At 70.8% G+C, this 57671-nt stretch carries 49 protein-coding genes; 23 read left to right on the forward strand and 26 right to left on the reverse strand.

From position 1 onward, the window contains the following. Positions 1–44: 44 nt before the first annotated feature. Positions 45–929, forward strand: a complete 885-nt coding sequence (locus IF67_RS0123590; RefSeq protein WP_030988783.1) for an IS982 family transposase — start codon at positions 45–47, stop codon at positions 927–929. 55 nt (positions 930–984) lie between these two features. Here IF67_RS0123590 and IF67_RS0123595 read toward each other — a convergent pair whose 3' ends face one another. The 3 genes from IF67_RS0123595 to IF67_RS0123605 form a co-directional block, all read right to left on the reverse strand. After that, positions 985–1869: a hypothetical protein gene (locus IF67_RS0123595; RefSeq protein ID WP_030988785.1), complete on the reverse strand. Its 885-nt coding sequence runs from the start codon at positions 1867–1869 to the stop codon at positions 985–987. Positions 1870–2098: 229 nt separating this feature from the next. Next, positions 2099–3226, reverse strand: coding sequence for a metallophosphoesterase (locus IF67_RS0123600; RefSeq protein ID WP_234341271.1), 1128 nt, complete (start codon positions 3224–3226; stop codon positions 2099–2101). A 263-nt stretch (positions 3227–3489) separates the two neighbouring features. Continuing rightward, entirely contained in the window at positions 3490–4590 is a 1101-nt protein-coding gene (locus IF67_RS0123605) for a LacI family DNA-binding transcriptional regulator (protein WP_030988789.1), read from the reverse strand. Between the two features lie 415 nt (positions 4591–5005). Between IF67_RS0123605 and hisC the strand changes: the two genes are divergently transcribed. The 5 genes from hisC (at position 5006) to IF67_RS0123630 (ending at position 14625) form a co-directional block, all read left to right on the forward strand. Next, on the forward strand, positions 5006–6085 hold the full coding sequence (gene hisC / locus IF67_RS0123610) for a histidinol-phosphate transaminase (protein WP_030988791.1): 1080 nt from the start codon (positions 5006–5008) through the stop codon (positions 6083–6085). 360 nt (positions 6086–6445) lie between these two features. Next, entirely contained in the window at positions 6446–7954 is a 1509-nt protein-coding gene (locus IF67_RS0123615) for a cytochrome ubiquinol oxidase subunit I (protein ID WP_030988793.1), read from the forward strand. 9 nt (positions 7955–7963) lie between these two features. Continuing rightward, positions 7964–8965, forward strand: coding sequence for a cytochrome d ubiquinol oxidase subunit II (gene cydB / locus IF67_RS0123620; protein WP_030988795.1), 1002 nt, complete (start codon positions 7964–7966; stop codon positions 8963–8965). 42 nt (positions 8966–9007) lie between these two features. Continuing rightward, entirely contained in the window at positions 9008–12733 is a 3726-nt protein-coding gene (gene cydD, locus IF67_RS0123625) for a thiol reductant ABC exporter subunit CydD (protein ID WP_030988796.1), read from the forward strand. Positions 12734–12924: 191 nt separating this feature from the next. After that, positions 12925–14625, forward strand: coding sequence for a GAF domain-containing protein (locus tag IF67_RS0123630; RefSeq protein WP_030988799.1), 1701 nt, complete (start codon positions 12925–12927; stop codon positions 14623–14625). Positions 14626–14697: 72 nt separating this feature from the next. On the opposite strand, the gene IF67_RS0123635 is transcribed toward IF67_RS0123630, so the two are convergent. Then, the gene (locus IF67_RS0123635; RefSeq protein WP_037839750.1) at positions 14698–15681 is read right to left on the reverse strand and encodes a Cof-type HAD-IIB family hydrolase; all 984 of its coding nucleotides are present in this window, start codon (positions 15679–15681) and stop codon (positions 14698–14700) included. Positions 15682–15838: 157 nt separating this feature from the next. Between IF67_RS0123635 and IF67_RS0123640 the strand changes: the two genes are divergently transcribed. The 3 genes from IF67_RS0123640 (at position 15839) to pspAB (ending at position 18503) form a co-directional block, all read left to right on the forward strand. Next, positions 15839–16738, forward strand: a complete 900-nt coding sequence (locus IF67_RS0123640) for an LLM class flavin-dependent oxidoreductase (RefSeq protein ID WP_030988805.1) — start codon at positions 15839–15841, stop codon at positions 16736–16738. A gap of 257 nt (positions 16739–16995) precedes the next feature. Next, entirely contained in the window at positions 16996–17895 is a 900-nt protein-coding gene (htpX, locus tag IF67_RS0123645; protein WP_030988806.1) for a zinc metalloprotease HtpX, read from the forward strand. 44 nt (positions 17896–17939) lie between these two features. Beyond that, on the forward strand, positions 17940–18503 hold the full coding sequence (pspAB, locus tag IF67_RS0123650; protein ID WP_030075843.1) for a PspA-associated protein PspAB: 564 nt from the start codon (positions 17940–17942) through the stop codon (positions 18501–18503). 65 nt (positions 18504–18568) lie between these two features. Here the strand turns inward: pspAB and IF67_RS0123655 are convergent, their stop codons facing one another. After that, positions 18569–19111: an RNA 2'-phosphotransferase gene (locus tag IF67_RS0123655; RefSeq protein ID WP_030988809.1), complete on the reverse strand. Its 543-nt coding sequence runs from the start codon at positions 19109–19111 to the stop codon at positions 18569–18571. A gap of 149 nt (positions 19112–19260) precedes the next feature. Next, positions 19261–19845, reverse strand: coding sequence for a PadR family transcriptional regulator (locus IF67_RS39475; protein WP_030988810.1), 585 nt, complete (start codon positions 19843–19845; stop codon positions 19261–19263). A gap of 169 nt (positions 19846–20014) precedes the next feature. Between IF67_RS39475 and IF67_RS0123665 the strand changes: the two genes are divergently transcribed. Both IF67_RS0123665 and IF67_RS0123670 read left to right on the forward strand, forming a co-directional pair. Then, positions 20015–20605, forward strand: coding sequence for a hypothetical protein (locus tag IF67_RS0123665; RefSeq protein ID WP_030988812.1), 591 nt, complete (start codon positions 20015–20017; stop codon positions 20603–20605). Further along, a complete protein-coding gene (locus tag IF67_RS0123670) occupies positions 20602–21951 on the forward strand; it encodes a carotenoid oxygenase family protein (protein ID WP_030988814.1) in 1350 nt (449 codons plus the stop codon). The genes IF67_RS0123665 and IF67_RS0123670 overlap by 4 nt, the downstream gene beginning before the upstream one ends. Before the next feature lie 260 nt (positions 21952–22211). Here the strand turns inward: IF67_RS0123670 and IF67_RS0123675 are convergent, their stop codons facing one another. The 4 genes from IF67_RS0123675 to IF67_RS0123690 form a co-directional block, all read right to left on the reverse strand. After that, positions 22212–23375 (reverse strand): MerR family transcriptional regulator, encoded by a 1164-nt coding sequence (locus tag IF67_RS0123675; RefSeq protein ID WP_051818493.1) that lies wholly within the window; start codon positions 23373–23375, stop codon positions 22212–22214. A 29-nt stretch (positions 23376–23404) separates the two neighbouring features. Continuing rightward, entirely contained in the window at positions 23405–24358 is a 954-nt protein-coding gene (locus IF67_RS0123680) for a metal-dependent hydrolase (protein WP_078889581.1), read from the reverse strand. Between the two features lie 306 nt (positions 24359–24664). Next, the gene (locus tag IF67_RS0123685; RefSeq protein ID WP_030988821.1) at positions 24665–26440 is read right to left on the reverse strand and encodes an SDR family oxidoreductase; all 1776 of its coding nucleotides are present in this window, start codon (positions 26438–26440) and stop codon (positions 24665–24667) included. Positions 26441–26652: 212 nt separating this feature from the next. Beyond that, on the reverse strand, positions 26653–27537 hold the full coding sequence (locus tag IF67_RS0123690) for a M24 family metallopeptidase (RefSeq protein WP_078889582.1): 885 nt from the start codon (positions 27535–27537) through the stop codon (positions 26653–26655). A 207-nt stretch (positions 27538–27744) separates the two neighbouring features. Here IF67_RS0123690 and IF67_RS0123695 point away from each other — a divergent pair, with 207 nt between their 5' ends. The 4 genes from IF67_RS0123695 (at position 27745) to IF67_RS0123710 (ending at position 31503) form a co-directional block, all read left to right on the forward strand. After that, positions 27745–28800, forward strand: coding sequence for an ABC transporter ATP-binding protein (locus tag IF67_RS0123695; RefSeq protein WP_037839751.1), 1056 nt, complete (start codon positions 27745–27747; stop codon positions 28798–28800). Continuing rightward, positions 28790–29716, forward strand: a complete 927-nt coding sequence (locus IF67_RS0123700) for an ABC transporter permease (RefSeq protein ID WP_030988826.1) — start codon at positions 28790–28792, stop codon at positions 29714–29716. Before IF67_RS0123695 ends, IF67_RS0123700 begins: the two co-directional genes overlap by 11 nt. 76 nt (positions 29717–29792) lie before the next feature. Continuing rightward, complete coding sequence (locus IF67_RS0123705; RefSeq protein WP_030988827.1) at positions 29793–30704, forward strand: ABC transporter ATP-binding protein; 912 nt, start codon at positions 29793–29795, stop codon at positions 30702–30704. Positions 30705–30783: 79 nt separating this feature from the next. Then, the gene (locus IF67_RS0123710) at positions 30784–31503 is read left to right on the forward strand and encodes an ABC transporter permease subunit (protein ID WP_030988828.1); all 720 of its coding nucleotides are present in this window, start codon (positions 30784–30786) and stop codon (positions 31501–31503) included. A 157-nt stretch (positions 31504–31660) separates the two neighbouring features. Here the strand turns inward: IF67_RS0123710 and mltG are convergent, their stop codons facing one another. The 5 genes from mltG to IF67_RS0123735 form a co-directional block, all read right to left on the reverse strand. Then, a complete protein-coding gene (mltG, locus tag IF67_RS0123715) occupies positions 31661–32482 on the reverse strand; it encodes an endolytic transglycosylase MltG (RefSeq protein ID WP_063754383.1) in 822 nt (273 codons plus the stop codon). A gap of 198 nt (positions 32483–32680) precedes the next feature. Next, positions 32681–33970: a CynX/NimT family MFS transporter gene (locus tag IF67_RS0123720; protein ID WP_030988830.1), complete on the reverse strand. Its 1290-nt coding sequence runs from the start codon at positions 33968–33970 to the stop codon at positions 32681–32683. 212 nt (positions 33971–34182) lie between these two features. After that, positions 34183–34893, reverse strand: a complete 711-nt coding sequence (locus IF67_RS0123725; protein ID WP_030988831.1) for a FadR/GntR family transcriptional regulator — start codon at positions 34891–34893, stop codon at positions 34183–34185. Positions 34894–35174: 281 nt separating this feature from the next. Continuing rightward, positions 35175–36578, reverse strand: a complete 1404-nt coding sequence (gene lysA / locus IF67_RS0123730) for a diaminopimelate decarboxylase (protein ID WP_030988832.1) — start codon at positions 36576–36578, stop codon at positions 35175–35177. Between the two features lie 16 nt (positions 36579–36594). Then, positions 36595–36909 carry an SAV_915 family protein gene (locus tag IF67_RS0123735; RefSeq protein ID WP_030988833.1) on the reverse strand — a complete coding sequence of 105 codons (315 nt, stop codon included), beginning with the start codon at positions 36907–36909 and terminating at the stop codon, positions 36595–36597. Between the two features lie 413 nt (positions 36910–37322). On the opposite strand from IF67_RS0123735, the gene IF67_RS0123740 reads away from it, so the two are divergent. Beyond that, complete coding sequence (locus tag IF67_RS0123740) at positions 37323–38324, forward strand: MerR family transcriptional regulator (RefSeq protein WP_030988835.1); 1002 nt, start codon at positions 37323–37325, stop codon at positions 38322–38324. On the opposite strand, the gene IF67_RS0123745 is transcribed toward IF67_RS0123740, so the two are convergent. Continuing rightward, entirely contained in the window at positions 38314–39231 is a 918-nt protein-coding gene (locus IF67_RS0123745; protein WP_030988837.1) for a LysR family transcriptional regulator, read from the reverse strand. The two genes, IF67_RS0123740 and IF67_RS0123745, sit on opposite strands and share 11 nt — an antisense overlap. Before the next feature lie 173 nt (positions 39232–39404). Next, positions 39405–41078 (reverse strand): MFS transporter, encoded by a 1674-nt coding sequence (locus IF67_RS0123750; protein WP_051818513.1) that lies wholly within the window; start codon positions 41076–41078, stop codon positions 39405–39407. 141 nt (positions 41079–41219) lie between these two features. Between IF67_RS0123750 and IF67_RS0123755 the strand changes: the two genes are divergently transcribed. Then, on the forward strand, positions 41220–42335 hold the full coding sequence (locus IF67_RS0123755; protein WP_078889584.1) for an Lrp/AsnC family transcriptional regulator: 1116 nt from the start codon (positions 41220–41222) through the stop codon (positions 42333–42335). Then, complete coding sequence (locus tag IF67_RS0123760; protein WP_420708710.1) at positions 42332–43123, forward strand: rhomboid-like protein; 792 nt, start codon at positions 42332–42334, stop codon at positions 43121–43123. The genes IF67_RS0123755 and IF67_RS0123760 overlap by 4 nt, the downstream gene beginning before the upstream one ends. Here the strand turns inward: IF67_RS0123760 and IF67_RS0123765 are convergent. The 9 genes from IF67_RS0123765 to IF67_RS0123805 form a co-directional block, all read right to left on the reverse strand. Next, positions 43111–43926 carry an HAD family hydrolase gene (locus tag IF67_RS0123765; RefSeq protein ID WP_030988844.1) on the reverse strand — a complete coding sequence of 272 codons (816 nt, stop codon included), beginning with the start codon at positions 43924–43926 and terminating at the stop codon, positions 43111–43113. The two genes, IF67_RS0123760 and IF67_RS0123765, sit on opposite strands and share 13 nt — an antisense overlap. Then, the gene (serS, locus tag IF67_RS0123770; protein ID WP_030988847.1) at positions 43923–45212 is read right to left on the reverse strand and encodes a serine--tRNA ligase; all 1290 of its coding nucleotides are present in this window, start codon (positions 45210–45212) and stop codon (positions 43923–43925) included. The genes IF67_RS0123765 and serS overlap by 4 nt, the downstream gene beginning before the upstream one ends. A gap of 751 nt (positions 45213–45963) precedes the next feature. After that, the gene (gene pheA, locus IF67_RS0123775) at positions 45964–46890 is read right to left on the reverse strand and encodes a prephenate dehydratase (RefSeq protein WP_030988849.1); all 927 of its coding nucleotides are present in this window, start codon (positions 46888–46890) and stop codon (positions 45964–45966) included. A 222-nt stretch (positions 46891–47112) separates the two neighbouring features. After that, complete coding sequence (gene efeB / locus IF67_RS0123780; protein ID WP_234341280.1) at positions 47113–48489, reverse strand: iron uptake transporter deferrochelatase/peroxidase subunit; 1377 nt, start codon at positions 48487–48489, stop codon at positions 47113–47115. Continuing rightward, on the reverse strand, positions 48489–50771 hold the full coding sequence (locus tag IF67_RS0123785; protein ID WP_030988853.1) for a copper resistance protein CopC: 2283 nt from the start codon (positions 50769–50771) through the stop codon (positions 48489–48491). The genes efeB and IF67_RS0123785 overlap by 1 nt, the downstream gene beginning before the upstream one ends. A 60-nt stretch (positions 50772–50831) precedes the next feature. After that, complete coding sequence (locus IF67_RS0123790) at positions 50832–51278, reverse strand: copper chaperone PCu(A)C (RefSeq protein WP_030988856.1); 447 nt, start codon at positions 51276–51278, stop codon at positions 50832–50834. Beyond that, positions 51275–51919, reverse strand: a complete 645-nt coding sequence (locus IF67_RS0123795; protein ID WP_030988858.1) for an SCO family protein — start codon at positions 51917–51919, stop codon at positions 51275–51277. The genes IF67_RS0123790 and IF67_RS0123795 overlap by 4 nt, the downstream gene beginning before the upstream one ends. Positions 51920–52006: 87 nt before the next feature. Next, positions 52007–52777: a YcnI family protein gene (locus IF67_RS0123800; RefSeq protein WP_420708711.1), complete on the reverse strand. Its 771-nt coding sequence runs from the start codon at positions 52775–52777 to the stop codon at positions 52007–52009. 128 nt (positions 52778–52905) lie between these two features. Beyond that, a complete protein-coding gene (locus IF67_RS0123805; protein WP_030988861.1) occupies positions 52906–53751 on the reverse strand; it encodes a hypothetical protein in 846 nt (281 codons plus the stop codon). A gap of 247 nt (positions 53752–53998) precedes the next feature. On the opposite strand from IF67_RS0123805, the gene IF67_RS0123810 reads away from it, so the two are divergent. The 5 genes from IF67_RS0123810 to IF67_RS40425 all read left to right on the forward strand — a co-directional run bounded on the left by IF67_RS0123810 (position 53999) and on the right by IF67_RS40425 (position 57566). After that, positions 53999–54493, forward strand: coding sequence for an ATP-binding protein (locus IF67_RS0123810; RefSeq protein ID WP_030988862.1), 495 nt, complete (start codon positions 53999–54001; stop codon positions 54491–54493). Positions 54494–55027: 534 nt separating this feature from the next. Further along, the gene (locus IF67_RS0123815; protein ID WP_158713148.1) at positions 55028–55762 is read left to right on the forward strand and encodes a hypothetical protein; all 735 of its coding nucleotides are present in this window, start codon (positions 55028–55030) and stop codon (positions 55760–55762) included. A 120-nt stretch (positions 55763–55882) separates the two neighbouring features. Continuing rightward, positions 55883–56230 (forward strand): hypothetical protein, encoded by a 348-nt coding sequence (locus tag IF67_RS0123820; protein WP_030988866.1) that lies wholly within the window; start codon positions 55883–55885, stop codon positions 56228–56230. Further along, on the forward strand, positions 56227–56910 hold the full coding sequence (locus IF67_RS0123825) for a hypothetical protein (protein ID WP_051818498.1): 684 nt from the start codon (positions 56227–56229) through the stop codon (positions 56908–56910). Before IF67_RS0123820 ends, IF67_RS0123825 begins: the two co-directional genes overlap by 4 nt. Continuing rightward, complete coding sequence (locus IF67_RS40425; RefSeq protein WP_051818500.1) at positions 56907–57566, forward strand: hypothetical protein; 660 nt, start codon at positions 56907–56909, stop codon at positions 57564–57566. The genes IF67_RS0123825 and IF67_RS40425 overlap by 4 nt, the downstream gene beginning before the upstream one ends. Positions 57567–57671 lie beyond the last annotated feature (105 nt).

The following is a 57671-nucleotide window of genomic DNA, read 5'->3' on the forward strand; positions in this document are numbered from 1 at the left end:
TGTGCTGGCCGCGACCATGGCGAAGGGCGCCCGTTGGCTTGTGTGTGACGACAAACCTGGACGCCCTTCTGGCGGCACTGTACGTGTTCATCGACGACCACGTGGCGCCACGTCGCCGGATCGGGCGACCCCCGAAACTGACAGACGCCGAACTGCTGTGCCTCGCGGTCGCCCAGGTCCTGCTGGGCTTTCCCTCGGCCCGGCACTGGATCCGCTTCGCCCACGCCCGGCTGGGGCACCTCTTTCGCTACCTGCCTCAGCAGTCCGCCTACAACAAGCGGCTCAACGCCGCCGGACCGCTGATCAGCGACGTGATCGAGGCCCTGGCCCGGCAGGTCCCGACCTGGACCGACGACCTGCGGCTGATCGACTCCACACCGCTGCCCTGCGCGGCCTCCCGCGAGACCGTCAAACGCTCCGAACTGGCCGGGCACGCCGGCTACGGCTACTGCCGCAGCCACTCCCGCTTCTTCTGGGGATTCCGGCTCTACCTGCTGACCACCGCCGAAGGCATGCCGGTGTCGTGGTGCCTGGCGAACCCCAAGCTCGGCGAACGGGAGGTGATGACCGCACTGCTGGCACGCGACCACCGCCTTGTCCGCTCCGGTCAGGTGATCCTCGCGGACAAGGGCTTCGCCGGGCGGGAGTTCGAGGCGTTCCTGACCGAGCGACTGGGCGTCCATCTGGTGCGGCCGGACCGGAAGGGCGAGCCCGTCCGGCACGGCCGTCTCGCCCGTGTCCGTCAGTGGATCGAGGCCGTGTTCGACACGCTCAAAGGCCAGCTCAGCCTGGAACATCACGGCGGCAGAACCCTGCCCGGAGTGTTCGCCCGCACCGGCCAACGACTCCTCGCCCTCGCAGCAGGTGTCTGGCACAACTGGACCACCGGCGCCAAGATCAAACGATCCCTGATCGCCTTCGACCACTGAGAACATCGGACTCATTCATCTAGGGCCTATCCGGCCCTGATCCGCTGGACAGGCCCTAGTCCGACCGGTGGTCAGGCCCCCCGTAATCCGGGCTGGTGAAGTCCGGGCTGGAGTAGCGCGGGCGGGACCCCGACGAGCCGCTGTCGGGGCTGGTGAACTCGGGGCGGGTGTAGCCGAGAGTGGGAATGCGGCTCTCGGGCGACGGGGTGCGGCGCGGGACATAGCGGGCCGGGTCGTCGTCCGGGGCGGCTGTGGGGTCGGTGAGGGCCTCACGGAGAAACGGCAGCAGGCCGCGCTCCAGGAGGGCGCGGCGCCATGCCTCACGGGCGCGGTCCAGCGCCTCCCTCAGTTCATCGGCTCTGGCGGCCTGTGCGGACGAGCCGTTGCGCAGGGCCGTGACGAGGAGGCCGGCCATCGCGACGAGGGTGCCTGCGGCGGTCAGCGCAGCAAAGATCCAGCCGACGCTGATCAGCGGCTCCGCCAGGGACTTGTCGGAACTGATGGCGCGCAGCACATAACCGATGAGGAGGAAGAGGACCGCGGCGATGCCGGCCAGGACGGGGGCGAGGACGGCGACCATGGCGGTGAGTCCGGCGCCGGTGGTTTCGGCCTCGCTCAGGACGCTCTCGGTGGCCGGTCCTGGGCTACCGTCCGCCGCCCCGTTCTGCTCCGCCTTGTCCGCTTCGGGGCGGGAGGGTGCGGGCGCCGGAGCGCGTACCTCGGCGCGGAGCTGTACATAGCGTTGGTATTCGGCCGTGGCGCATGCGGCGATGGCGGTGGTCGCGCTGAGCGCCATCGTGCGCAACTGCTCGGTATTGAGGTGATTTTCCGCGGTGGTGGTGAAGTCGTCCGGGTGGTATGCGGCGGTACGCAGCGCCTCATCAAGGAGCCGCGCAAATTCCGCGCGGTCCTCGTTCAGCAGGTGCGGAGCGCTGTTCATGTGGATCCCCCGATGCTCCGTAGGGCCGTACGGCCGGCGTTGGCCGGGCAGTGGGCGGAAACGGAGGAGAGCCTGCTACGGATAGTCCGATGGTAGAGCGACTCCGGCGCGGGGTGACAGAGAGTTTACGGAATTTGAGTAATGCCACGACCGGATTGCGCCCGTGCCTCCCCCGACGGCGTGCCGACCGCCCACTGCGCAGCCTGCCGCACGCCGGTCACCATAACGCTCAGCTCGCCAGCGGAAGTTGAACAACCAAAAGCTTTCCGGCCATCGTGATGCCGCCGTCCATGGCGATGGCCAGGCCGTCCGCGTAGACATGCGGACCGTCGACCGCGACGCCTTCGCTCTCGCTGTCCTCCGTCCCGACCTCGCCCAGCAGATAGGGAATCGGGCTGTGGCCGTGTACGACACGGTCGCCGCCGTAGGCGTCGAGGAGTTCGCGGACGGCGTCCGAGCCGGCCTCGTCGCGGAAGGCGAAGCGCTTGGTGAACTTGCGGAACAGATCCCAGACTTCGTCCGCCTCGCTGCGGGTGAGGACGTCGTGGACGGTGTCGTTGACGGCCTCGATGGAGTCGCCGTATTCGAGGTAGGCGGTGGTGTCGGAGTGCACGAGCAGATGCCCGTCCTCCTCCATCACGGCGTCCAGCCGGGCCATCCACTGGAGGTGGTGGTCCTCCAGGCGGTCCATATCGGTCTTCTGGCCGCCGTTGAGGAGCCAGGCGGCCTGGAAGGAGGCGGTGCCGGCGCCGGACTGTACGGGGGTGTCACCGAACCGCTTGGCGCCCAGCAGCAGGAGTTCGTGGTTGCCCATCAGGGCCTTGCAGTAGCCGCCGGCCGCCGCGGCCTCCGCCGAGAGCTGCATGACGAGGTCGATGACCCCGATGCCGTCGGGGCCGCGGTCGGTGAAGTCGCCGAGGAACCAGAGCCGCGCGTTGCCGGCCGCCCAGTTGCCGTCGGCGTCGATCAGGCCCTCGACGGCCAGCGCCTCGCGCAGCTCGTCGTAGTAGCCGTGCACATCGCCGACGACATACAGCGGGCCCATGCCCTCGGGCGCGTCGGGCTCCTGGGCCGGCTCGGGCACCGGGACGACGGCGGGGCTGTCGATGAGAGTGTCCGTGCGGCCGGGCTCGATGACCGGAAGGTCGCGCGCGGTCGGGGTGTACTCCTCGGGCAGCTCGGCCGGCGGGGCCGCGGGCGGCACCACGGGGGGCGCCGCCGGAGGTGCGGCAGGAGGCGCGGGCGGGGCGCCGGCGGGCAGATGGAGCGGCGGGCCGACCGGCGGCACGGGGGACCCGGCGGACGCGCCGGAGGGCACTCCGGGCGGCGGAACAGACGCCGGAGCGTTTCCCGCCATGGTCCACACCATGGGTCCCTGACTGGCCCCCTGAGTCATCGACCCCTCCACCGTCGCGCCGCCGTGCACCTCTCGGACCTTTGCCTGGTCGACGGCGGTCCGCGGTGTCGTGCGCCCATCATAGGAATGCCGATCGCGGGTTGTGACGCACCCGGGGGTGGTCAATCCACCGGAGCCCGGCGTTCACGGCTGATTTATCCCGGGATCACCCTGTTTTTTCCTCGAAGAAGAGATCGCCCGGTCGCTCGTATGAGGGAGCACACTCAGTCGCCGGTGGGTCCTCGTGGCGGGCTGACGGTCGTTCTCGGGGAACGTCGCTGGGACGAGGCCCGGACGATCAGATCCGTCGGTATGACCTGTTCGACGGGCCGGCCGTTGTCGAGCCCCTCGATGGCGTCGATGAGGATCTGTACGACGGCGGTGCCGATGCGGCGCGGCTTGAGGGACAGGGTGGTGACGGGCGGCTCGGTGGCGGCGTAGAGGGTGGACTCGCTACAGCAGACCAGCAGCAGGTCCTCCGGCACTCGCAGGCCGTACCGCCGGGCGGCGGCGAGCAGGTCCGTGCCGTTGGGGTCGAAGAGCCCGTAGACGGCGTCCGGGCGGTCCGGGCGGGCCAGCAGCCGGTCGGCGGCGACGGCTCCCGCGCACGGGTCGTGTGCCGGGTAGGCCTCGTACACCGGGTCCTGGCCGACCCGCTCGCACCAGCGCAGATAGGCGGTGGTCGACAGCCGGGTGTAGGTGTCGGTGGTGTTGCCCGTGAGCAGTCCGATGCGGCGGGCGCCGGCGTCGGCGAGATGGTCGAGCAGGCCGAGGACGGCCGCCTCGTGATCGTTGTCGACCCAGCCGGTGACGGGCAGTGCGCCGCCGGGGCGGCCGTCCGAGACGACGGGGATGCCGTGCCGGACGAGTTCGGTGACGACGGGGTCGCCGTCGGCGGGGTCGATGACGACGGTGCCGTCCAGGGCGACGTTGGACCACACGTCGTGGCGCGAGGTCGCGGGGAGGATGACCAGCGCATAGCCGCGGGCCAGGGCCGCTGAGGTGGCGGCTCTGGCCATCTCGGCGAAGTACGCGAATTCGGTGAAGGTGAAAGGTTCGTCCCCGTACGTGGTCACGGTCAGGCCCAGAAGTCCTGACTTGCCGGTACGGAGGGTGCGGGCGGCTGCGGACGGGCGGTAGCCCAGCCGGTCGGCCACCTCGCGGACATGGCTACGGGTGGCATCCGGAAGCCGGCCCTTGCCGTTGAGCGCGTCGGAGACAGTCGTGATCGACACACCGGCTGCGGCGGCCACGTCCCGGATGCCCGCCCGCCCCAGCCGGCGACCGGTCGACCGGCTCACCTGGTGCTTCCCTGCTGCTGTCATGGCGAGCCGATAGTAGGGCTCATTAGGGCCATTCGCGGGGCTTGGTCGACGGTGGTGAAGAGGTACGTTTCTGCATGGCGATCACGGAGCAATTCCCGGAAAAACCAAGGAAGTTGGCGTGATAAGTGATCATTCCGGGGGAGGTATGGCGCCTTCGCCTGTCGATCGGCTCGGGTCTCGTATCGGTCTCAAGTCACCTTGACGGGGGATGCGCGCCACGGCGTAGGCCACCGGCGCGCGCCGGACTGGACGGCGCCCCCTCGGGGCTCTGCGCGGGGCTTCCCGGGCGGCGGTCAGGGGTGCGTGCGGGAGCCCCGTGCCGGACTCGGGGCGGGCCGGGGCTGCCGCCGAACGGGTCAATCCTCATAAGGTGTGCAGTATTGGAGAAGGGCAGGACGGTCGAGGAGGACCTGCGGTGAGCGAGAAGACCCCGAAGCTGCGTGCTGCGCTGGACGGCATTCCGACCTACAAGCCGGGACGGCCGGCGGCGACCGGCGGCCCCGTCACGTACAAGCTGTCCTCCAACGAGAACCCCTATCCGCCGCTGCCGGGCGTCCTGGAGAGCGCGGTGACCGCCGCCGGCGCCTTCAACCGCTACCCGGACATGGCGTGCACGGGCCTGATGGCGGAGCTGTCCGAGCGGTTCTCGGTGCCCCTGGAGCATCTGGCGACCGGTACTGGATCGGTGGGGGTGGCCCAGCAGCTGGTCCAGTCGACGGCCGGGCCCGGCGATGAAGTGATCTACGCCTGGCGATCGTTCGAGGCGTACCCGATCGTCACCCAGGTCTCCGGCGCCACGTCCGTGCAGGTCCCGCTGACCTCCGATGAGGTCCACGACCTGGACGCGATGCTCGCCGCGATCACCGACCGGACCCGGTTGATCTTCGTCTGCAACCCCAACAACCCCACCGGCACCGTCGTGCGCCGTGCGGAGCTGGAGTCCTTCCTGGACCGGGTGCCGAGCGATGTGCTGGTGGTGCTGGACGAGGCGTACTGCGAGTTCGTGCGCGATCCCGCGGTGCCGGACGGCATCGATCTCTACCGCGACCGTCCCAATGTGTGTGTGCTGCGCACCTTCTCCAAGGCGTACGGCCTGGCGGGGCTGCGGGTCGGCTTTGCGGTGGCGCATGAGCCGGTGGCCGCCGCGCTGCGCAAGACGGCGGTGCCGTTCGGCGTGAGCCAGCTGGCGCAGGAGGCGGCGGTGGCGTCGCTGCGCAGCGAGAAGGCGCTGCTGGAGCGCGTCGATGCGCTGGTGACCGAGCGGGCGCGGGTGGTGGACGGGCTGCTCGGGCAGGGCTGGACCGTTCCCGAGTCGCAGGCGAACTTCGTCTGGCTGCGGCTGGGGGACCGGACGGCCGACTTCGCGGCGGCCTGTGAGCGGGCCGGTGTGGTCGTGCGGCCGTTCGCCGGCGAGGGGGTGCGGGTGACGATCGGGGAGAGCCCGGCGATGGACCTGTTCCTCCAGGCCGCGGAGGAGTTCCGCAAGGCGCTGTAAGCCCGTCGTCGGACGTGGCAACGGCGTCGTGGCACCGGCCGTCGTACGACATGGCAAGAGGTCGTAGGTCCCGTGACCTGCGGCCTCTTGTGCGAGGCGCGGGTTTGCGCCGCTGAGGACGATGGCCCGGGTGCGCGGGACACCGCCGATGCGGCCCGGGATGTGGCAGGTGAAGGGCGTTCCGGTGCCCTGGATTCCGGCGTGACCGCAGTCACGTACCCCCCGGCATAAATGGCTGGGAGCCGTAGGAGATAATTGCTTGTGAATGTGAACGCGTTCACAAGCGCGTCCTGTATGGGCCCCTTTATGTGGCGCAAATGGGGCGTTGCCGTAGTGCAACGGCGACGTAAGGAGCACGGCATGGAACTGGCGTTGGCGCCAGAGACTCTGGCGCGATGGCAATTCGGCATCACCACCGTCTACCACTTCCTGTTCGTCCCCCTGACGATCTCCCTCGCCGCTCTGGTGGCCGGACTCGAGACCGCATGGGTACGCACGGGGAAGCAGAAGTACCTCAAGGCCACCAAGTTCTGGGGCAAGCTGTTTCTGATCAATATCGCGATGGGTGTCGTCACCGGCATCGTCCAGGAGTTCCAGTTCGGTATGAACTGGTCCGCCTACTCGCGGTTCGTCGGTGACGTCTTCGGTGCCCCGCTGGCCTTCGAGGCGCTCATCGCGTTCTTCTTCGAGTCCACCTTCATCGGCCTGTGGATCTTCGGCTGGGACAAGCTGCCGAAGAAGATCCACTGCTTCTGCATGTGGATGGTCTCGATCGGCACGATCCTGTCGGCGTACTTCATCCTCGCGGCGAACTCCTGGATGCAGCACCCGGTCGGCTACAAGTACAACGCCGCGAACGGCCGTGCCGAGCTGACCGACTTCTGGAAGGTGCTGACCCAGGACACCACCCTGGTGGTCGTCTTCCACACGCTGACCGCGGCCTTCCTGACCGGTGCCGCGTTCATGGTCGGTATCGCCGCCTTCCATCTGATGCGCAAGAAGCACATCAAGGTCATGCGGACGTCGCTGCGGCTCGGGCTGATCACGCTGGTCATCTCGGGCATCCTCACCGCGGTCAGCGGTGACTCGCTCGGCAAGGTCATGTTCAAGCAGCAGCCGATGAAGATGGCCGCCGCCGAGGCGCTGTGGGACAAGGAAGAGCCGGCGCCGTTCTCGGTCTTCGCCTACGGCGATGTCGACAAGGGCCACAACACGGTCGCCATCGAGATACCCGGCCTGCTCTCCTTCCTCGCGCACAACGACTTCACCTCGCCGGTCCCCGGCATTAACGACGTCAACAAGTCCGAGCAGCAGCAGTACGGTCCCGGCGACTACCGGCCCAACATCCCGGTCGCCTACTGGGGCTTCCGCTGGATGATCGGCTTCGGTATGTCGTCCTTCGCCATCGGGCTCGCCGGGCTCTGGCTCACCCGTAAGAAGTTCTGGCTGGCGCCGGGGCTGCGTACGGGGGACGAGGAGCCACCGCTCCTCGCGCTCACCAAGAACAAGGTGCTCGGTGCCCGTCTGAGCAAGTGGTACTGGTCGCTCGCCTTTGTCACTCTCGGCTTCCCGCTCATCGCGAACTCGTGGGGCTGGATCTTCACCGAGATGGGCCGCCAGCCCTGGGCCGTCTACGGCGTGCTGCGCACCTCGGCCGCGGTGTCCCCGGGCGTCTCGCAGGGCGAGGTGCTCACCTCGATGATCGTCTTCACCGCGCTCTACGCGATCCTCGCTGTGGTCGAGGTCAAGCTGCTGGTGAAGTACATCAAGGCCGGCCCGCAGGAGCTCACCGACTCCGACCTCAACCCGCCCACCAAGATCGGCGGCGACAGCACGGACGCCGACCGGCCGATGGCCTTCTCGTACTAGGAGGCGACTGTGCAACTCCACGACGTCTGGTTCGTCCTTATCGCCGTCCTCTGGACCGGGTACTTCTTCCTCGAAGGGTTCGACTTCGGGATCGGCATCCACACCAAGCTCCTCGCCCGCGACCGGCGGGAGAAGCGCGTACTGATCAACACCATCGGCCCGGTCTGGGACGGCAACGAGGTCTGGCTGATCAGCGCGGCCGGTGCGACCTTCGCCGCCTTCCCCGACTGGTACGCCACCCTCTTCTCCGGTTTCTATCTGCCGCTGCTGCTGATCCTCGTGTGCCTGATCGTGCGCGGGGTCGCCTTCGAGTACCGCCACAAGCGGACCGAGGAGCGCTGGCAGCGGAACTGGGAGAACGCGATCTTCTGGACCTCGCTGCTGCCCGCGGCGCTGTGGGGCGTGCTGTTCGGCAACATCGTGCACGGGGTCAAGATCGACGCCCACAAGGAATACGTGGGGAGCGTTCTCGACCTGCTGAACCCCTACGCGATCCTGGGCGGGCTGCTCACGCTGACGCTGTTCACCTTCCACGGCGCGGTGTTCGCCTCGCTGAAGACGACGGGCGACATCCGGCAGCGTGCGCGCAGGATGGCGACCGTCCTCGGATTGCTCACTGCGGTACCGACGGTCGGATTCCTCGGCTGGACCCAGGCCGACAAGGGCGACGGCACCAGCCTGATCGCCATGATCGTCGCGGTGGTCGCGCTGGCCGCGGCGCTCGGGGCCAACAAGATCGGGCGCGAAGGCTGGGCGTTCGCGTTCTCCGGCATCACCGTCGTGGCCGCCGTCGCGATGCTGTTCCTGACGCTCTTCCCGAACGTCATGCCGTCCACGCTGAACGAGAGCTGGAACCTCACGGTCGGCAATGCCTCGTCCAGCCCCTACACCCTGAAGATCATCACGTGGTGTGCCGGTTTCGCCACACCGCTGGTGATGCTCTACCAAGGGTGGACGTACTGGGTGTTCCGCAAGCGGATCGGTACCCAGCACATCGCCGATGCCCACTAGCTGAGCCACCGCCCCCCCCCGGGGGCGGCCTCAGCAGGACGGATGTTTCACGTGAAACCGGTCGACCCGCGTCTGCTCCGCTACGCCCACGCCACCCGCGGCTTCCTCGTCGCGGTGGTGGTACTCGGGCTTGCCGGAGCGGGCCTGGTCATCGGCCAGGCGATGCTGATTGCCGAGATCGTGGTCGGGGCGTTCCAGCACGATCTCGATCTCGGCGCGCTGACCACACCGCTGGCGCTGCTCGCCGCGATCTCCGTCGGCCGGGGGCTGATCGCCTGGCTCACCGAGCTGGCCGCGCACCGGGCCGGCGCGGCGGTCAAGTCCGAGCTGCGGATGCGGCTGATCGAGCGGGCGGCGCAGCTGGGGCCCGGCGCGGTGATCGGCCGCACGGACGGCGGGGCGCAGGCCCCGGGTTCGTACGGTCCGGAGACAGCCGGCGCGGGCACACCCGACGGTGCGGGCACCCTGGAGATGCGCACCGGCGAACTCACCGCCCTCGCCACCCGCGGCATCGACGCGCTCGATGACTACTTCGCGCGCTATCTGCCGCAGCTGGGGCTGGCCGTCGTCGTCCCCCTCGCGGTGCTCACCAGGATCGTCACCGGGGACTGGATCTCCGCGCTCACCATCGCCCTCACCCTTCCGCTGATCCCCCTGTTCATGATCCTGATCGGCTGGGCCACCCAGGCGCGGATGGACCGCCAGTGGCGGCTGCTCGCCCGGCTGTCCGGCCACTTCCTCGACGTCGTCGAGGGCCTGCCGACCCTCAAGGTCTTCGGCCGGGCCAAGGCCCAGGCCGCCTCCATCCGGGCCATCACCGGCGCCTACCGCCGGGCGACACTGCGCACCCTGCGGATCGCCTTTCTCTCCTCCTTCGCGCTCGAACTCCTCGCCACCATCTCCGTCGCGCTGGTCGCGGTCGGCATCGGTATGCGGCTGGTGCACGGTGAGCTCGACCTCTACACCGGCCTGATGGTGCTGGTACTGGCGCCCGAGGCATATCTGCCGCTGCGGCAGGTCGGTGCGCAGTACCACGCCGCGGCCGAGGGACTCTCGGCCGCGGAGGAGATCTTCGCGGTACTGGAGACACCGCTGCCTGCGCCCGGTACCGCACCCGCGCCCGAAGGCACCGCGCTGGCCGTGGAGGATCTGGTGGTCCGCCACCCCGGGCGCACCGCCGACTCACTTCCGGCGACCTCGTTCGAGGTCCGGCCCGGCGAGACCGTCGCGCTGGTCGGCCCCTCCGGTGCCGGCAAGTCCACGCTGCTGAGCGTGCTGCTCGGCTTCACCGAACCGCACGGCGGCCGGGCCCTCGTCGACGGCCGGGACATCGCCTCGCTCTCCCCCGAGAGCTGGCGGCAGCGGATCGCCTGGGTTCCGCAGCACCCGCATCTGTTCGCCGGCACCATCGCCGAGAACGTACGGCTGGCGCGGCCGGACGCGGACGACGCCGCGGTGCGCACCGCCCTGGGCGACGCGGGCGCGCTGGACTTCATCGACGCGCTCCCGGACGGCATGGCGACCCGGCTCGGCGAGTCCGGTGCCGGGCTCTCGGCGGGCCAGCGCCAGCGCCTCGCGCTCGCCCGCGCCTTCCTCGCCGACCGTCCGATCCTGCTCCTGGACGAGCCCACCGCGAACCTGGACGGCGCCACCGAGGAGGCCGTTGTGGCCGCGGTCCGCCGGCTCGCGATCGGCCGTACGGTCCTGCTCGTCGTCCACCGGCCGGCGCTGCTGGCGGTGGCGGACCGGGTGGTGCGGCTGCCGGAGCCGGCGGGGGCGGCGGCCGGTGCGGAGCCGATGGATGTGGTGCGTGCGGGACCGCGTGAGGGCGCGGCCGCGGCGGCTCCGCCTGCGAAGACGGCCGTGGAACCGGCCGCTGCGGACCGGGGCTCCACCGAGGCCGCGGCCGAGGCCGAGGACTGGGACGCGGGCCCCGAGTCCGGCACCGAGCCCGACCTCGCCCGCGGTGCGGCGCTCACCCGGCTGCGCCGGACGGCCCGTGCCCATCGAGCGCAGTTCGCGGTCGCGCTGCTGCTCGGAAGCCTCGCGCTGGGCAGTGCGGTGGGCCTGATGGCGACCTCCGGCTGGCTGATCTCGCGGGCGGCACAGCAGCCGCCGGTGCTCTATCTGATGGTGGCGGTGACCGCGACCAGGGCGTTCGGTATCGGCCGTGCGGTCTTCCGGTACGCCGAGCGGCTGGTCGCCCATGACGCGGTGTTCCGGATGCTCGCCGACGTACGCGTCGCCGTCTTCCGGCGGCTGGAGCGGCTGGCCCCGGCCGGGCTCAAGGAGCGCAGCCGGGGCGATCTGCTGTCGCGGCTGGTGGCCGACGTCGATGCGGGACAGGACTACTTCCTCCGCTGGCTGCTGCCCGCAGGGGCGGCGGTGCTGGTCGGCGCCGGCGCGGTCGGTTTCACCGGCTGGCTGCTGCCCGAGGCCGGCGCGATCCTCGCCGTCGGGCTGCTGCTCGCGGGTGTGGGGGTGCCGGTGCTCTCCGGTGCGCTGGCCCGTCGGGCGGAGCGCCAAGTGGCCCCCGCCCGCGGACGACTGGCCACCCGTGTCGTCGATGTGCTCACCGGTACAGCCGAGTTGACGGTGGCCGGCGCCCTCCGTGCCCGTACGGATGCGGTACGGCGCGCGGACCGGGACCTGACCCGGATCGCCGCCCGCTCGGCCACCGTGGCCGGGACCGGCGCCGGGCTGTCGGCGCTGCTGTGCGGGCTGACGGTCGCCGCGGCGGCGGTGGCCGGTGTCCAGGCCGTACACGCGGGCCGGTTGACGGGCGTCGCGCTGGCCGTCGTCGTGCTCACCCCGCTCGCGGCGTTCGAGGCGGTGGCGGGGCTGCCGCTCGCCGTGCAGTACCGGCGGCGCACCCGGCACGCCGCCGAGCGGGTCTTCGAGGTGCTGGACGCCCCGGTCCCGGTGCAGGAGCCGGCCACGCCGGCCGACGCTCCCGAGGCGCCGTTCCCGCTGGCCGTACGGGATCTGACCGCGCGCCACCCGGGACAGGACCGGCCGGCGCTGGACGGCGTCGGCTTCACCCTGACGGCCGGCCGCCGGCTCGCCGTCGTGGGCCCGTCCGGCTCCGGCAAGACGACGCTGGCGCAGGTGCTGCTGCGCTTCCTGGACCGGGAGGCGGGGACGTACACGCTGGCCGGAACGGACGCCCAGGCGGTGGACGGTGACGCGGTCCGGCGGCTGGTGGGGCTGTGTGCGCAGGACGCGCACCTCTTCGACAGCTCGCTGCGGGAGAACCTCAAGCTCGCCCGCCGGGGCCGGCGGGACGCCGCGGGCGACGGTGACCAGGACCTGTGGGACGCGCTCATCCGGGCACGGCTCGCGGACTGGGTGCGCGGGCTGCCCGACGGCCTGGACACCATGGTCGGGGAGCACGGCGCCCGGCTGTCCGGCGGCCAGCGGCAGCGACTGGCCCTGGCGCGTGCGCTGCTCGCGGAGTTCCCGGTACTCGTCCTGGACGAGCCCGCCGAGCACCTCGATCTGGCCACCGCCGATGCGCTCACCGCCGATCTGCTGGCCGCGACCGAGGGCCGTACGACGGTCCTGATCACCCACCGGCTCACCGGTCTCGATGCGGTCGACGAGGTGCTGGTCCTGGACCAGGGGCGGGCCGTGCAGCGCGGGAGTTACACGGAGCTGGCCGCGGCCGAGGGGCCGTTCCGGCGGATGCTGGAGCGCGAGCGGGCGGTGGACGCGGCGTACGGCGAGGTGCAGGTGGTGGCACAGGGCGACGCGCAGCCGGTGGCATGACGCGGCGCGCGGCCGATGGCGTCAAGCGGCGCGCGGCCGGTCCCCGGCCCCGCACTGGCCTCCCCCGCATAACTGGACTTTCCCCGGAAATCAGCCGTTATTAGGCTCAAGGCATGGCAGCCACGGCAGAACCCCCACCCCCGGACCCCAGGGGCCCCGGGAGCGAGGGCGCGAGCGCGGCTCCCGACCCCATGGACGCCGCCACCGAGGCGACCCGCAGCCTCCAGGGCCTGTCGTCCGAGCTGACCGCGCGGGTGCCGCAGCTGCTGGAAGCGATGCGTACGGTCGGCGCGGGTCTTGATCTGCACATCACCCTGGACCGGATCGTGGAGACCGCCGCCGAGCTCGCCGACGCCCGCTATGCCGCGATCGGGATCATCGACGATGCCCGCGAGGGGCTGTCGGACTTTGTGACGTACGGCGTGAACGGGGCAGCGCACGAGCGGATCGGCGCGCTGCCCGACGGTCACAAGGGCCTGCTCGGCGCGCTCATCCATGATCCCAAGCCACTGCGTCTGGGCGACCTCACGAAGGACCCCCGGTCGGCCGGGTTCCCGGCCGGACACCCGCCGATGCGGACGTTCCTCGGGGTGCCGATCCGCGTCCAGGGCGAGATCTTCGGCAATCTCTATCTGACGGAGAAGCGTGGCGGTGCGGAGTTCAGTGAGGAAGATCTGCACATGGTGCGGGTGCTGGCCACCGAGGCCGGTATCGCGATCGGCAACGCCAGGGGGCATGCGGCCACCCGGCAGCGGGAGCGGTGGATCGACGGCTCCGTGGCGGTGACCACCGAACTCCTCGCCGGCAGCGATGTCGACGACGCACTGGCGGTGGTCGCCGAGCAGGCCCGCAAGCTGGCGGACTCGGCGGCCGGCATCGTGCTGCTGCCCGACGAGGAGGGCGGTCTGGAGATCGTCGCGGTGTCGGCGGACGACCCCGCCGGGATCATGGGGACGCAGATTCCGCCCGACAGCCCGGTGGTCGAACAACTCCTCGCCGGGGAGCCGGTGTTCGTGCACGACTCGGCCACCGATCCACGGATGGTCACCGACATCGCGGCCCGTTTCGGCCCCAGCATGATGCTGCCGCTCAAAAGCGGCGGACGGGTGCTCGGCACCCTGGCGACCCCGCGGGCCCGGGGCGCCCGCCCGTTCACCGGTGCCGAGCGGACGCTGGCCACCCAGTTCGCGGCGCAGGCCGCGCTGGCGCTGGTGCTGGCCGACGCCCAGCGCGACCGAGAGCGGCTCGCCGTCTACGAGGACCGCGACCGGATCGCCCGCGACCTGCACGATCTCGTCATTCAACGACTGTTCGCGACGGGCATGATCCTGGAGAGCGCACAGCGCAGATCCGTCGTGCCCGAGGTGGCACAGGGCGTCGGCAAGGCGGTGGACGAGCTGGACGTCACCATCCAGGAGATCAGGACCGCGATCTTCGCCCTCCAGCAGGGCCCGGCCGAGGCGCCGTCCGGGCTGCGGACCAGGGTCCTGCGCGAGATCGGCACCGCCGCCGTACCGCTCGGCTTCCAGCCGTCGGCCGGCTTCATCGGCCCGGTCGACTCCCGGGTCGGCGAGCTGACCGGCAAAAACCTGATCGCGGCGCTGCGTGAGGCGCTGTCGAACGCCTTCCGGCACGCCCAGGCCTCCCGGATCGAGGTCGTCGTCGACGCCACGATCCGTCTTCCGGACGGTGCCGACGGCGTCCGTCTGACGGTCGCCGACGACGGCATCGGCATCTCGGACGGCGGTCGCCGCAGCGGCCTCAAGAACCTCGCCAAGCGCGCGGAGTCACTGGGCGGCTCCAGCTCCTACGGCCCGGGGCTGGGCGCGGACGGCACGGGGCTGGGCGCGGAGGGCACGGGGACGATGGTCAGGTGGGAGGCACCGCTGTGAGGGGCAGGGCGGGCGCCGACGTGCGGCCGGCGGCTGCCGCAGCCCCGGCCGCTTCGGTGTGAGTTGTGGACTTCAGTGTGAGCGGGTGCCCCGTGGGCCGCCGTCATGCAGGATCCGCTCGATGACGGCCGCGACACCGTCGTCGTTGTTGGATGAGGTACGGCTCGTCGTGGCGGCCAGCACGTCCGGGTGCGCGTTGGCCATGGCGTAGGAGGTGCCGGCCCAGCTCAGCATCTCTATGTCGTTCGGCATGTCCCCGAAGGCGACGACCTCGTCCGGGGAGATGCCGCGCTCCGCACAGCAGCGGGCCAGGGTGCCGGCCTTGCTGACGCCGGGCCCGCTGATCTCCAGGAGGGCGGTGGGGCTGGACCGGGTGAAGGACGCGAGACCGCCCGCCGCCGTACGGGCCAGCTGGAGGAACGCGTCGGGGTCCAGATCGGGGTGGTGTGCCAGCAGCTTGATCACCGGCTGGTCGGGGAAGGCGGGGCCTGCGGGACCGGTGGGGCTGTGGGCGGCATCGGACCGGCCGTCCGGCCCGCGGGTGGCGTCCGGCTCGTTCGCCTCCGGGCACAGCGTCGAGACGAAGTCGTCGGCGAGCAGCTTCTCCGCCGGCGCGACGGCCGCGGCCGGGTCCAGGAGGAGGGGCGGGTACTGCGGCTCGTAGTGGATGCCGCCGGTGCGCTCGACCGCGAACGAGGTGCCGGGCGCGGCGCTGCGCAGCGCGTCCACGACGGCCAGGGCGACGGTCCGCTCCAGGGGGCTGACCTCGACGATCCGGCCGCCGCGGTGCAGATCGACGACGGCCGCGCCGTTCGCGCAGATCGCCAGACCGTGACCGTGCACATGGTCGCTGACCACGCCCATCCAGCGGGCCGGACGCCCGGTGACGAAGAACACCTCGATGCCGACCTGCTCCGCGGCGGCAAGCGCGGCGATCGTCCGGTCGGAGACCGTCTTGTCGTCGTGCAGCAGCGTGCCGTCCAGGTCGGTGGCGATCAGCCGGGGCGCAACGGCCGTTTCGGGCGCCCGTGGTGGCGTGGCGGGGGCATCAGTCACGGGGCCATCTTCCCGTACCGCCGTGCACAGGCGTGCGGTGGGTTGCGCGGCATGAGCCGGCGGTGGCAGGCCGAGGGCGTGCGGACAGGCAGGCGGAGCCGCTCGCGGCAGGGCAGCGGAGCGTCCGCACCGCCCGGCCGGCCGTACGCTCGGGGGTATGCGACTGAGCACCGTGATACTCCCTGTCCGCCGTTGGTCCCAAGGCGGACGGGAGGCGTGGCAGCGCGCCGAGGAGCTGGGCTTCCACGCCGCGTACACCTATGACCACCTCTCGTGGCGGAGCTTCCGGGACCAGGCCTGGTTCGGCGCCCTGCCGACGCTGACCGCGGCCGCCGCCGCGACCTCCCGGATGCGACTGGGCACCCTTGTCACCTCGCCGAACTTCCGGCATCCGGTCACCCTCGCCAAGGAACTGATCTCACTCGACGACATCAGCGACGGCCGGATCACCCTGGGCATCGGGGCCGGCGGCAACGGCTTCGACGCCACCGCGCTCGGCCAGGAGCCCTGGGCGCCGCGGGAACGGGCCGACCGCTTCGCCGAGTTCGTCGGGCTGCTGGACCGGCTGCTGACCCAGGATGTCGTCTCCTACGCCGGCGACCACTACTCCGGGCACGAGGTCCGCAACATCCCCGGTTGTGTGCAGCGGCCGCGGCTGCCGTTCGCGGTGGCGGCCACCGGGCCGCGCGGGCTGAAGCTGGCCGCCCGGTACGGCCAGGCCTGGGTGACGACCGGCGATCCCAAGGTCTCCAACGGGGGCGGAACGCCGGACGAGTCGCGTGAGGCGATCCGCGGACAGCTCGAGCGGCTGGGCAAGGCCTGTGCCGATCAGGGCCGGGACCTCGCCGACCTGAAGAAGATCATGCTGACCGGCTTCACTCCGGACAGTCCGCTGGACTCCGTCGACGCCTTTGTCGACTTCGCCGGACGCCACGCAGAGCTGGGCATCGACGAGCTGGTCCTGCACTGGCCGATCGCCGACTCGGTCTTCGAGGCCGATGTCACGGTCTTCGAGCGGATCGCCACGGAGGGGCCGGCGCAGCTGGCCGCCCGGTAGACGGAGCACGGCCGGCGGTCCCCTACGGACGCCGGGGCGGTGCCGGTCCGTGCCGGTCCGTGCTCGGCCCCTCCGGTGGCGCGGGTGCCCGGCCGCCCGACGCGCCCGGCAGCGCCCTGGCCTGGGCTTTACCCCACATATAGCCCTGAAGAGGGAGAATCGGGACAGCGGCGCAGTGTGCGGGCCGCCGCGCGCGGTGCGAGGACGGCGTGCGGCAGGTCGGCGCACTGCGCGAAATGCGGCGTTGCGGAGGAGCCATGGCACAGACCCGATTCGCCCCGGACCGCGGGCTGACCACACGCATGGTCACGACGATGTTCTTCATCGGCCTGCTGTACGTCGTGGTCGTCGGCGTGCTGGTGGTGCTGCTCAAAGGCGCCTGGGTGGTGGTGCTGCTGATCTCGGGCGCCCTGTTCGTGGCGCAGTTCTGGTTCAGCGACCGGATCGCGGCGTTCAGCATGGGTGCGCGCGAGGTCACACCGGAGCAGGCGCCCGAGCTGCACGGCGCCGTCGACCGGCTGTGTGCGCTGGCCGATATGCCCAAGCCGCGAGTCGCGATCGCCGAGTCGGACGTGCCGAACGCGTTCGCCACCGGCCGTAGCCAGAAGAACTCGCTGGTGTGTGCCACCACCGGGCTGCTCAGGCGGCTGGAGCCGGAGGAGCTGGAGGGGGTGCTGGCCCACGAGCTCTCGCATGTCGCGCACCGCGATGTCGCGGTGATGACCATCGCCTCGTTCCTCGGCGTACTGGCCGGGATCATCACCAGGGCCGCGCTGTGGAGCGGTGTCGGCCGCAGCAACCGGGACCAGAACGCGGCCATCGCCGTGCTCATCGTGACCGCCGTGAGCGTGGCCGTCTACGCGATCAGCTTCCTGCTGACCCGGCTGCTGTCCCGTTACCGCGAGCTGTCCGCCGACCGGGCCGCCGCGCTGCTGACCGGCCGTCCCTCGGCGCTGGCCGCCGCGCTGACCAAGGTCACCGGCCAGATCGCGAGGATTCCCACCGAAGATCTGCGCAAGGCCCAGCCGTTCAACGCCTTCTACTTCGCCCCGGCGTTCAACAAGGAGAGCTTCAGCCGCCTGCTGTCCTCGCACCCGACGCTGGAACAGCGGCTGGACCAGCTGGGCAGGATCTCGGCGGAGCTGGGGCGGGCGTGAGGGACGGTGGCGCTGGGGCCGGCCGTATCGAGCAAGGAGCGCGCATGGGTTTTCTGGACGCCATTCTCGGCCGCAGCAAGCCGGTACGTCCCGATCTCGATCAGCTGTTCGCGCTGCCGTCGGCAGCGGTGACTCTCCAGGCCGCGGCCGGATTTGAACCCACCGGCCTGGGGTCGGTGTGTTTCGCGAGCGTGGAGGGCGCGACGTTCTCGCGTATCCAGGAGGAGGCGCGCTCCCTCCTGGACGGTTCGGTGGAGTTCACACAGGACGCGTACGGCTATACGTGGCTGCTCGTACGGCATCCGCCGGAGGACGTGGCGGGCCTGGTCAACGACCTGCACGCGGTCAATACGTCCCTGGAGGAGGCGGGTTTCGGTCCACAGCTGCTGTGTTCGCTGGCCGGTTTCCGCGATGAGCGGCAGCGGTCGCTGGCGCTGGTCTACCTCTACAAGCGCGGCACGTTCTACCCCTTCTCCCCGAAGGAGGGCGGCGGCGAGAAGCGCGACAACCCGCTCGAGCTCCAGGTGCGGGCGATGCTCGGGGACGATCTGACGATCGAGCAGGACCTGGCGCGGTGGTTCCCGGTGTGGGGGGCGCCGGGGCTCTGAGGGGTTGCGGCCCGACCCGGCCTCTGGAGACGCTGGTCTCGGCGCTGCCCTACGGGGGCGGTGGCTCAGCCCGGGAATTGCAGGAACTGTGCCGGTACATGGCCGGTGAGCCAGACCCCGTTGCCGCTGACCCGGAAGACATGGCCGGCGCGGTGCATGGCGGCCGCGTCGACGGTGAGGACCACGGGCTTGCCGCGCCGCGCGCCCACCCGGGTCGCGGTCTCACGGTCGGGCGAGAGATGGACGGCGTGCCGCGACATCGGCCGCAGCCCCTCGTCCCGGATGGCGGCCACACTGTGGACCACCGTGCCGTGGAAGAGCTGGGCGGGCGGAACGGCCGGCGGCAGATCGAGGTCGACACGTACCGAGTGGCCCTGCTGGGCGCGGATCCGGCCGTCCTCGATGGCGTATCGCTGCTTGTCGTTGCCGACGACGACTGCCTCCAACTCCGCCCGGGAGAAACGGAATCCATGCCGCGCGGCCGCTGCCATGAGCTCTTCCACGGGCACCCAGCCCTGGGGGTCGAGGGTGAGGCCGATCCGCTCCGGTTCATGGCGCAGATGTTTCGCCAGATACTTCGAGATGCGCACGGAGCGCTGGTTGTTCATGTCTCCAGAGTGCCGCGCAAGGCGTGCGACGGCACCTGAATTGCGGGCCGGGAGCCGCGGCAGGTGCCGGGCCGCCGCCTCGGCGGCGCTCGCCCCGCGGACCTGTGGGGTGAACCGAGGGCATCGACAACCCGCGCCCGGCCGGCCCGTCACTCCTCTTGGCTCTGCCGGCCTTCCTTGTGCTGCGCCCTCGCGAGTTCACTCGCCTTTCTCGCCTTCGCGCTGGTCACCTCGTCAGCTGCCCAACGGGCCCATTCCTCCTGGGTCGCCGACATCCGCAGGCCGTACTCCAGCGCGATCCGCCCGTAGACCGAAATCATCTCCTCGTCCCACTCGGCGGTCTTTTCGATGTGCTCGAGGGTGGCGCGGGTCCGCGCGGCGCGCTCGGCCTGATGCAGGAGATAGGTCTGTGCCTCGAGTGGTGTGACGACGCCGAGGAAGAAGACGCGCAGCACGCCGGCATGGCGCTGTGGGCCGCTGGGCTCGACCTCGGTGAGCCAGTGGCGCAGCTCTGCCATGCCGTCATCGGTGATCGCGTATTCCTTGCGGCCGCGGGGGCCGTGGGCGGCGACCTCGACGAGACCGGCGGTCGTGAGCTTGGTGAGCTCGCCGTACACCTGGCTCTGTGTGGCCGGCCAGACGCTCGACAGCGAGGCGTTGAACAGCTTCATCAGGTCGTATCCGCTCGCCGGAGCCTCGGCCAGCAGGCCCAGCACGGCATGTCTCAGGCTCATGGTCAGCACTTTACCTTCCACTGTTGACATGTCAAAGGTGGAGGTTCTATGTTCGACATGTCGAAGTTGGAATGTGATGCGGATGCGGGTGCTGCGGATGCGGCCGCTCGTCCCGGCGTCGAGGCGTGCGGTCGTGCGTGCGTGCGGTCGCGAGTGATGAGGGGGAATTATGAACTACCTGCGGAACTTCATTCCGTGGCTGGCCTTTGCGGGGGTGTCCTCCGTCGGCTGGCAGTGGGGCGCGCTCGCGGGCCTGGCGATATCCGTCGCGCTGCTCGTCGCCGACCGAGCCGCCGGTCTTTCCCTCGACTACCGCCTGCTGGAGTACGGCACGATCGTGTACTTCACGGCCCTCGGCGTGCTGGCCTTCTCCCGTCCCGACAGCGGTCTCCAGCTGTACGGCAGTGCCCTGTCGATGGGCTGGCTGGCGCTCATCGCCTGGGTGTCGATCGCCGTGCAGCGGCCCTTCACGATGGCGATCGCGCGGCGGATGGCCCCGCCGGAGGTCTGGCACACCCCGCTGTTCCGCCGCATCAATGTCGTGCTCACGAGCGTGTGGGCGGTGTCCTTCACTCTCACCGCGATCGCCCAGACCGTCGTCTCCGCCTATGCGGTGAACGTCATCTTCTCGATCGTCATCCAGATCGCCGGATTCGTCCTTCCCGTCCGCTTCACCGCCGCCTACCCGGAGCGGGCCCGTGCCCGCTTCATGGAGAACTCCGGCGCGCGGACTGCCACCCAAGGAGGCATGGCGGCATGACCACCACACCCCCGAGCACCGCCACCGAATCCCGTGCCCCCGCGCCTCATATGGCAGGCAACTTCGCCCCGGTGAAGGAGGAGCTGACCGCCTACGACCTCCCGGTCACGGGCACGATTCCGCCCGAGCTCAGCGGCTGGTTCCTCCGTAACGGCCCCAACCCGCGGGACGCCGCCACTCCGCACTGGTTCTTCGGCGACGGCATGGTCCATGGCCTGCGCCTGGAGGGCGGCCGGGCCGTCTCCTACCGCAACCGCTGGGTCCGCACCTCCACCTTCACCGACGGGGCGCGGCCGGTGGACGCGCAAGGCCGCCGCAATCTGGCGGCGGGCGTGGCCAACACCCATATCGTCCGGCACGCCGGACGCACCCTCGCACTGGTCGAGTCGTCGTTCCCCTACGAAATCGACTGCCGCCCCGGCCATGAGCTGGAGACCCTCGGCGCCCATGACTTCGGGGGCCGGCTCACCACGGCCATGACCGCCCACCCCAAGACCTGCCCCACAACCGGCGAGCTGCATTTCTTCGGCTACGGCGGGCCCACTCCGCCCCATCTCACCTACCACCGTGCCGACGTGTCAGGGGAGTTGGTGATCAGCCGCCCCATCGATGTTCCGGGGCACACGATGATGCACGACTTCCATCTGACCGCCGGCCATGTCGTCTTCATGGACCTCCCGGTCGTCTTCGACCGCAACCGCCCCGGCATGCCGTTCCACTGGAACCCGGAGTACGGCGCCCGGCTGGGGGTGCTGCGGCGTGACGACCCCTATGGCGAGGTCCGCTGGCTGCCCATAGACCCCTGCTATGTCTTCCATGCCCTGAATGCCCACGACGACGGCGACCAGCGCATCGTTCTGTACGTGTCCCGCTACGCCGAATTCGGCGACACGACCCCGGCCCACCTCTGGCGCTGGACGATCGATCTGGCGACGGGCACGGTCACCGAGGAACAACTCGACGACCGGTTCTGCGAGTTCCCCAGGGTGGACGACCGGCTCGCCGGGCTGCCGGCCCGCTTCGGCCATGCCACCACCGGCGAGCTGCCGGGCAGCGGCCCGATACCCGGTGCCCTGCTCCGCTACGACCTGGAGACCGGTGCCGTCGTCCGCCATGACTTCGGTCCGGGGCGCACTCCGGCCGAAGCGGTCTTCGCCCCGGCGGACGACCGTCCGGGAGGGCCGGGCTGGCTGCTCACCTATGTCTACGACGCCTCCACGGACACCAGCGATCTCGTCGTACTCGACGCGGAGGACATATCCGCCGACCCGGTCGCCACGGTCCACCTCCCGCAGCGAGTGCCGTACGGCTTCCATGGCAACTGGCTGCCGGATCCGGTCAGGTGACGACACCGAAGGACGCGGTGAGGGGATTGCGGACCGCCTGATCCTTGACAACTCAAGACGGGGTACGAGGGTGCGGGCGGGGCTGGGGGCTCGGCGCCCCGGGGGAGTGCGGTGTGGGCGTGCGCGCTGACGTGGACTCGGTGTCGGGGCGGGGGCGTCGGAACAGGGCGAGGCCGTCGGGACAAGGGCCGGTGGTGGTGGGGGGAGGGCCCGGTCGCCGGGACACGGCCGGATGGTGGGAAGGGCGCCCGCGTGGCGGACTAGGGCTCGTTGCCGGCCTGGTGCTCGGTGTGGGTGTCGGCGCCGGCCGCCGCATCCGCCGCAGACGCGGTCCCGCCTCCGCCCGCCGACGTGGCCTGGCTCCCACACCCCGATGCGGTCCCCCCTCCGTCTGCCGCCAGGGTGTCCATGGTGCGGGCCTGCACCTCGCGGTGTGCGGCGGCGGCGATAAAGGCGGCCGTGTTCTCCGCGCCCACCAGAGCGCGCACGGCCTGCACGGCCTCGGCGGGGAGCAGCACCGCCTCGGGCGCCGCTGTCGGGCCGGTCGCGGTACGGGGGTCCGTGACCGGCCCGGGGGCGGCCGCCACTGCCTCCGCCACTGCCTCCGCCACTGCTTCCGCCTTCGCCACTGGCTTTGCCGCTGTCCCCGCCTTTGCCACTGGCTCGGCCTCTGCTGGTAGTGCCTCGCTGAGGTGATGGCGCAGGTACCGGGTGGCCAGGGTGCGCATGGCGCGGGCGAGTTCGGCGTCGATGGTCTGTTGGGCCAGAGGGCGTAGTCGGCGTACGAGGGCGGCGGCCTCCGCAGCCTCGGCATCGGTGGGCGGATGGTCAAGGAAGGGCTGGAAGACATGCTCGGTGGTGAAGTCCAGGAAGCGGGAGGCGATGTGCTCGACCTGGCCTCGCAGTTCCCGCAGATGACCGGAGATCGCCAGGAGGGGGACGCCGGCGGAGTGGAGTTCGGCGGCGACGGCGAGTTCCTGCGGGCTGGGGACGAGGAACTCGTCGTCCTTGCCGGGGATGCGCTCCAGGACGCCCAGTTCGACGGCCTCGGCGATCGCTTCCTCGTCGGAGGTGCCCCCGAAGGCGGCGTCCAGGTCCGGGCGGCTGATGCGGGACGCCTCCTCATCGGTCCACGGCCCGTCGATCTCGGCGACCAGGCCCAGGACGCCGCCCAGGTCGAGGCCCGCGTCCCAGGCCGCGAGGAGTTCCTTGATGCTGGCGAGGGTGTAACCACGGTCGAGCAGATCGGAGATCTGGCGCAGCCGGGCCAGATGGGTCTCGCCGTAGACGTTGGCCCGGCCACGGCGTTCCGGGCGGGGGAGCAGCCCCCGGTCCTGATAGGCGCGGATCGTGCGGACCGTGGCGCCGCTGAGGTGCGCCAGGTCCTCGATGCGGTATTCGGCCGTCGGCGGCTGCTCGGTCACTGCGGTGCTCCTCACGAGACGGCCGCGCGCTACGAGAGGGCCGCGCGGCCCACCGCGCCCGCCGCGGCCCGTGCGGCCGGGGAGGACGCCAGGTAGGCGACGGCCGTGCGCAGCGACCCTTCCTGCGAGGGATGGTACGACCGCCGCAGATACCGCGGTATCGCCGCTCCCAGCGCACGCCAGGTGGGCAGCAGCCCCTTGCGCACGGCGCGGTTGTGCTCGCGCAGCGAGTAGCGGGACCGGGTGGCGAGCTGCGGATCGTTCCGGAGGAGATAGGCCGCGCCCCAGCCCCAGAGGTAGAGCAGGACGGGGGCCGTCACGGCCATGCCCAGGACGCGGCGGGCATAGCGGGCGGGGTCCTCACCGCCGGTGTGCTGGTACATGTCGAAGGCGACCGCGCGGTGCTCGACCTCTTCCGCGCCATGCCAGCGCAGCAGGTCGAGCATCACCGGGTCGGGTCCGGCGCGGTCGAGACCGTCGGCGTCCAGCACCCAGTCGCCGAGCACGGCGGTGAACTGCTCGATGGCGGCGATGACCGAGAGCCGGAAGCGCAGCCATTCCTGGTCGGACACCGGGATGCCGAAGGGGGGTTTCTCGCCCAGGAGGCAGGTGAACAGGAAGTCGATGTGCCGGGTGTAGGGGCGGGTATCCAGGCCCTGATGGGCCAAGTGATCGAGAACGTAGGAGTGTTGGACGCTGTGGGTGGCTTCCTGGCCCATGAAGCCCTTGACGTCCTTGAGGAGGTGCTCGTCCCGGACCTGAGGCAGGGCCTCTTTGAAGACCTTGACGAACCATCGCTCGCCCGCGGGGAGCAGCAGATGCAGCACATTGATGACGTGAGTGGCAGTGGGCTCGTCCGGTATCCACAGCAGTGGAGTCTCCGCCCAGTCGAATGACACCCGGCGCGGCGATATCGGGGGGTGCTCGTCAGTGGCCGACAGGGTGCCCGGCCGGGAGGGTGACGGGAATTGCGGCGTACTCATGCGTGGCTCCTGACGTGCGCGTTCTCCGGTTGACGGCGAGGCGGCCGGGCCCGGCGCGGCCGGAAGCGTCTCCGGGGTCGTGGCGAGGGCCACCGCCCCGGGCCGTACGGCGGCGGATCCGGGACGGATGCGTGGGCGGGCGCCCGCTGACGGATATGGGTCGGTGCGGGGCCGGGCGCCCGCCGGCAGACACGGGGCGGTCCGTGGAGGGGCGCCCGGCAACGGGTACCGGTACGGATGCGGAATGCAGATCCGGATACGGATACGGATACGGATACGGATACGGATACGGGCCGAGCGTCGCGCCTAGAGCCGGGGCTCGAAGCGGGCGAGGGCGCGTAGCGCGCGGGGGGCGAAGCGGGACATCAGATGGGCGCCGCGTGCTTCGGGGGTGACCGGCACCACCGCCTGGTTGCGGACCACGGCACGCAGGATGGCGTCGGCGACCTTCTCCGGCGGGTAGTTGCGCAGCCGGTACATCCGCGCGGCCTTGGCCTGGCGGCGCTTTTCCTCCTCGGCCGAGACGCCGGTGAAGCGGGCCGTGGTGGTGATGCCGGTGTTGACCAGCCCCGGACAGATGGCCGAGACGCCGATGCCCTGACCGGCCAGTTCGGCTCGCAGACACTCGCTGAGCATCAGGACGGCCGCCTTCGACGTGCTGTAGGCGGGCAGCACCCTCGAGGGCTGGAAGGCGGCGGCCGAGGCGATGTTGACGATATGGCCGCCCTGTCCGCGGCGCGCCATCCGCGTGCCGAAGATCCGGCAGCCGTGGATGACGCCCCACAGATTGACGTCCAGGACCTTCTTCCAGTCCTCGGTGCTGGTCTGTAGGAAGGAGCCGGACAGGCCGATGCCGGCGTTGTTCACCAGCACGTCGACGGGGCCGTACTCGGCGTCGATCTTGTCGGCGAGCTTCTCCATCGCCGCCTCGTCGGAGACGTCGACGACCTCCGCCCAGGCCTGCGGTGCACCGATCAGCCGGGACATCTCGGCGGTCCGTGCAGCGCCCTCGACGTCCCGGTCGACGGCGATGATCCGCGCGCCGGCCTCGGCGAAGGCGAACGCCGTCGCCCGGCCGATGCCGCCCGCCGCACCGGTCACCAGCACCAGCTGTCCGCCGAACCGGTCGGCGTGCGGGCCGGACGCCACGACCTGCTTGGCGGGATCCCCCTCTTCCTTCGCGGTGACGAACTCACCGATCCAGGAGACGAGCTGGTCGGGCCGGGTGCGCGGCACCCAGTGCTTGGCCGGGAGGGTGCGGCGTACCAGCTGGGGAGCCCACTGCTCCAGATCGTCGTACAGCCGCTGGGAGAGGAAGGCGTCGCCGGTGGGGGTGATGAGCTGGACCGGGCAGTGTGCATAGGCGTCGGCGCGGGGGCGGCGGAGCCGAGGGCGAATATTGTCGCGGTAGAGCCAGGCGCCATGGGCCGCATCGGTCGGCAGCGAAGCGGTCGGGTAGTCACCGCCCGGCACTTTCTCCACCCGCTGGAGGATCTGGGGCCAGCGCTTGCCGAGCGGGCCCTTCCACGCCAGCTCCGGCAGCACGGGCGTGTGCAGCAGGTAGACGTACCAGGACTTGGCGCTCTGGTTGAGGAGTTGGGCGGCGCGCCGGGGGGTGGGGCGAGCCATCCGTTTCTTGATCCAGTGGCCGAAGTGGTCCAGGGACGGGCCCGACATGGAGGTGAAGGAGGCGATCCGGCCCTCCGTGCGCTGCACCGTGGCGAACTCCCAGGCCTGCACCGAGCCCCAGTCGTGGCCGACCAGATGGACCGGGCGGTCGGGGCTGACGGCGTCGGCGACGGCCAGGAAGTCGTCCGTCAGTTTCTCCAGCGTGAAGCCACCTCGCAGCGGCTTCGGGGCGGTGGACCGGCCGCAGCCCCGGACGTCGTAGAGCACCACATGGAACCGGTCGGCCAGGCCGCGGGCGACCTCGGACCACACCTCCTTGCTGTCCGGATAGCCGTGCACCAGCAGCACCGTGGGCCGGGCCGGATCCCCCAGCTCGGCGACGCACAGCTCGATACCGCCGGTCCGCACCCAGCGCTCCCGCGCACCGTCGAGCCCCCCGCCGTCGAGCCCCACACCGCTTCCGGACCCGGACCCGGACCCGGACCCGGACCCGGCCCCGGTCGCGGCTCCGGACTGCTGCACCTGACCCTCTTCCCGGCGCCGGTCCGCTTCCCGGCCGCGTCCCTTCCCTCGCCCATGCTCCTGCCCACGCCCCCGAGCGGGCCCGTGCCCCTGCCCCTGACCGCGCCCCTGCCCCGGCCCCTGTCCGTTTTCCCGTCCCGTGTTCATGCGGCCTTCTCCTCCTGCCAGCGCCGCACATGCGGCAGATCGTCGTCCAGCCAAAAGGCGCTTTCCTGCGGGTCCTTGGAGTCCGTGACGACCAGAATCTCCTCGAACTTCGCGCCCGTTCCCCGGAATCCGAGGTGGGGTTCGACCGCCCACAGTCCCGGCTGCGGCGGGTGGTCGGAGAAGGTGTACGGGCTCCACAGCGGGGACCAGCCGTCGCGGTGGCCGTGCAGCGCATCGGAGGCGAGGCCCTTGAGGGCCTGTGTGCCGAACCCGAAGAGGGTGGGGGACCAGCGGCGCGGCCGGACCCGATCGATCTTGTGCGCGATGACGCCGAAGGGGTAGGCGCGGTGGCGGTTGGTGTAGCCCTGCCGCGCCATCAGCCGGTCGACGTCCTCGTAGATCTCCCGCAGCGGGCGCCGCTCGCGCACCTCGCGCAGGATCAGTTCCCGGTGTGCTTCGAGATCGGCGAGCAGCCGGTCGTGCACGGGGTTGAGTCCGAGGCAGCCGGAGTAGCCGATGTCGGCCGTGAAGCCCTGATGCACCGGTGCCATGTCGAGGATGAAGGCCATCCCCGGCTCCAGCTCGCGATTGGTCGGGAAGAACTGAAGCGGTACGCGGAAGTTCACGAAAGCGGTGCGGTCGCCGAACCAGGCGAACGGCAGATGGAACCAGTCCCGCACCCCCCGCTCACGCAGCCACTCGCGCTGCATCCGTGCCGCTGCGCGCTCGGTGACCCCGGGCTTGAGCTGGGCGGCCACCGCTTCCGCGCAGGCATAGGCGAGCCGCTGGGCCTCTCTGAACCCCCTCAGCCCGGCGGGGAGTTCCGGCCCGGCGGTGAGTTCTCCGGCTCGTGGTGAGGTCGCTGAGGTGACTGAGGCCATCGCCAACCGTCCGTCCGTGAGCGGTGCATCGCGGTACGTGCCCGTAACTTGACACTGATGAATGTGACAATGGCTGGCGGCTGCGTCAAGGGGGCGTACGGCCGTGCACCGCGACCCCGACGCCGGGGGCGCCCTCAGCAGGAGACCCCTACGGGCACGTAATACCGCAGGGGGAGGCAGATCCCATCGTCTGGTCTGACGACCGATGTGGCGGGCGCCACTACCGTCGATGACGTGACTGTGATCGTGACCGAAAGCCTGAGCAAGCGGTACCCGCGGGTGACCGCCTTGGACCGGCTCTCCCTTGACATCGCCCCCGGCGTGACGGGCCTGGTGGGTGCCAACGGTGCCGGCAAGTCCACCCTGATCAAGATCCTTCTCGGACTGGCCCCCGCCACCGAAGGGACCGCGCATGTCCTCGGCCTGGACGTGACCAAGGACGGCGGCACCATCCGTGAGCGGGTCGGCTATATGCCCGAGCACGACTGCCTGCCTCCGGACGTCTCGGCCACCGAGTTCGTCGTGCACATGGCCCGGATGTCCGGTCTGCCGCCGGCCGCCGCCCGTGAGCGCACCGCGGACACCTTGCGCCACGTCGGCCTCTACGAGGAGCGCTATCGCCCCATCGGTGGCTATTCGACGGGTATGAAGCAGCGGGTGAAGCTGGCCCAGGCGCTGGTCCACGACCCCCAGCTGGTGTTCCTCGACGAGCCCACCAACGGCCTCGACCCGGCCGGGCGGGACGAAATGCTCGGCCTGATCCGGCGCGTTCACACCGACTTCGGGATCTCCGTCCTGGTGACCTCCCATCTCCTCGGTGAGCTGGAGCGCACCTGTGACCATGTCGTCGTCATCGACGGCGGCAAGCTGCTGCGCTCCTCCTCGACCGATGAGTTCACTCAGGTCACGGCCTCGCTGGCGGTCGAGGTCACGGACACCGACACCCATCCGGACGGCACCGGAGCGCTGCGCGCGGCCCTGGCCGCCGCGGGAGCCACGGTGACCACCGGCGCCGTCGGCTCGGAGAGCCTCGCCTCCGCCGGGCACCTCCTGTATGTCGAGGCGGCCGGTGAGGAGACCTACGACCTGGTGCGGGACACCGTTGCCGGACTCGGGCTCGGCCTGGTCCGGATGGAACAGCGCCGGCACCAGATCGCCGAGGTCTTCCGCCACGCGGACGCGGCGCAGGCCACCCCCGCCACCGCAGGCGCCTCGAGCGCCCCGTATGCCACCCAGGACGGAGGCGCCCACGATGTCGCCTGAGCCCAAGACGCCGGCGTCCACGACGTCCGTATCCGCCGCGCCGGGCGGCGCCTATATCCACAACATCGGCTACCGCCACTACGACGGCCCCCGCCTGGGCCGCGCCTACGCCCGCCGGTCGCTCTTCTCGCAGAGCCTGCGCGGCGCCTACGGTCTGGGCCGTTCGGCCAAGAGCAAGGTGCTGCCGATGCTGCTCTTCGCGGTGATGGTCCTGCCTGCCGCGATCATGGTCGCGGTGGCGGTGTTCACCAAGGCCTCCAGCCTTCCGGTCGACTACTCCCGCTACGCCGTCTTCCTCCAGGCCGTCATCGGCCTCTATCTGGCGGCCCAGGCCCCGCAGTCGGTCTCGCGCGACCTGCGCTTCAAGTCGATACCGCTGTATTTCTCCCGCCCCATCGAGCGGGTCGACTATGTGGCCTCGAAGTTCGCGGCGATGGCGAGCGCCCTGCTCATCCTCACGGGCGCCCCGCTGGTGGTCCTCTACGTCGGGGCGCTGCTGGCGAAGCTCGACTTCGTCGACCAGACCAAGGGGCTGGCGCAGGGACTGGTCTCCGTGGTGCTGCTCTCGCTGCTGTTCGCCGGGATCGGCCTGGTCGTCTCCGCGGTCACACCCCGCCGGGGCTTCGGCGTCGCCGCCGTGATCGCCGTACTCACCATTCCCTACGGTGCGGTGAGCGCCGTCCAGGGGATCGCGTTCGTCCAGGGCAACGAGGCCGCCGTCGGCTGGCTGGGGCTGTTCTCCCCCATCACGCTGATCGACGGAGTGCAGTCGACATTCCTCGGCGGCACCAGCTCCTTCCCCAACAACCTGGCGCCGTCGACCGGTGCCGGTTTTGTCTATCTCCTCGTCACGCTGACCGTCATCGCCGGCTGCTATGCCCTGCTGCTGCGCCGCTACAGGAAGGCCGGACTGTGACCGCCCCGCGCCGCCGGCTCCCGTCGGACGGCGCCCCCGGCCCGACCACCACCCTCCGAAGGAATGGGCTGCGCCCATGAGCACTCTCACCATCGACCATGTCTCGCGCTGGTTCGGCAATGTCGTCGCCGTCAACGACATCACGATGACCATCGGCCCCGGCGTGACCGGCCTGCTCGGCCCCAACGGCGCCGGCAAGTCCACCCTCATCAACATGATGGGCGGCTTCCTCGCGCCCTCCAACGGCTCCGTCACCCTCGACGGGACGACGATCTGGCGCAACGCCGGCATCTACCGCCACATCGGCATCGTCCCGGAGCGCGAGGCTATGTACGACTTCCTCACGGGGCGCGAATTCGTCGTCGCCAACGCGGAGCTGCACGGCCTCGGCCGGGCGGAGGCGGCCAGGGCGCTGGCCACCGTCGAGATGGAGTCCGCCCAGGACCGCAGGATCTCGACGTACAGCAAGGGCATGCGGCAGCGCGTGAAGATGGCTTCCGCACTGGTCCACGACCCGTCCGTGCTGCTGCTCGACGAGCCGTTCAACGGTATGGACCCGCGGCAGCGGATGCAGCTGATGGAGCTGCTGCGGCGGATGGGCGACCAGGGCCGTACGGTCCTGTTCTCCTCGCACATCCTCGAAGAGGTCGAGCAACTCGCCTCGCACATCGAGGTGGTGGTGGCCGGACGGCATGCCGCGTCCGGCGACTTCCGCAAGATCCGCCGGCTGATGACGGACCGCCCGCACCGCTATCTGGTCCGGTCCGACAACGACCGGGCACTGGCCGGAGCGCTGATCGCCGACCCCTCGACGGCCGGCATCGAGGTGGACCTCGCCGAAGGCGCACTGCGCATCCAGGCGGTCGACTTCGGCCGCTTCACCGAACTCCTGCCGCGGGTCGCCCGCGACCACGGCATCCGCCTTCTGACGGTCTCGCCCTCCGACGAGTCGCTGGAATCCGTCTTCTCCTACCTCGTAGCGGCCTGAGGCCTGAAAGGAGCCCTGACGCATGTCCACGACCACTCCGACGGCCCCGCCCGTAAGTCCCGGCGCGCCCAAGGCCTCGTTGTTCCACCCGACCGTCGCCCGGCTCACCTACCGCGCCCTGCTCGGCCGGCGCCGGGCCCTGATCCTCTTCGCGCTGCCCGCCCTGCTGGTGGTGCTCGCGGTGGCCGTCCGAGTGCTGGCCGGCGCCGACGATTCCACCGCCGGCGGCATCCTGGGCGGCTTCGCGCTGGGCACGATGGTGCCGCTGATCGGTGTCATCGCCGGTACGGGCGCGATCGGCCCGGAGATCGACGACGGCTCGGTGGTCTACCTCCTGGCCAAGCCGGTGTCCCGGCCGACGATCATCTTCACGAAACTCCTGGTCGCGATAGGCGTCACGGTCGTCTTCTCGGCCGTCCCCGTCCTGCTCGCCGGCTTCCTCCTCAACGGCAACAGCCAGCAGATGGCCGTGGGGTACGCCGTGGCGGCGGCCATCGCCTCGGTCGCCTACAGCGCCCTGTTCCTCCTCTTCGGCACGATCACCCGGCACGCCGTCGTGTTCGGCCTGGTCTATGCCCTGGTCTGGGAGGCGCTGGTGGGCACCCTCGTCCCGGGCGCGAAGACTCTCAGCGTCCAGCAGTGGGCGCTGGCGGTCGGCCAGAAGGCGGCCGCGGAGGGCGCGATCACCTCCGATGTCCAACTGCCCCTGGCCATCAGCCTGTTGGTTGCCCTCACGGCTGCTGCCACCTGGTATGCCTCCCGCCGTCTGAAGGCGCTCACCCTCGCGGGCGAGGAGTAACGACGTCCGGGCGCGGCGTGGGTGGAGGGGAGGCGGGGCCCCTGAGGGGCGTCCGGTGGATCAGGGCCGGACAGGAGCCCGGGTGCTGGGGGTGTCTTCAAAGTCCCGTCGTTCGCCCGTAGGCCGCGAGGCAGGCGGGACTTTGAAGTCAGGCCCCCTAAGCCCCGCCACCGCCGCTCGCGGCGCCCTTCTGGCGGTCGTTGAACTCCTGGACGTTCCGCAGATGCTCTTGGTAGTCGGCGGTGAAGCGGGTGTCGCCCGGTTTGACGGTGACGAAGTAGAGCCAGTCGCCGGCGGGCGGGGCGCCCGCCGCCTTCAGCGCGTCCGCCCCGGGATTGTCGATCGGCGTCGGCGGCAGGCCCTGGTACCGGTAGGTGTTGTACGGGCTCTTGGTCCTTGTGTCGGCGTGGCTGGTGCGGAGCGTGCTGCGGCCCAGCGCGTAGTTGATCGTCGAATCCATCTGTAGCGGCATGTGGTGCGCGAGCCGGTTGTCGATGACCCGGGCGACCTTGCCCATATCGGCCGGCCGGTCCGCCTCGGCCTGCACGATGCTGGCGATGATCACCGTCCGGTAGGAGGCGATGCCGTCATCGGCGAGCCGCTGGTTGGCGGTTTTGACCATGTACGAGAGCAGCGACGCCGGGGTGGTGTCCGTGTCGATGGGATAGGTCGCCGGGAAGAGATACCCCTCCGGATTGCCCTTCGCCTTGTCCGGCAGCGTCAGATGCGCGCTCTTGGCGGCCTTCGCGGTGGAACCGGCGGGCCGGTGAAGGGCCTTGTCGGCGGCGGCGTAGATCTGTGCGGCCCGCTGCCCCTCCGGGACGGTCAGCGTCTGTTCGGGCCGCAACCCGCGCAGCAATCGCGGCAGCAGCAGAACCGCAAGGACAACCAGGACACACAGCACCGCTACGACAATGAGCCGGCCGGTGCGGGAGAGCCGCGGTCCTGGCCGGCGAACGGTGCGCTGAACATCGCTCATGGGGGGCACGGTAGGCGAGGCCGGAGAGGCGCGGGGCGGCTGCTCCCGGATCGTTGCCGACGGCGGAGATCATTCACCACCTCGCCACGCAGCAGCCACCCAGGTGCTGCGGGGCCCCGCCGACCCACCGTCACCGCCGACCCACCGTCACCGCCGACCCACCGTCACCGCCGGCCCACCGTCACCGCCGGCCCACCGTCACCGCCGGTCCGCCGGTACCCCGATCCGCCGGTCCCGCCCCGCGCCCATGCCCAACAGGGCCAGGCCGGCGCAGACCACGATCAGCAGGACGAGGGGGACGGTCCAGCCGTTGGTGGCCTGGTGGACGGCCCCCAGGACGAGGGGACCGGCGGCGGCCAGAAGGTAACCGCCGGTCTGGGCCATGCCGGAGAGGCGGGCAGCGGTGAGTGCGTTGTCGGAGCGCAGCACCATCATCGTCAGGGCCAGGCCCAGCGCGCCGCCCTGCCCGACGCCGAGGAGCGCGGCCCACAGCCAGGCACCGGTCACCGGTGCCACCAGCAGACCGATGACGCCGCAGGCCATCAGCGCGGACACGGCCACACCCAGCAGCCGCTGCCGCCGCATCCGCCCCGCGAGCATCGGCACGATGAACGAGCCGACCATCTGCACCAGCGTGCTGAAGGCGAAGACCAGGCCCGCCTCGCCCTTGCCCATGCCGTGGTCGGTGAAGATCGTCGGCATCCAGGCGATGATCACGTACGCGACCAGCGACTGCGAGCCCATGAAGAAGGTGACCTGCCAGGCCAGCGGGGAGCGGCTCAGCTTTGGCCCGTCCGCGCCGAGGTGCAGCGGGGTGGCCGCGGCCGCGCCATGGCGAGTGCCCCGCCGGGCCATGAGCGTCTGCGGAATCCAGACGACCGCGGCGACGGCGGCCAGCAGAGACCAGGAGACCAGCGCACCCTGCCAGCTGCCGAGCGCACTCTCCAGCGGAACCGCGGAGGCGGCCGAGACGGTCGCACCCAGGATCATCGCCGTCGAGTACAGCGCCGTCATGCCCGCGGCCCGCTCCGGGAAGTCCCGCTTGATCAGGCCCGGCATCAGCACGTTCAGCAGGGCGATGGAGGCACCGACCACCGCACCCCCGGCGAACAGCGCGACCACCGGCGGAGCGATCCGCAGCACGATGCCGCCGCACAGTGCCACCAGCGCCGCGCACAGTGCCGCCTCGGTGCCCCAGCGGCGGGCCAGCTTCGGCGCGACGATCGAGCCGAGGCCCATGAAGATCAGTGGGATGGTCGTCACCAGGCTGCTGGCGGTCGCGGTCAGCTGGAAGTACCGGCCGATCTCGCTGAGCAACGGCGAGACCCCGGCCAGCGCCGCCCGCATATTGAGCGCGGCAAGGACGATTCCGGCCATGACCAGGGCCGGGTGAGCCCGCAGTCGTCGGCGGGCCGCGGCGACCGGCGCTGCCGCGACCAGATCTGCCTCGGCGTCTATCAAGGGTGCTTCGGGGCTGGGCCCTGCCATACGTGCGTACCTCGCCAAGAGTGGTGTGCGTTCGTTCGGGATGGAGACCGGTGTTCAGGGAGGAAAGAAAAGAGAGCAAAGAGAAGGGCGGAAGAGACAGAAGGGGCAGGGGTGGGTGTGGAGGGACGGGGCGGGACGCGAAAGGAACGGAGAAGGAAGCGGGGGAGGGAGATGAAGGGGAAGCGGGGAAGCGGGGGCGTGCGGGCGGGACTTCAGCGGGCGGCCAGCAGGGCCTCCACGGCCCGCATCGGCTTCTCCAGCACGTCTCGGATGGCCTGTTGAGCCGCCTCCGGGTCGCCCGCCGCGATCGCGTCCAGCACCGCGACATGATCGCCGTGCACGATTTCCGGCATCGCCCGGTCGTCGAGATAGCTGACCAGCGATTCCCGCACGGAGCTGCTGAACCAGCCGTAAGTCGCCGTCAGCGCGGTGTTGTGCGCGGCCTCGACAACGGCCTTGTGGAAGGCGATGTCGTGATCGGCGTAGAGCTCCAGGGTGTCCGAGTGCGGCTGCCCCGCCGCGTCCGCCAGCTCGGCCTGGGCGTCCAGGGCCGACCGCATCCGCTCCAGGTCGGCGGGCTGATGACGTAGGGCGGCCAGCCGGGCGGCCTCTGCCTCCAGGGCGATCCGCAGCTCCAGTACGTCGCGGATACCGGCCCGCTGGACGCCGCGCATGATGTCGCCCGGGTCCGTGGTGGAGATGACGAAGGTGCCCTCGCCCTGCCGTGAGCGGAGCATCCCGGCGTGCACGAGCACCCGCACTGCCTCACGGACGGTGTTGCGGCCGACCTGGAGCTGCTCGGCGAGCGCGTGCTCGGTGGGGATACGGGATCCCACCTGCCACTCACCGGCCGTCAGCTGGGCCCGCAGGGTGTCGACGACGGTGTCCACGAGGGAGTGCCGTCCCGCCGCCTGAAGCGCCATGTCCGATCCGCTCCTTTGCCTCGTAACTTGGCTTGCCCGGTCATCCTACAACCGATGCATTCATCGTACACGGAAGTGATGGAGGTACCGGAAGAGCCGGAAGCGATGAAGGCGCCCGAAGGGACGGACGTGCCGGAAGCGGTGGAAGCGGCGGAAGCGGTGGAAGTGGCGGAAGCAAGGGGAGGCAAGAGCAAGGGGCGGCAAGGAAAGCCCCTCGCCAGGCGAGGGCCCGCCGGGCGCCATCCCCATGGATGCGGGGCGCGCGGCAGGCCCTCCCGGTCTCACAACCCGATGTCCCGCTCCTGGATGTCCGCGAGGGATTCGCGCCGTACGAGCAGGCGGGCATGCCCCTCGGTGACGGCGATGACCGGTGGCCGGCCGACGAGGTGGTAACCGGAGGCCATGGAGAGGTGGTACGCGCCGGCGACGGGCACGGCCAGCAGATCGCCGGGCCGGATGTCGCCGGGCAGCGGGACATCGGCGGCGAGCACATCACCGGCCTCGCAGTGCCGTCCGACGACGGTGACCGGTTCCGGCGCGGCGGACGGGCGGCGGCCGATCAGCCGCGGCGCATAGCGCACCCCGTACAGCGCGGGCCGCGGGTTGTCGCTCATCCCGCCGTCCACCGCCACGAAGGTGTGCGCACCGGTCCGTTTGACCGCCAGCACCCGGTAGAGGACGACACCGGCCGGGCCCGCGATGGCGCGGCCGGGTTCGACCGCGAGCCGTGGCACCGGCAGCCCGGCCGCCGCACAGCCGCCGGCCAGTTCGGCGCGGATCTTGGTGCTGAGGGAGGGGAGGTCGAGCGCGGGCTCGCCGGGGCGGTAGGCGATGCCGTGGCCGCCCCCGAGGTCCAGCTCGGGCAGGGTGACGCCGTGCTGCTCGTGAATCCGGGCCAGCAGGCCGATCAGCCGGCGTACGGCCGACAGATAGGGCTTGACGGTGGTGATCTGCGAGCCCAAGTGGCAGTGCAGGCCGACCAGTTCGAGGCGCGGCTGGCTGAGTATCCGTGCGATGGCGTGCTGTGCGGAGCCATCGGCGATCGACAGCCCGAACTTCTGGTCGTCGGTGCCGGTACGGATCTTGGCGTGGCCGCCGGCCGCGATGCCGGGCACGACCCGGATCAGCACCCGCTGCCGGCTGCCCGCAGGGACCGCGGCGGCCAGCCGGGCGATCTCCGAGGTGCTGTCGATGACGATCCGTCCGACGCCGAGCCGTAGTGCGGCCCGCAGGTCGGCGGGGCTCTTGGCGTTGCCGTGCAGCACGATCCGCTCGGGCGGGAAGCCGGTGGTGACGGCCAGTTCCAGCTCGCCGGCGGAGCAGACGTCCAGGCCGAGCCCCTCCTCGTGCACCCAGTGCACCATGGCGCGGCACAGGAACGCCTTGGCGGCGTAGCAGACATCGGCATCGGGGAAGGCCCGTAGGTAGGCGCGGCAGCGGTGGCGCACCTCGTCCTCGTCCAGGACGTAGGCGGGGGTGCCGAAGCGGTCGGCGATCTCGGTGAGCGGGACGCCGCCCACGGCGAGGTCGTCATGGCCGAGCGGTGCCGCGGACCGGGGCCAGATGGACGGCGGCTCGTTGCCGGACGGCGGCGGGGTGGCGGTCCGCGGCGGGGGCGCCATGGTCGTGGCCGACGCCGGGACGCCGGCCCCGTGGGTGGCCGGGGACAGAGTGTGGTGGCTCATGGTGGTTGCCCCTCCCTCAGACGGCCCGTAGGTGGTGACCACGGGGGATGCCGGGGGCGAACCGTGGATCGACGGTCAGGACCGTCGCGCCGACGGGTTCGGCCAGCGCACACAGCGCGGGCTCGGAGAGCCTGACCCAGGGCTGGTCGCTGCCGAGGGCCGCGGCGAGGCGCTGGGGTGAGGTGAAGCCGACGGCGGTACGGCCGCCGAGCGGAGTGCGGAACAGGCGGGCCGTGCAGCCCGCGGGGCCCGACCGGACAGGGACGAAGAGAAGCCCGGCCGGGACACGATCGGCAGGCTCGGGATCTTCCGCGTACAAGAGGTGGGACACGGCGTTGCTCCTCGAACAGGACCACGGCCCCGGACCTGTGGGTAACGCGTACGCCGGGGCTCGGCCCTGACGCTATTCCCGGGGAAGGGCGCACTCCGCCGGCCGCTGACGCGTCATTGACGGGTTGTGGCCCCTACTTGACGCGATGCTGCTGCCCGGTGGCCGATTGTGCGGCGGCGGTGACGCTGGGACGCGACCCGTACGGGCGGGGCGTCCGGAGCGAGCCGATACGGGCCCGGGCCGGCTCCCGGCCCGCCCGCAGTGTCCCGCCTCCATCGGCCCCGCCGCAGTGTCCCGCCTCCATCGGCCCCGCCGCAGCGTCCCGCCTCCATCGGCCCCGCCGGCCCGTCCGCCATCCGTGGACCGCTGCGCTTGACCTTGACACTGTGGAAAGCACTCCACTGGAAGGCGTCATGTTCAGCATCGGAGATTTCGCCCAGTACGGCCGTGTGTCGGCCCGCATGCTGCGCCACTACGACGCGATCGGGCTGCTGCGCCCGGCCCGTACCGACCCCGTCAGCGGCTACCGCTACTACGAAGCGGCCCAGCTCGCCCGGCTCAACCGCATCATCGCGCTCAAGGACCTCGGATTCAGTCTCCAGCAGGTGGGGGCGATCCTGGCCGAGGAGGTGAGCGTGCCGGAGCTGCGCGGAATGCTGCGGCTGCGGCGGGCGGAGCTGGAAGCGTCGCTGGCGGCGGCGGGTGCGCGGCTGGCGCAGGTCGAGGCGAGGCTCCGGACGATCGAGAGCGAGGGACGCATGTCTGCCGACGATGTGGTGGTCAAACGCACCGGAGCGGTTCTGCTCGCGGAGCTGAGCGGGATGGCCGCCAGCTACGGGCCCGAGGACATCGGGCCGGTCATCCAGCCGCTCTACGGGGAACTGTGCCGGCGGCTGGAGACGGCAGGGGTGACCCCGGCGGGGCCGGGGCTGGCGTACTACGAGGACGCGGACGCACCGGAGACCCCGGAAGCGGAGACATCGGAAGCGAAGACAGCCGCAGCTAAGAAACCGGCAGCAAAGACAGCCGCAGCAAAGACAGCGGAGGAGCACGGGCCCGCCCGGGAGGCCATCATCGTCCACGCGGGGATCGTGATCACCGAGGAGGCCCTGGCCAAGGCCGGTGTCACCACCGACGGCACACCCCGCCGCCCCGGCACCATCTCCGTCCCTCCCACCCCCACCCCCACCGGCCTCGGCTTCGACGTCGTCACCCTCCCCGCCCTCGACTGCGTGGCGACGGTGGTGCACCGCGGCCCGATGAGCCGGATTCTGCCGACCGTCCAGAATCTCGCGCACTGGATCGACGCCAACGGCTACCGCTCCGCCGGATACGCCCGCGAGCTGTACCTGGAGTGTCCGCCGGATCAGGAGAATTGGGTCACCGAGATCCAGGAGCCGGTGGTCAGGGCCTGAAGCTCTCCGCGTTGCCGCCCTGGCATGCCGTGACCGTCTCCGCGAACGCCACCGCCGCCGGGCTCAGGGCCTCCCACCGGCGTACCGCCCAGCCGGTGGCCAGTGGGGGCAGCGAGGCGATCGGGACCAGCCGCAGCGCCGGGTGGGCGGTGGCCTGGAGGCCCGGCAGTTGGGGAACGACCGCGGGGCCGACGCCGAGTTCGGCCAGCAGCAGGGCGGTGTCCCAGTCGGCGACGCTGGTGGTGCTCGGGGGCGGCACAGGGCCGGCTTCCCGGTGGCCGAGGTGACCGTCGAGGCGCATACGGGACGTGGAGTTCTCCGGGAGCCGGATGTGCCGGATACCGGACAGCTCCTCGGGCTCGATCCGCTCCCGGCCGGCGAGCGGGTCGTCGGCGCGTACGGCGAGCACCCACGGCAGGCGGACCACCGGATGCTGCTCGATGCCGGCGACCGGCGGGCCGAGGGTGATCCAGGCCAGCTCGGAATCGCCGTCCGCGACGGCCTCGAAGCAGCGGCGGCTGGAACTCTCGGTCCGGAACTCCAGGTTGACGTGCGGATGGCGGGCGCGGAAGGCGACCACCGCCTCGGACATGAAGTGCCGGACGGTCGTGGCGCCGGTGGTCACCCGGACCGTGCCGCCGTCGCCCGCGCGCAGATCGGCCAGCCGGCGCAGCGCCAGATCCAGGCCGCCGATGCCGTCCGCCGCCGCGCGGTGCAGGATCAGGCCCGCCTGGGTCGGTGCCACACCGCGCGGCTGGCGCTCCAGCAGACCGATGCCCGCCTCCCGTTCGAGACGTTTGATGCGCTGGCTGACGGCCGACTGGGTGCAGCCGAGATCGCGGGCGACGGCGCTGAGGCTGCCCGCCTCGCATACGGCGACGAAGGCACGCAGATCATCGAGGGTCACCCGCGTACGGTAGCCCTCAACCCAAGCTATTACTAAGGGATTTGGAAGAAGACCTGAGGATTGACTTGGGTGTGGGGTGCAGCGAAGATCGTCACAGGGCCCAGGGCGGCAACCCGGAACCGCGTACGGCCGTACGGTTCCGGGTGCCGACCCGCACCGGTCGTTCTCCCTCGCTACACCCCCGCGCCCTTCCGCACCGGAGCGGCCGCCATGCCCTCCCGTACCGGAGCGGCCGCCATGCCCTCAGCGGAGCGCTCGGCCGGACCGCCGTCGCCGTCCTCCCCGCGCCGTACCACCGCGAGGACCAGCAGCCCGCCCGCCAGGGCCACCACCCCGGAGATCAGCATGATGTCCGTCAGCCCGGAGACGTACGCGGCCTTGACCGCCGTACGGGAGGCGCCGGGCCGTGCGGCACCGTGCAGCGCGGTGGCGAAGACGGTGCCGAGGACCGCGATGCCCAGCGCGTAGCCCAGCTGCCGGAAGGTGTTCACGGCGCCGCTGGCCATGCCCGCCCGCTCCGGGGGCGCCGCGCCGAGCGCCGCCGAGACCAGGACCGGCATCGCCATGCCGATGCCCAGCCCGCTCACCGCGAGCCCGGGGACCAGCGCCGCCCAGCCGGAGTCGTCGTCCAGCAGCGCGCACGGCAACAGCGCGCCCGCTCCCACCAGCAACAGGCCGATGCCGACCGGGAGTTGAGGGGCCATCCGCTGGAGCGACCGCCCGCCCAGCGCCCCGACCAGCAGGGACATCAGCGCCATCGGCGTCACCGAGAGACCCGCCTGCACCGGGCTCAGCCCGACGACGTTCTGCACCCACAGCCCGACGAACGTGAGATACGGGAACGCCGCGGCCTGGAGCAGCAGCGCCGCCGCCAGCAGCGCCGCGAACGACGGCCGGCGCAGCAGCCGCAGGTCGAGCAGCGGCCGGCGCACCCGCCGCTCGACCGCGAGGAAGACCAGCAGCGCGAGCACCGCGCCGCCGAGCGAGGCGAGCGTCCCGGATTCCGTCCAGCCCTGCTCGCCGCCGCGGATCAGCCCGTAGGTCAGTGCGCCCGCGCACGCCGTGAAGGAGGCGGCACCCGGCCAGTCGATACGGGCGACGGGGGCCGCCGCGGCCGAGTGCGCTCGCGGCCGGGCGAGGTCGCCGTGCGACTCCTGGACCCGGCGCAGGGTGATCCACACCGCGACGGCGGTCAGCGGCAGATTGACCAGGAAGATCGCCCGCCAGTCCACGTACTCGGTGAGCAGGCCACCCAGTACGGGGCCGATCGCGGCCGCGGCACCGCTGGTGCCACCCCAGACGCCGAACGCCACACCACGGTCCCGGCCCTGATAAGCGGCCATCAGCAGCGGGGTGTTGGTGGCGAACATCGCCGCCGCGCCCACGCCCTGCACGGCGCGGGCCGCGACCAGGGTGCCCGCGTCCGGGGCCAGACCGCAGGCCAGCGAGGCGAGCGCGAACAGCGCCAGCCCGGCCACGTACAGCCGGCGCCGCCCGAAGAGGTCCGCGGCCGAGCCCGCCACCATCAGCAGCGCGGCCAGCGCCAGCGCGTAGATGTCCATCACCCACTGGAGCGAGGTGAAGGAGGCGCCCAGACCGTCGGCTATCCGCGGCAGCGCGGTGCTCACGATCGTCACATCGACCAGCAGAAGGAAGTTGCCGAGGGTGATGGCGACCAGCGGCCACCACTTCCCTGCCCGTCTCCCCTCCGGACCTGCATCCGGACCTGCATCCGGACCTGTATCCGGACCTGCATCCGGACCCGCATCCGGCCCACCGCCCGGTCTCCCGCCCGTGCCCGTCGCCCGGCCGCCCACCGCGGTCCCCCGCTCCGGTGCGCTCACCATGATCATTCCTCCGCTCGTGTTGCCGACACGGCGCTCCGTGTTTCGCCGCCCCGTATTGCCGACGCCACCGTGCGGCCCGAGCCGCCTGCTCTCCCAGCCACCGCGCTCCCGGCGGCGCAATCCGACACGCGCTAGCCTCGAATGGTGAAAACCGACAGGGAGCCCGACGGAACGGCCCAGGGGAGACCCACCACCGACCGGCCCCTCGGCGGCCCCACCAGCTCCACCAACTCCACCGGTCCCACCACCTCCACCGTCCCCACCACCGGCTTCGACGCCCTCGACCGCCAACTGGTGCATGCGCTGCAACTGGACGGCCGGGCGCCGTTCAGCCGGATCGCCGCCGTGCTCGGCGTCTCCGACCAGACCGTCGCCCGGCGCTACACCCGGCATCGCACCACCGGTGCGCTCAAGGTGCTGGGGCTGGCCGATGCTCGGGCGCTGGGCGAAATCGAATGGATGGTGCGGGTCCAGTGCACGCCGGACGCTGCCGTCTCCGTCGCCGAGGCGCTGGCCCGCCGCTCGGACACCTCCTGGGTGAGTCTGATGTCCGGCGGCACCGAGATCGCCGCGGTCTGCCGCGCGGCGAGCAGCGACCACAGCGATGCGCTGCTGCTTCAGAAGCTGCCGCGCACCCCGAGCGTCGTCGGCGTCACCGCGCACTGCCTGCTGCACGAGTTCTTCGGCGGCCCGCAGGGCCTGATCAGCAAGTCCGGCGCGCTCACCGACACCCAGATCGCCGAACTGAGCCCGCCCCCGCCAAACCCGCCCGCCGCCCCGGCGACGCTCACCGACGCCGACCGCCGGCTCTTGGACGCGCTCGCCCAGGACGGCCGTACGCCACTGGGCGAACTCGCCGCCGTCACCGGCTGGTCGCCCACCACCGTCCGCCGCCGGCTCGCGGAGCTGCGCGCGGACGGGGTCCTCTACTACGACGTCGATTACGACCTGCGGCAGTTCGGCCACGGCGTGATGGTCGCCCTCTGGCTGTCCGTCGCGCCCGCCGAACTCGCCGCCACCGGCGAGGCGTTGGCCGGCCACCCCGAGGTCGCCTTCGCCTGCGCCACCACCGGCCCGAACAACCTCTTCGCGTCCGTGCTGTGCCGGGACGTCGGCGCGCTCTACACGTACCTGACGACCCGGGTCGCGGCGCTGCCCGGCGTACGGGCGATGGAGAGCGCGCCCCGCATCCGCCACATCAAGGGGGCGGGCCCCCTGGTGACCCTCTCCCCCGCCGCCTCCGGACGCCGCCGGTGAGGCCGCTGGCGGAGCCGCCCCGCGGCGGCCGGCGGCCGTTCCCCGGCAACCCGCTGACCTGGGTGGAGGACTGGGTACGCAGCAGCCCGGGCACCCATATCTGGCTGCTGGTCATCGGCATCACCAGCCTGGTCATCGCCTCCGCGTCCGAGGGGCTGGGGCAGTTCCTCGTCCACCGCACCAGCAGCAACATCCACGAGCTGAACGAGCATCCGCTGCCGTCGCTGCTGATCAGCGGCTTCTGGATCGAACGCCCCTCGTCGTTCCTGCTCTACGTGGTGATGTTCGAGCTGGTGCATGCCAACGTGGAGCGCTGGACGGGCAGCGTGCGCTGGCTGCTGACCGTCGGCGGTGCGCATATCGCCGCCACCCTCGCCAGCCAGGAACTCGTCCTGCTGGCCATCGAGGGCCATCGGCTGCCGCGTTCGATGACCCATGTCGTCGACATCGGTGTCTCGTACGGGCTGGCGGCGGCCGCCGGTGTGCTGACGTACCGGCTGCGGCCGCCCTGGCGCTACGGCTATCTCGCCGCGGTACTGATCTTCTTCGCCGTTCCGCTGCTGACCGGGGCCTCGTTCACCGACTTCGGCCATGCCATCGCGCTGGTCATGGGCTTTGCGGCCTGGCCGCTGACCCCGGCGGCGGCCGAGGGGGCGTCGGCGGAGCAGGAGTACGGCGAACGGCCCGCGGAGCCGGACCCGGAACCACTCCGGGATCCGGCCGCGGAACCACCCCCGAAGCAGGAGCCGAAGCCGAAGCCGGATCCGGAGGGCCGTCAGGAGAGGTAGAGCCGCTCCAGCACCACCGCGATACCGTCCTCTTCGTTGGAGGCGGTGAGCTCGTCCGCGACGGCCTTCAGCTCGTCATGGGCGTTGGACATCGCCACTCCGCGGGCGGACCAGGCGAACATCGGGATGTCGTTGGGCATATCGCCGAAGGCCAGCGTCTCCTTGGCGGTCACACCCAGCCGGCGCGCGGCCAGGGACAGTCCGGTGGCCTTCGACAGCCCCAGCGGCAGCAGCTCGACGATGCCCTCGCCGGCCACCGTCACGCCCACCAGGTCCCCGGCGACCTGACGCGCGGCCAGCGCCAGCGCATCGTCGTCCAGGGTCGGATGCTGGATGTAGACCTTGTTGAGCGGGGCCGCCCACAGCTCGCCGGGGTCGTCCAGCATGACGTTCGGGAGCGGGCCTTCCTGGACGCGGTAGCCGGGGCCGACCAGCACCTCGCCCTCCAGGCCGTCCCGGCTCGCCGCCAGATGCAGCGGACCGACCTCCGCCTCGATCTTGGCCAGCGCGAGACCGGCCAGCTGGCGGTCCAGCGTCACCGATGTCAGCAGCCGGTGCTCGCCGGCGTGGTAGACCTGACCGCCCTGCCCGCACACCGCAAGGCCCTTGTAGTCCAGGGCGTCGAGGATGTGCCGGGTCCAGGGCACGGCCCGGCCGGTGACGACGATATGCGCCGCACCCGCCGCGGTGGCCGCGGCGAGCGCCTGGCGGGTGCGCTCGGAGACGGTCTCGTCGTGGCGCAGCAGCGTCCCGTCGAGATCCGTCGCGATGAGCTTGTAGGGCTGCGGAGCGGATGAGCTCACTTGGCGACGGGCTCCAGGATCTCCCGGCCGCCCAGGTAGGGGCGGAGCACCTCGGGGACGCGCACGGAGCCGTCCGCCTGCTGGTGGTTCTCGAAGATCGCCACGATCGTGCGCGGTACGGCGCAGAGCGTGCCGTTCAGGGTCGCCAGGGGCGAGACCTTCTGCTTGCCGTCGACGGTCTCGCGCATCCGGACGGAGAGCCGCCGCGCCTGGAACTCGTCGCAGTTCGAGGCCGAGGTCAGCTCGCGGTACTTGCCCTGGGTGGGGATCCAGGCCTCGCAGTCGAACTTGCGGGAGGCCGAGGCGCCGAGGTCACCGGTGGCGACATCGATGACCTGGAACGGCAGCTCCAGGCCGGTCAGCCACTGCTTCTCCCAGTCCAGCAGCCGCTGGTGCTCGGCCTGGGCGTCCTGAGGCGCGACGTAGGAGAACATCTCCACCTTGTCGAACTGGTGGACCCGGAAGATGCCGCGGGTGTCCTTGCCGTAGGTGCCGGCCTCGCGGCGGAAGCACGGCGAGAAACCGGCGTAGCGCAGCGGCAGCTTGGCGCCGTCCAGGATCTCGTCCATGTGGTACGCGGCGAGCGGGACCTCGGAGGTGCCGACCAGGTAGTAGTCGTCCTTCTCCAGGTGGTAGACGTTCTCCGCGGCCTGGCCGAGGAAGCCCGTGCCCTCCATGGCGCGCGGGCGCACCAGGGCGGGGGTCAGCATCGGCGTGAAACCGGCCGCGGTGGCCTGCGCGATGGCGGCGTTGACCAGCGCGAGCTCCAGCAGCGCGCCGACGCCCGTGAGGTAGTAGAAGCGGGAGCCGGACACCTTGGCGCCGCGCTCGACGTCGATGGCGCCGAGCAGCTCGCCGAGCTCCAGGTGGTCCTTGGGCTCGAAGCCCTCGGCGGCGAAGTCACGGATCGTGCCGTGCGTCTCCAGGACGGAGAAGTCCTCCTCGCCGCCCACGGGCACGTCGGGGTGGACGAGGTTGCCGAGCTGGCGCAGCAGCTGCTGCGTCTCCTCCTTGGCCTGGTCCTGTGCGGCGTCGGCGGCCTTGACGGCGGCGGACAGCTCACCGGCCTTCTTCAGCAGCACGGCCTTTTCGTCGCCGGCGGCCTTGGGGATGAGCTTGCCGAGCGCCTTCTGTTCGGCACGCAGCTCGTCGAAGCGGACGCTGGACGACCTGCGCCGCTCGTCGGCGGAGAGAAGCGCGTCGACGAGTGCGACGTCCTCTCCACGGGCGCGCTGGGAAGCGCGCACACGGTCGGGGTCCTCACGGAGCAGGCGAAGGTCAATCACCCCACCAGGCTACCGGGCCGCGCCCCACCCCTCGACGCGATATTCCCCGGCATGTCATTTTGCCCGTTTTGGGGTTATTTATTCCCTTGAGGTGGGAGAGGGGAGAGGGGTGAAAAACGGGTGGGGAATTCCTCCGGATTCCGGGGGGTGGGGTGGTCCGGCGGCGGACTTTGCCGCGGCCGGCCGGGGGCCTTTGCGGCGGCCCGCGGGGGGCTTCGCGGTGTCCGTCACGAGATCTTCGCAGTGTCCGCGATGGGGCTTTTCGCGCTCTCCGTGCCGGGTGATCCATGGTGTGGACAAGGGGAGTTGGGCGGGCCTCGGAGGGGGTTGCAGGCCGTGGTTATCCCCTGGGGGCCCCTGGTTGTCCACAGGGAGGCGGGGTTTCGGGATTCTTATCCACAGGCTGTGTGTGAGATCTGTGGAAGTCGGAGCTGATCATTCCGCTCCCGAAATGCTCGGCTATGGATTCCCTGCCCAAACCCCGTTCACGCACTCTTTCGTGTGGGATTACCTCGCCCTAAAGGATTGATCACGTGAATTGTGCTGACGATGTCCGAGGTGGGGTGCTGTGGAATGGTGTGCGGTCAGTAGGGCGATATGTCGACTCTGTCCGACTCTCGTGTCGACTTACCCACAGGTCGAGAACTGAGCCTGTGGATAACTTTGTGGATAACCCACAGGCCGTCCAAAGCCGCAGGTCGTGCCGTTCCGCAGCGCCCGTCGGCTCCGCCGAGGAGCACCCGGATCCGCCTCAGCCCCGCCCGTCCAGACAGCGCGACAGCCAGTCCGACGCCTCGCTGAACGCGGTGTCCGTCATCTCCCGCCGCACGGTCGGCGGCACCGCGTCCGCCCGCGGATACGAACCGAGGAACCGCACCTCGCGGCAGACCCGCTTGAGGCCCATCAGCACCTCGCTGACCCGGCGGTCGGTGACATGCCCTTCGCAGTCCACCGAGAAGCAGTAGCGGCCGATGCCCTCGCCGGTCGGCCGGGACTCGATCCGCATCATGTTCACCCCGCGCACCGCGTACTCCTGAAGCAGTTCGAGCAGGGCGCCGGGGTGGTCCTCGGCCAGCCACAGCACGACCGAGGTCTTGTCGGCGCCGGTGGGCGCCACGGGCCGGGCCGGGCGGCCCACCAGCACGAAGCGGGTGGCCGCGTTCTGCGCGTCGTGGATATCGGTGACCAGCGGCTCCAGGCCGTACGTCGCCGCCGCGAACGCGCCCGCGAACGCGCCGTCGTAGCGGCCCTCCTGCACCAGCCGCGCCCCGTCGGCGTTCGAGGCCGCGGACTCCCATAGGGCCTCCGGGAGTTGGGCCGCCAGCCACTTGCGCACCTGCGGCTGGGCGACCGGGTGCCCGGTCACCGTCTTCACCCCGCTGAGGACCGTACCGGGGCGGACGAGCAGCGCGAAGGCGATGGGCAGCAGCACCTCGCGGTAGATCATCAGCGGCTCGCCGGAGGCCAGTTCGTCGAGGGTGGTGGTCACCCCGCCCTCGACGGAGTTCTCGATCGGCACCAGTGCCGCGGCGGCCTCACCGGCGCGCACCGCGTCCAGGGCGGCGGGCACCGACACCATCGGCATCAGCTCACGGGTCGCCGCCTCCGGAAGGGTGCGCAGCGCGGCCTCCGTGAACGTGCCCTCGGGGCCGAGATAGGTATAGCGGCTGGCCGACATGGAAACGGACTCCCTCGCGTAGCTGCGGGGGCACCCCGCCGGTCTTCTCCCTGTCCCGCCACGATACCCAGCCCTCCGGAGGCCGGGCGGGACTTCCCTGGAGGGCCGGTCCGAGCTGCTCAGCGGAGGGCCGGCCCCGGGCGTCGTCTGCCGGAAGGCCGGCTCTCCGCGGCCGCTCATCACAGGGCCGGTTCCCGGGGCCGCCTCCCGGGCGGCGGTTTCTCAGCCCTCCAGCAGCGGGCGGCCCACGTAGTCGCCCGGTTCGGCGGCCGGGGGCACCGCGTACAGCCCGCTCGCCTCGTGCCGCAGGAACCGCGACAGCGCGTCCCCGCGGTCCAGCTTCCGCTGGACCTGGGTGAAGGCGCGCAGCGGGTCGGCCTGCCAGCAGATGAAGAGCAGTCCGGCGTCCGGGGCACCGTCCTCCCGGAACCCGTCGTGGAAGGAGAACGGGCGGCGCAGCATCGCCGCGCCCTGGTTGGACTCCGGCGCCGCGATCCGCGCATGGGCATTGGCCGGGATGACCGGCAGACCGTCGGGGCCGCTCGCGTCCAGCCGCATCGGGGTGGTCTCGGAACCTCCGGTCAGCGGCGCCCCGTTGTCCTTGCGGCGCCCGATGACCTTCTCCTGTTCGTGCAGTGAACGCTTCTCCCAGTCGTCCAGCAGCATCCGGATCCGGCGGACGACGGCGTACGAGCCGCCGTGCATCCAGTCCTGGTCGGCGTCCCGCCCCACGAAGATCCGCTCGTCGAAGTCCTGGTCCGACGGCTTGGGGTTGTTGGTGCCGTCGATCTGGCCCATCAGGTTGCGGGCGGTCATCGGGCGCGCGGTGGCGCCCGGTGTGCGGTGGAAGCCGTTCATCTGCCAGCGCAGCCGCGCCGTGCCGGCCGCTTCCTTCTGGAGCGCGCGCAGCGCATGGAAGGCGACCAGCGCATCGTCGGCGCCGATCTGTATCCACAGATCGCCGTTGCTGCGCTTGGGGTCCAGCGCGTCGGCGGAGAAGTCGGGCAGCGGGTCGAGCGCTACGGGGCGCCGCTTCGTCAGGCCCGTACGGCCGAAGAAGCTGGCGCCGAAGCCGAAGGTGACGGTCAGCGAGGACGGACCCGCGTCGAGCGCGACCCCCGTGTCGGCGTCCGGGGTGTGCCCGGCCATCAGCTCCTCGGCCGTCCGCGACCAGCGGCGCAGCAGCGCGGCCGCGGCCTTGCGGTCCGCGCCCGGTGCCAGGTCGAAGGCCACCAGATGCCCGGTGGCCTGCAACGGGGTGGTGATCCCCGCCTGATGCCCGGCGCGCGCCGCCCGGAACGGAACCTCGGTCGAGCCGATGGTGGTCATGGCCTTGGCGGCGGCGTCCTGCGCGGACGACTGCCCGGCAGAGGCCCCGATGGCGCCACCGGCCCCGCCGACGACCAGCCCGGCCGCGCCCACCGCGCCGACGGTACCGAGCAGCCGGCGTCGGGAGAACTCCAGGGAGGGGACGCCGTCGGTCTCGGGTGCCGGGGCCGCGGCCGGAGCGGGCACGGTTGCTTTTCTGTCCGGCGCGGCGGACTGCGCGCCCGGGGCCTTCTTCCCGGGCGCCTTCTTGCTGGACGTCTGCTTGCTCATCAGCCGATCTTCACGTTCTTGGTCTCGGTCACCTGGTCGATGTCGGAGGTCCGTACGAGCAGCGACAGCCGCCACTGCCCGGGGACCGGCAGCTGGACCCCGTTCGCGCGCCAGTGACCCTTGCCTGCGTGCTTCGGGACGACCGGCAGCGGCCCGATCTTCTTGGCCTTCTGGGTGAAGGAGACCTTCACCTCGGGGACGTCGACGGCCTTGCCCGACGGATCCGAGATCCGCAGCCGCAGCGCGTTGGCGCTGCCACTGCGTCCGGGGTCGAGGTCGAGGCGGGCGGTGCCCTTGCCGTGCGGGCCGCCGGTGTCGAACGGGATGCTCAGCACCTGCGGCTGGTTGCTCGTGGTGGACTGCCCGCCCGCGGTGGCCTTGACCGCCTCTTCGGTACGGGCCGGCTCGGTGGCGGTCAGCACCGTGGTCACCACGAGCACCACGACGGCGACCGCCGCCTCGGCCAGCACGGAACGGCGCAGCCCCAGCCGCTCCGGATCGGCATCGCGTTCCCGCTTGGTACGGGCGGTCCGCAATGCCGCCTGCTGACGGGCGAGTTGGGCGGCGCGGGCGGGGTCGGGGGCTTCGTCGCCGGCGGTCTCTCCGTCAGTGGTGGTGTCTCCGGCGGGGGTCTTGTCACTGGCTGGGGCACTGGCACCGGTGGGGGCGCTGTCACCGGTGGGGGCCCCGCTATCGGTGGGGGCCCCGCTATCGGTGTGGACCCCGTTCCCGGCGCGGGCAGCGGCCGAGACGCCGACGGTCGCCTTCTCGGTCTTCCTGCCCTTCTCGGCGGCTCCGTCAGCCTCCGCCGCCCGAGCCTCCGCGGCCTGGGTCCCGGTCTCCGCAGCCTGGGCCTCTGTGGGCAGGGCATCCGCCGCCTGGACCGCGGATGCCTCGACCTGCGCCGTCCGGACCTCCGCCAGCCGTCCCGTCCACCGCCGCGACACCCAGGCGATCCCGACGAGCACCACGACCAGAGCCGCCTTGAGCAGCAGCAGCCACCCGTACGTGGTGTCGGTCAGCGCGCGCCAGGAGCCGACCTGCCGCCAGGACTGGTAGACGCCGGTGGCCACCAGCACCACCACGGAGCCGAACGCGATCCGCGAGAAGCGGCGTACGGCGGTCCGCTCGACGGCCGGCCCCCAGTACAGGGACACGACCAGCGCCGCCAGCCCGCCCAGCCAGGTGGCGACCGCGAGCAGATGCAGCACATCGACCGGCATCGCGACGGCCGGCTGGAGACCGGTCGAGGCGTGTTCGGCCAATGCCCAGGTCGCCGCGAGCCCGGCGCCGACGATCACGCCGCCGATGCCCAGCCCGAAGGTGAGGTCCTTGCGCTGCCTGGCCTGCTCGGCGGCGTTCACGGCCTGTTGTCCGGCGCCCTCCGCGGCCTTCTCCGCACCGTCCGCGGCCGCCTCACCCGCCTCGCCCGGCCCGCCGTACTCTGCCGACTCCTCCGCCGGCTCCTGGAGCCGCGCATACGTCCCGAAGAGCACCGCCACGAACAGCGCCGCCGCGGCGAGCAGCAGCAGCCGGGAGACCAGCGCCGCGCCCGGTTTGGTGATCAGTACCTGCTGGAGTCCGCCGAGGTCGAAGGCGTCGGCGAGGTCGCCGGACCCGGTGTACGGGGTGCGCAGCAGGAGCATCGCGACGGTGGTGCCGGCCAGCAACGCCCAGCCCTGCACGACCAGTCGCTGCACGGACCGTACGAGGGCCGCGGCCGGCTGGCAGGCCAGCACGAAGGCGGCGCCGCCGACGAGCAGCACGAACCCGGCGTAGGCGAGGTAGCGGGCGATGCCGTAGAGCGCGCCGACCAGACCGCCGCCGACCTTCTGCTCGGGCACCGGGGCGGCCGTCTTGGAGGGTGCGCCGACCGAGAAGGTGAAGGCGCCGGCCACGGGGTGGCTGTCGGCGGAGACCGCCTGCCAGGTGACGGTGTACGTACCGTCGCGGAGCCCCGGCGGCAGCCCCGCACCGTATTTGACGATGCTGTCGCTGCACAGGTTGCGCAGCTTGCCCCGGTCCACCCGTTTGCCCTGCGGATCCAGCACCCGGATCGAGTTGTCGCCCATCGCGACGCCCTCGGAGAAGGTGAGCGTCACCTGCTCGGGGGCCTGGTCCACCACCGAGCCCTGCGCGGGCGTGCTGCCGGTCAGCGCGGCATGCGCCGAGGCCGGAGCGGCGCCGCCGAGCGCGCCGATCAGCGTGCCGGCCAGCGCCACCGCGACGACCAGCAGGCGCAGCGCGGCGGACCGTCGCGGCCCGAGCCCGGTGGTGACCATAGTGATCGCTCCCCTTACTCCCGTTTGTCTGTACGGCCTGTGCGGTTCTTCGGTCCTCTGCTACTTCTTCGGGGCGTAGGTGACGGCCTTGACCGGGACCGTCACCTTGATCGGATCGGCGGTGGCGAAGTGCAGCTCGACGGTGACCTTGTCGCCCTCGGCCGGCTTCTTCTTCAGGCCCATGAACATCAGATGGTTGCCGCCACGGCTGAGCCGGAGCTCACCGCCCGCGGGTATCGCCAGCGAGTTGACCTGCTCCATCTTGGTGCCGACCGTCTTGTGGATCGTGATGTCCTTCGACAGGTCGCTGGTGACCGAGGTGAGCTTGTCGGCGGTGCCGCCGCTGTTCTTGACGGTGAAGTACGCGCCGGCCATGTTCTGGTCGACCGGCTGCGGCATGTACGGGTCGGCGACCTTGAGCTGTGGGGCGCTGTCGCCGCCGCAGCCCGCCAGCGTGAGACCGGCGGCGAGGGTGAGGGCGGCGGCGAGGGTGGTGCGGCGGTTCACGGGTTCTGCCCCTTGACGATCTTCGGAAGTGCCTTGGTGTAGTTGTCGGAGGTCGCCTCCTGCATGCCCATCCAGTGGACCTTGTCGTCCTTGGGTGAGCTCAGCAGAACCTGCGCGCCGTGGGTGGAGACGACATCGCCGTTCTTCTTCTTGACCGGCTTCTCGATCCCGATGTTCACGCTGCGCGCGCCGGCCTGGATGGTGTCGAACTTGCCGGTCAGACCGACGAAGTCCTTGTCGATGCCGCCGAGCCACTTCTTGAGCGCGGCCGGGGTGTCACGCTCCGGGTCGGAGGTGACGAAGACGACCCGCAGATCCTTCCGTTCGGCCGGCGGCAGCTGCTTCACCGCGACCGCGATGTTGGCCATCGTCAGCGGGCAGACGTCCGGGCAGTTGGTGTAGCCGAAGTAGACCAGCGTCGGATGGCCCTTGGTCTTCTCCAGCAGGTCGTACTTCTTGCCGCTGGTGTCGGTCAGGACGAGGTCCGGCTTCTCCATCGGGCTGTCGAGCGTGACGATCGGCTTGGCCGCGGTGCCGCCGGAGACGTCGGCGGCGGGCTTGCTGTCGTCGCTGTTGCAGGCGGTCAGGCTGAGGGCCGCGGCCGCCGCGAGGGCGGACGCGAGCAGGGTCCTTCTGTGCATTGCAGATAAATCCCGTGTCTTTGGTTCCCGTAGGTACGGGAAGGGGTGGGCGGGCCGACGCAGGTCAGGTGCCGGCCCGGCCGGTGATCAGGCGCTGCGGCGCCGGCCGGCGAACACGCCGAAGCCGACCCCGATGATGCCGACGACGATGCCGATGGCGCCCAGGACGCGCGCCGTGGTGTCACTGCCGGACGCGGCCGCCGCGGCGGCCGTGTTCTTCATGCCGGCCGTGGCGCCGGCCTTGTCGGCCGCTCCGGCGGCGCCGTGGCCGTCCTCCTCGGCCGCGCTGAGCTTGAGGACCGGCGCCGGGTTCTCCGGCTCCGGGGCGCCCTCCTTCGTCGGCTCGATCCAGCGCACGACGTCCTTGTTGTCGTACGTCTGGAGCGCCTTGAAGACGACCTCGTCGGCGTCCTCGGGCAGCTGCCCGACGGAGACCGGGAACTGCTGGAACTGGCCGGGCTCCACGCCCTTGTCCTCGGCGGTCCAGGTGATCTTCGAGGGCGCCTCGGTGATCTTCTCGCCGTGCATCTCGAGCGGCTTGGCGAGCTTGGCCTTGGTGACGTTCACCTTCCAGCCGGGCACCGGCTGCGGCATCACGGACGCCAGCGGGTGGTCGGTGGGCAGCGTGACCTCGAGCTTCACCGTCGAGGCGTCGTCCTTCTCGTTGGGCACCTTGAAGTTGACGGTCGCATAGCCGCCCTTGGCGGCCGGGCCCGCAGGCTGCACGCTGACGTGCGCGAAGGCCGGGCCGGCGAGCAGCAGCACACTGCCGGCCGCGGCGGCGCCCACGAGCGGCAGCCGCCGCGCGAGCCGGCGCGCGGACGACCCGTCCGACTGCTGCTGCGACATCTTCGCCATCTTCGAATTCTTCGGCATCGGAAAACACTCCACAGGAAGGAGAGAGGTGCTGGTGACGGTGCAGGTGGCGCGCATGCGGCAACGGCGCGTGAGCCCGTACCCGTCCTGTGGGAGCGTGCTTCGCGTCGTCAGGCCGCGAGGGCGAGGGTGGGTGGCCCACGCCTCACGACACTGTGGTGGAGTGCGAGGTTCTTCGGGCCGGGTTTGTCATCCCCGTACGAAACGGGGGCGCGCAGCGCATCATCGTGCGCTGCTTCCAGGCCCGTGAGCAGGGCACGGATGAGGACGAGCGCCTCGCGCACCGCACCGACCAGTGCCTGTACCGCCATCTCGTACGCCGCCGGAGCCGACAGCCGGACCAGCCGCCACAGGGCCGCCTCGCCCCGCCGCAGCAGCCAGCCGACGGCGAGCGCGGCCAGCAGATGTCCCAGCAGCATGGGCAGCGACGGCAGCAGTGCATGTGCCGTCGCGGGGTCGGCGGCGGCTGTGCCACCGGCCGTTCCGGTCCCGGCCGGTGCGGTCATCCCGGCACCGGAGGCCAGGTGGAAGCCGCCCGAACCGAGAATCCGGCGCGCCTCCGCGCCGTCCGCGGGCCCGTTGCCGAGCCCGCAGGTCACATGCCGGGCGAGGGCGATCGCCGCCCGGTCCGACAGCCTGCCGGTGCCGCTGCCACCGCCTCCCGCCATGGCGGACATCGGAAGCTGGCCCCAGGTGAACAGCGCGTGCAGGGCGAGCTGCCCCACGGCGAGACCCGTGGCGATCTCCGACAGCGAGCGTTCCCGCCCCGCCACCGGAGCCGCGACCGCGAACACCGCGGCCGCCGCGACGCCCAGCGTCCACACGGGGACGGCGGCGCACGACGCGGCGATGTGCCCGCCCGCGGACAGCGCAACACAGACCGCGGTGAAGACCGCGGCCCTCAACAGCCGAAGATCGGCGGCTGCGCGCGCTGTGGAGGCGGGCGGTGGAGTCATGGCCGCGCCATCATCCCACTGCCCCTGCGTGCCGCCTACGCCAGGTCGGCGCCGAGTCGGCGCCGCGCGAGGTGTCCAGGGAAGCAGACGGGGCGCGCGGCAGCGCATGGGCGGCGCTTCGCCTACACCGATGCGCTCGCTCTTCGCATCCGCCGAATGAGCGGTATCACGTCCCGGACATGCTTACGGACCTTGCGGCGCGGCAATAGGTATCGATATGTCGAGCCGCGGCCAGGAGGCTGGAGCGATGAGCATCTGGTGGTCACTCCATTTGCGCCGTGAGGCTGCGAGCGTGCCGCTGGCCCGTCGTCTGCTGCTGGGCACGATGGAGACAGCGGGCGTCGACCCGGACATCTGTTACGACCTCGCGGTGGCCCTCTCCGAGGCCTGCGCGAACGCCGTGGAGCACGGCGGCGACGCCACCGAGGACTACCGCGTCACCGCCTTCATCGACGGCGACACCTGCCGTATCGAAGTCACCGACTCGGGCCCCGGCTTCCGCCACTGTCCCGCACCCCCCGCCCCACCCCACACCGCCGCGGACCGCGCCCTCCCGCCGGCCCCCGTGCCCACCCCCGCACAGGCCCCCGCCTTTGCCGAGGACGGCCGGGGGCTCTTTCTGATCGAGGCCCTCACCGACCACGTCCGCTACCGCAACCGGACGGGCCGCCCCGGCGCGGTCGTCAGCTTCGACAAGATCCTCAAGTGGCGCGAGGGGGCGGCGCTTCCTATGGCGTCGTGACCGGTCGGTCGCGATGACTCGGGCGTCTGCCCGCGTGTGCTGCCGTCGATCGACGGGGCGCCCCCACATGGGCCGTGGGACAGCACGATCGCCTTCATCTCACCGCTGCCGCCACTGACATTTCCGGTCCTCCCGATGGGACCTTTCCGCGCGACCTCTTACGGCCGTGCTTCTTGCCCATGGAGCAAGAATCAGGAAATACCAGCGCCCCTCACCAGGACCATGACGACTGCCGTCGAAGGGGACAGAAGTGGCCTCAACCAGGACAGCGGCAGAGCCTCCGGCTCCTTCCCTTCTCCGGTGGCGGTGCATTTCCGATCCCGCCGGCCATTACCAGCCCGCCGATGCTCGGCGCGTGTGAATACTCCGTGAATGCGCCGTAAAAGATGCAACCGAGATGAAGAAATTTCGCGTGAGGTCCGGGGCGGCGGCCCGGCCGCCCATAACGCCTCTTGCGCCATGCCGCAGAAAGCAAAAAAGGGGTGAGGGGGATATCGGCCGATCCAGGCCGACATCCCCCTCACCCCCGGCGCTGTGCGCAGGCAGGCTCAACCGCGGCAGAACGCGGATACGATCAAAAACGTTATTGAAGTCCTGAGTTGGGCAGCAACGATCATCGGCGTCGTCGCCCTCATGTTCACGCCGGTCGGATGGCTGGCGACTCTCATCACGGTGGCCACCATCGGTCTCACGGCGCTCGTCGGTGTCGGGCACGCGATGTTGGCCCTCTCCGGGGACGGAAACTGGGCGGACGTGGCCATGGACGTCTTCGCGCTGGCGACGTTGGGTGTCGGCAGCGTCGCGATGAAGGGCGTAAAGGCCGCACATACCACGCTCAAGGCCACGAGCAGGGCCGGACGGTTCGAGCGGTACACGAACCTGCGCAAGCTGCTCAACAAGAACGTCATGAAGCACGGGGCTGACTCGGCCCGCGGCGCGAAAGCAATTCGAGCACAACGGGCGCTGCGCCAGATCGGGTCGAAGGAGACAACGCCCGGGACGAACCGACTGGACCGCCTGCTGAGCGGTGAGGGAGAGGTCGCCAGCGCGAGCAAGTTCGCCAAGGCAATGCGGGCCGAATTCGGGGGGAATCCCGACGTGGTGAAGGCGGCCGACGCGATGGACAAGGCTGCAGTGAAGTTCAAGCTGAACTACGGGGCTGCCACCACGGTGGACGTAGGGGACAAGCTCGGGGAAAAGGGCCCCTACGCGGACCAGTATGGCAATGCCAAGGATGTCTTGACGCGTGAAGTGGGGAGCCGCTGGTGACCACCCCTGAGTAAGACGCTACCGGCGACAACCGGACATGGCGAAATCTAAAGCGAACCTTCTAGGGAGTGGAAGACAGTGGCAACAATCCCGGCGAAAAGTCCAGAGGAATCCCGGGCCATGAAGTTCCTTGCTGCGTGCGCATTGGTGCCGATCCTTTGCTTCGCCTTCCAGGACCTCGGCAGCAAGTACGGCGGCATGGACTGGCTCACCTACGATTACACGGCGTGGTCGTTGATGATCACGCCTGTGCTGATGCTGTTCCTGTTTATCAGAAACCGGGAACTCATCCGTAACCCGCGCATGGGTTCCAATTTCTCTCAAACGATCAAGATCGTTGCCGGCATGTACGCGCTCTGGAACATCATCGGGGCCATCGGCTACAGCTGGCTGGCGGTGATTTCGGTGCTCTCCTCTCTGGCGATCCTGGTAGGCGACCGGCAGCTGAAGAAGCGGGCGTCCGCGTGAGCGCGTCCGATCTCGAGCAGCAGCCCCCAGCCGTCGAGGGGACCGCTCCCCGTGGCTACGAGCTCGTCCTGCCACCCGGCTGGGTCCGCATCCCCCTGCGTGAGGGCACAAAGGAAGCACTCGAGAAGGTCCTCTTCTCGCACATGGGGCAAGTCCCGGAGGGTATCCCCCGGGACGATGCGATGCGCTTCCGCCTGGACATGCGCCGCCAGATAGAGAAGCAGGCCCGTGCGGCCAGGAGAAACGGCGGCCTTGACCTCTACCTGCCTGTGCACCCGCGCGGGGGGATCTTCCTCATGGCCTCTTTCATCGTTGCCGAGATGCCGATCGGCCAGGACCGTGCGGCGCCGCCGGAGGCAGTGCTCGCTCAGCTGGCGAACGAGGATGGCCCCGACGGATCGGCGACCGAGGTGGAAGTGGCGGGAGTGCCCGCCCTCCGCCGCTCCTACCGATCCGCTCCCGACCCGGCAAAGCTGCGATCAGCCCCCGAAGCCGTACAGCAGACCGCCCTGCCGGCCCGCCGGGTCGAGTACGTGATCCCCGTCGTGGACGGTCACGGTCGCTGGATCAGTATCAACTTCTCCACACCGGGTGACGGCGACCTCGACAGTGAATTCACCGGCGTGCTGGTCGAGTTGTTCGACGCGGTGGTCGGCACCTTCAAGTGGAGTTATGAATGAGTTGGCTCAACGTCAAGCACGCGATGCACCTGGCCCCTTGGATCCGCGTCCCGCTCATGTGGCCGGAACCGGGTCTTGAGGACGTCGAGGAGGCACAGTCGCCGGAGGCGTGGGCACGCTACTTCGCCGAAGGCCTCTGGGAGGATTTCGCGTCGGAGAAGCCAAAGCCGGGCGAAGTCGACCTGCTGACCAACATCCTGTTGATGTACGCCCTCAGGGCCCCTGCGGCCTTCCCGGACTTCGAGGTCTTCCTCCATCTCCCGCACCCGAGGGAGATTCCACTTCCGGCGTATGTCGACCTGGTGGAGATCGAGGAGGGCGAAGACCGGGAAACGGCACTGCATGCTCTGACCCACGCCGATGCGAGCTACGCCATCGAACCCCCCATCGTCGATGACTTCGACTCCCCGCACCTGGGAACCGGCCTGCGGGTGCTGCGCTACTACCAGGACCAGGACGAGGACAGCAACGAGGTGCACGTCGGCCTCCGTTACGCCTGGCGCTTCGAGAAGGGCACGGAAGCCGCGGACGTCCTGATCATCCTGGCCGATCCCGACGCCGGCCGGATCCTCCGGTCCCTCGACGACATCGACGCATTCGCCCGCACCATCCGAATCAGCCCGAATGAGGAAGCGGATACCTGGAAGTCTTCATGATCGGATCGAGTCCGATGCGGACTACTGGTTCCCATGCTTTTACCCCGAAGCCTGAGCCCTTCTTCGTCGAACGGCTTGGGTAAGGGATGCGTGCTGCTTTCGCTG

The sequence above is a fragment of the Streptomyces sp. NRRL S-1813 genome, from assembly GCF_000719605.1.
GTDB classification, from domain to species: Bacteria; Actinomycetota; Actinomycetes; order Streptomycetales; family Streptomycetaceae; genus Streptomyces; species Streptomyces decoyicus.

What these genes read in the sequence shown, in the direction of transcription:
- IF67_RS0123595 (WP_030988785.1), bottom strand. Translation starts at nt 1,869, where the DNA reads ATGAACAGCGCTCCGCACCTGCTGAACGAGGACCGCGCGGAATTTGCG.
- IF67_RS0123600 (WP_234341271.1), bottom strand. Translation starts at nt 3,226, where the DNA reads ATGGCGGGAAACGCTCCGGCGTCTGTTCCGCCGCCCGGAGTGCCCTCC.
- IF67_RS0123605 (WP_030988789.1), bottom strand. Translation starts at nt 4,590, where the DNA reads ATGACAGCAGCAGGGAAGCACCAGGTGAGCCGGTCGACCGGTCGCCGG.
- IF67_RS0123615 (WP_030988793.1), top strand. Translation starts at nt 6,446, where the DNA reads ATGGAACTGGCGTTGGCGCCAGAGACTCTGGCGCGATGGCAATTCGGC.
- cydD (WP_030988796.1), top strand. Translation starts at nt 9,008, where the DNA reads ATGTTTCACGTGAAACCGGTCGACCCGCGTCTGCTCCGCTACGCCCAC.
- IF67_RS0123630 (WP_030988799.1), top strand. Translation starts at nt 12,925, where the DNA reads ATGGACGCCGCCACCGAGGCGACCCGCAGCCTCCAGGGCCTGTCGTCC.
- IF67_RS0123640 (WP_030988805.1), top strand. Translation starts at nt 15,839, where the DNA reads ATGCGACTGAGCACCGTGATACTCCCTGTCCGCCGTTGGTCCCAAGGC.
- htpX (WP_030988806.1), top strand. Translation starts at nt 16,996, where the DNA reads ATGGCACAGACCCGATTCGCCCCGGACCGCGGGCTGACCACACGCATG.
- pspAB (WP_030075843.1), top strand. Translation starts at nt 17,940, where the DNA reads ATGGGTTTTCTGGACGCCATTCTCGGCCGCAGCAAGCCGGTACGTCCC.
- IF67_RS0123655 (WP_030988809.1), bottom strand. Translation starts at nt 19,111, where the DNA reads ATGAACAACCAGCGCTCCGTGCGCATCTCGAAGTATCTGGCGAAACAT.
- IF67_RS39475 (WP_030988810.1), bottom strand. Translation starts at nt 19,845, where the DNA reads ATGAGCCTGAGACATGCCGTGCTGGGCCTGCTGGCCGAGGCTCCGGCG.
- IF67_RS0123665 (WP_030988812.1), top strand. Translation starts at nt 20,015, where the DNA reads ATGAACTACCTGCGGAACTTCATTCCGTGGCTGGCCTTTGCGGGGGTG.
- IF67_RS0123670 (WP_030988814.1), top strand. Translation starts at nt 20,602, where the DNA reads ATGACCACCACACCCCCGAGCACCGCCACCGAATCCCGTGCCCCCGCG.
- IF67_RS0123680 (WP_078889581.1), bottom strand. Translation starts at nt 24,358, where the DNA reads ATGAGTACGCCGCAATTCCCGTCACCCTCCCGGCCGGGCACCCTGTCG.
- IF67_RS0123690 (WP_078889582.1), bottom strand. Translation starts at nt 27,537, where the DNA reads ATGGCCTCAGTCACCTCAGCGACCTCACCACGAGCCGGAGAACTCACC.
- IF67_RS0123700 (WP_030988826.1), top strand. Translation starts at nt 28,790, where the DNA reads ATGTCGCCTGAGCCCAAGACGCCGGCGTCCACGACGTCCGTATCCGCC.
- IF67_RS0123705 (WP_030988827.1), top strand. Translation starts at nt 29,793, where the DNA reads ATGAGCACTCTCACCATCGACCATGTCTCGCGCTGGTTCGGCAATGTC.
- mltG (WP_063754383.1), bottom strand. Translation starts at nt 32,482, where the DNA reads ATGAGCGATGTTCAGCGCACCGTTCGCCGGCCAGGACCGCGGCTCTCC.
- IF67_RS0123720 (WP_030988830.1), bottom strand. Translation starts at nt 33,970, where the DNA reads ATGGCAGGGCCCAGCCCCGAAGCACCCTTGATAGACGCCGAGGCAGAT.
- IF67_RS0123725 (WP_030988831.1), bottom strand. Translation starts at nt 34,893, where the DNA reads ATGGCGCTTCAGGCGGCGGGACGGCACTCCCTCGTGGACACCGTCGTC.
- lysA (WP_030988832.1), bottom strand. Translation starts at nt 36,578, where the DNA reads ATGAGCCACCACACTCTGTCCCCGGCCACCCACGGGGCCGGCGTCCCG.
- IF67_RS0123740 (WP_030988835.1), top strand. Translation starts at nt 37,323, where the DNA reads ATGTTCAGCATCGGAGATTTCGCCCAGTACGGCCGTGTGTCGGCCCGC.
- IF67_RS0123750 (WP_051818513.1), bottom strand. Translation starts at nt 41,078, where the DNA reads ATGGTGAGCGCACCGGAGCGGGGGACCGCGGTGGGCGGCCGGGCGACG.
- IF67_RS0123755 (WP_078889584.1), top strand. Translation starts at nt 41,220, where the DNA reads ATGGTGAAAACCGACAGGGAGCCCGACGGAACGGCCCAGGGGAGACCC.
- pheA (WP_030988849.1), bottom strand. Translation starts at nt 46,890, where the DNA reads ATGTCGGCCAGCCGCTATACCTATCTCGGCCCCGAGGGCACGTTCACG.
- efeB (WP_234341280.1), bottom strand. Translation starts at nt 48,489, where the DNA reads ATGAGCAAGCAGACGTCCAGCAAGAAGGCGCCCGGGAAGAAGGCCCCG.
- IF67_RS0123785 (WP_030988853.1), bottom strand. Translation starts at nt 50,771, where the DNA reads ATGGTCACCACCGGGCTCGGGCCGCGACGGTCCGCCGCGCTGCGCCTG.
- IF67_RS0123795 (WP_030988858.1), bottom strand. Translation starts at nt 51,919, where the DNA reads ATGCACAGAAGGACCCTGCTCGCGTCCGCCCTCGCGGCGGCCGCGGCC.
- IF67_RS0123800 (WP_420708711.1), bottom strand. Translation starts at nt 52,777, where the DNA reads ATGGCGAAGATGTCGCAGCAGCAGTCGGACGGGTCGTCCGCGCGCCGG.
- IF67_RS0123805 (WP_030988861.1), bottom strand. Translation starts at nt 53,751, where the DNA reads ATGACTCCACCGCCCGCCTCCACAGCGCGCGCAGCCGCCGATCTTCGG.
- IF67_RS0123810 (WP_030988862.1), top strand. Translation starts at nt 53,999, where the DNA reads ATGAGCATCTGGTGGTCACTCCATTTGCGCCGTGAGGCTGCGAGCGTG.
- IF67_RS0123820 (WP_030988866.1), top strand. Translation starts at nt 55,883, where the DNA reads ATGAAGTTCCTTGCTGCGTGCGCATTGGTGCCGATCCTTTGCTTCGCC.
- IF67_RS40425 (WP_051818500.1), top strand. Translation starts at nt 56,907, where the DNA reads ATGAGTTGGCTCAACGTCAAGCACGCGATGCACCTGGCCCCTTGGATC.